The 57,671-nt window shown below is 43.6% G+C and carries 50 protein-coding genes (1 of these 50 running past the window's edge); 31 read left to right on the top strand and 19 right to left on the bottom strand.

Going from position 1 to position 57,671, the window contains the following annotated elements; translation table 11 throughout:
- Positions 1–1,488, top strand: partial view of a M1 family metallopeptidase gene (locus CLV51_RS28345; protein ID WP_245898996.1) — the 3' portion only. Its footprint begins 300 nt before the window's first position; the window shows 1,488 of its 1,788 coding nt (coding positions 301–1,788); its start codon lies beyond the left edge, outside the window; the stop codon is at positions 1,486–1,488.
- Positions 1,489–1,679: 191 nt separating this feature from the next.
- Here CLV51_RS28345 and CLV51_RS28340 read toward each other — a convergent pair whose 3' ends face one another.
- The 5 genes from CLV51_RS28340 to CLV51_RS28320 are packed head-to-tail and all read right to left on the bottom strand — an operon-like array spanning position 1,680 to position 7,157.
- Positions 1,680–2,705, bottom strand: a complete 1,026-nt coding sequence (locus CLV51_RS28340; protein WP_106531491.1) for a DUF4249 family protein — start codon at positions 2,703–2,705, stop codon at positions 1,680–1,682.
- A gap of 2 nt (positions 2,706–2,707) precedes the next feature.
- Complete coding sequence (locus tag CLV51_RS28335; RefSeq protein WP_158267183.1) at positions 2,708–5,299, bottom strand: TonB-dependent receptor; 2,592 nt, start codon at positions 5,297–5,299, stop codon at positions 2,708–2,710.
- A gap of 49 nt (positions 5,300–5,348) precedes the next feature.
- Complete coding sequence (locus CLV51_RS28330) at positions 5,349–6,326, bottom strand: FecR family protein (RefSeq protein ID WP_158267182.1); 978 nt, start codon at positions 6,324–6,326, stop codon at positions 5,349–5,351.
- Between the two features lie 51 nt (positions 6,327–6,377).
- Complete coding sequence (locus CLV51_RS28325; RefSeq protein WP_106531488.1) at positions 6,378–6,938, bottom strand: RNA polymerase sigma-70 factor; 561 nt, start codon at positions 6,936–6,938, stop codon at positions 6,378–6,380.
- Positions 6,939–7,157, bottom strand: a complete 219-nt coding sequence (locus CLV51_RS28320; RefSeq protein ID WP_146151400.1) for a hypothetical protein — start codon at positions 7,155–7,157, stop codon at positions 6,939–6,941.
- Positions 7,158–7,776: 619 nt separating this feature from the next.
- Between CLV51_RS28320 and CLV51_RS28315 the strand changes: the two genes are divergently transcribed.
- The 6 genes from CLV51_RS28315 to CLV51_RS28290 all read left to right on the top strand — a co-directional run bounded on the left by CLV51_RS28315 (position 7,777) and on the right by CLV51_RS28290 (position 14,087).
- Complete coding sequence (locus CLV51_RS28315; RefSeq protein WP_106531486.1) at positions 7,777–9,135, top strand: acyl-CoA dehydrogenase family protein; 1,359 nt, start codon at positions 7,777–7,779, stop codon at positions 9,133–9,135.
- 106 nt (positions 9,136–9,241) lie between these two features.
- Complete coding sequence (locus CLV51_RS28310; RefSeq protein WP_106531485.1) at positions 9,242–9,997, top strand: SGNH/GDSL hydrolase family protein; 756 nt, start codon at positions 9,242–9,244, stop codon at positions 9,995–9,997.
- Between the two features lie 39 nt (positions 9,998–10,036).
- Positions 10,037–10,882, top strand: coding sequence for an alpha/beta hydrolase (locus CLV51_RS28305; RefSeq protein WP_106531484.1), 846 nt, complete (start codon positions 10,037–10,039; stop codon positions 10,880–10,882).
- A gap of 83 nt (positions 10,883–10,965) precedes the next feature.
- Positions 10,966–12,087 carry an SPFH domain-containing protein gene (locus tag CLV51_RS28300; RefSeq protein ID WP_106531483.1) on the top strand — a complete coding sequence of 374 codons (1,122 nt, stop codon included), beginning with the start codon at positions 10,966–10,968 and terminating at the stop codon, positions 12,085–12,087.
- A gap of 85 nt (positions 12,088–12,172) precedes the next feature.
- The gene (locus tag CLV51_RS28295; protein WP_106531482.1) at positions 12,173–13,291 is read left to right on the top strand and encodes a zinc finger domain-containing protein; all 1,119 of its coding nucleotides are present in this window, start codon (positions 12,173–12,175) and stop codon (positions 13,289–13,291) included.
- Positions 13,292–13,517: 226 nt separating this feature from the next.
- Positions 13,518–14,087, top strand: coding sequence for a DUF4142 domain-containing protein (locus CLV51_RS28290; RefSeq protein WP_158267181.1), 570 nt, complete (start codon positions 13,518–13,520; stop codon positions 14,085–14,087).
- 68 nt (positions 14,088–14,155) lie between these two features.
- On the opposite strand, the gene CLV51_RS28285 is transcribed toward CLV51_RS28290, so the two are convergent.
- The 7 genes from CLV51_RS28285 to CLV51_RS28250 form a co-directional block, all read right to left on the bottom strand.
- Complete coding sequence (locus CLV51_RS28285; protein WP_106531480.1) at positions 14,156–14,566, bottom strand: DUF6691 family protein; 411 nt, start codon at positions 14,564–14,566, stop codon at positions 14,156–14,158.
- Position 14,567: 1 nt separating this feature from the next.
- Complete coding sequence (locus tag CLV51_RS28280; RefSeq protein WP_211302150.1) at positions 14,568–15,143, bottom strand: YeeE/YedE family protein; 576 nt, start codon at positions 15,141–15,143, stop codon at positions 14,568–14,570.
- A 62-nt stretch (positions 15,144–15,205) separates the two neighbouring features.
- The gene (locus CLV51_RS29500) at positions 15,206–15,766 is read right to left on the bottom strand and encodes an N-acetyltransferase (protein ID WP_211302149.1); all 561 of its coding nucleotides are present in this window, start codon (positions 15,764–15,766) and stop codon (positions 15,206–15,208) included.
- Between the two features lies 1 nt (position 15,767).
- Positions 15,768–16,169 carry an OsmC family protein gene (locus tag CLV51_RS28265; RefSeq protein ID WP_106531479.1) on the bottom strand — a complete coding sequence of 134 codons (402 nt, stop codon included), beginning with the start codon at positions 16,167–16,169 and terminating at the stop codon, positions 15,768–15,770.
- A 9-nt stretch (positions 16,170–16,178) separates the two neighbouring features.
- Positions 16,179–16,808: an alpha/beta hydrolase gene (locus CLV51_RS28260; RefSeq protein ID WP_106531478.1), complete on the bottom strand. Its 630-nt coding sequence runs from the start codon at positions 16,806–16,808 to the stop codon at positions 16,179–16,181.
- A 1-nt stretch (position 16,809) separates the two neighbouring features.
- Entirely contained in the window at positions 16,810–17,742 is a 933-nt protein-coding gene (locus CLV51_RS28255; RefSeq protein ID WP_106531477.1) for a ring-cleaving dioxygenase, read from the bottom strand.
- A gap of 278 nt (positions 17,743–18,020) precedes the next feature.
- Positions 18,021–18,554 carry a YceI family protein gene (locus tag CLV51_RS28250; RefSeq protein ID WP_106531476.1) on the bottom strand — a complete coding sequence of 178 codons (534 nt, stop codon included), beginning with the start codon at positions 18,552–18,554 and terminating at the stop codon, positions 18,021–18,023.
- Positions 18,555–18,875: 321 nt separating this feature from the next.
- Here CLV51_RS28250 and CLV51_RS28245 point away from each other — a divergent pair, with 321 nt between their 5' ends.
- From CLV51_RS28245 to CLV51_RS28205, 9 genes are all read left to right on the top strand, one after another.
- Positions 18,876–20,330 carry a TolC family protein gene (locus tag CLV51_RS28245; protein WP_211302148.1) on the top strand — a complete coding sequence of 485 codons (1,455 nt, stop codon included), beginning with the start codon at positions 18,876–18,878 and terminating at the stop codon, positions 20,328–20,330.
- 27 nt (positions 20,331–20,357) lie between these two features.
- Entirely contained in the window at positions 20,358–21,347 is a 990-nt protein-coding gene (locus CLV51_RS28240; RefSeq protein WP_106531475.1) for an HlyD family secretion protein, read from the top strand.
- On the top strand, positions 21,344–22,516 hold the full coding sequence (locus CLV51_RS28235) for an ABC transporter permease (RefSeq protein ID WP_211302147.1): 1,173 nt from the start codon (positions 21,344–21,346) through the stop codon (positions 22,514–22,516). The genes CLV51_RS28240 and CLV51_RS28235 overlap by 4 nt, the downstream gene beginning before the upstream one ends.
- Positions 22,509–23,684, top strand: a complete 1,176-nt coding sequence (locus tag CLV51_RS28230; protein WP_106531473.1) for an ABC transporter permease — start codon at positions 22,509–22,511, stop codon at positions 23,682–23,684. Before CLV51_RS28235 ends, CLV51_RS28230 begins: the two co-directional genes overlap by 8 nt.
- 3 nt (positions 23,685–23,687) lie before the next feature.
- Positions 23,688–25,055, top strand: coding sequence for an exonuclease domain-containing protein (locus CLV51_RS28225; protein WP_106531472.1), 1,368 nt, complete (start codon positions 23,688–23,690; stop codon positions 25,053–25,055).
- 194 nt (positions 25,056–25,249) lie between these two features.
- Positions 25,250–26,179, top strand: a complete 930-nt coding sequence (locus CLV51_RS28220; RefSeq protein ID WP_106531471.1) for a phosphoribosylaminoimidazolesuccinocarboxamide synthase — start codon at positions 25,250–25,252, stop codon at positions 26,177–26,179.
- A gap of 63 nt (positions 26,180–26,242) precedes the next feature.
- The gene (locus tag CLV51_RS28215) at positions 26,243–26,815 is read left to right on the top strand and encodes a DcrB-related protein (protein WP_106531470.1); all 573 of its coding nucleotides are present in this window, start codon (positions 26,243–26,245) and stop codon (positions 26,813–26,815) included.
- A 64-nt stretch (positions 26,816–26,879) separates the two neighbouring features.
- Positions 26,880–28,676, top strand: coding sequence for an ABC transporter ATP-binding protein (locus CLV51_RS28210; RefSeq protein WP_106531469.1), 1,797 nt, complete (start codon positions 26,880–26,882; stop codon positions 28,674–28,676).
- Positions 28,677–28,833: 157 nt separating this feature from the next.
- Positions 28,834–29,274, top strand: a complete 441-nt coding sequence (locus tag CLV51_RS28205) for a DUF3276 family protein (protein ID WP_106531468.1) — start codon at positions 28,834–28,836, stop codon at positions 29,272–29,274.
- A 392-nt stretch (positions 29,275–29,666) separates the two neighbouring features.
- Here the strand turns inward: CLV51_RS28205 and pgi are convergent, their stop codons facing one another.
- Together pgi and CLV51_RS28195 are read right to left on the bottom strand one after the other, a co-directional pair.
- The gene (pgi, locus tag CLV51_RS28200; protein ID WP_106531467.1) at positions 29,667–31,316 is read right to left on the bottom strand and encodes a glucose-6-phosphate isomerase; all 1,650 of its coding nucleotides are present in this window, start codon (positions 31,314–31,316) and stop codon (positions 29,667–29,669) included.
- A gap of 45 nt (positions 31,317–31,361) precedes the next feature.
- The gene (locus CLV51_RS28195; RefSeq protein WP_106531466.1) at positions 31,362–32,165 is read right to left on the bottom strand and encodes a lantibiotic ABC transporter permease; all 804 of its coding nucleotides are present in this window, start codon (positions 32,163–32,165) and stop codon (positions 31,362–31,364) included.
- Between the two features lie 161 nt (positions 32,166–32,326).
- On the opposite strand from CLV51_RS28195, the gene prfB reads away from it, so the two are divergent.
- From prfB to CLV51_RS28180, 3 genes are all read left to right on the top strand, one after another.
- Positions 32,327–33,422 (top strand): peptide chain release factor 2 gene (gene prfB, locus CLV51_RS28190; protein WP_106531465.1). Its coding sequence is split into 2 segments (ribosomal slippage): positions 32,327–32,386 and positions 32,388–33,422, totalling 1,095 coding nucleotides; the frame shifts between segments, so codons are not numbered across the junction.
- A 175-nt stretch (positions 33,423–33,597) separates the two neighbouring features.
- Positions 33,598–35,229 carry an L-glutamate gamma-semialdehyde dehydrogenase gene (gene pruA / locus CLV51_RS28185; protein ID WP_106531464.1) on the top strand — a complete coding sequence of 544 codons (1,632 nt, stop codon included), beginning with the start codon at positions 33,598–33,600 and terminating at the stop codon, positions 35,227–35,229.
- Between the two features lie 89 nt (positions 35,230–35,318).
- Positions 35,319–35,690, top strand: coding sequence for a hypothetical protein (locus CLV51_RS28180; protein ID WP_106531463.1), 372 nt, complete (start codon positions 35,319–35,321; stop codon positions 35,688–35,690).
- A 109-nt stretch (positions 35,691–35,799) separates the two neighbouring features.
- Here the strand turns inward: CLV51_RS28180 and CLV51_RS28175 are convergent, their stop codons facing one another.
- Entirely contained in the window at positions 35,800–36,318 is a 519-nt protein-coding gene (locus tag CLV51_RS28175; RefSeq protein ID WP_245898994.1) for a peroxiredoxin, read from the bottom strand.
- A gap of 83 nt (positions 36,319–36,401) precedes the next feature.
- Positions 36,402–37,037 (bottom strand): outer membrane beta-barrel protein, encoded by a 636-nt coding sequence (locus CLV51_RS28170; RefSeq protein ID WP_106531461.1) that lies wholly within the window; start codon positions 37,035–37,037, stop codon positions 36,402–36,404.
- A gap of 158 nt (positions 37,038–37,195) precedes the next feature.
- On the opposite strand from CLV51_RS28170, the gene pyrR reads away from it, so the two are divergent.
- Complete coding sequence (gene pyrR / locus CLV51_RS28165) at positions 37,196–37,726, top strand: bifunctional pyr operon transcriptional regulator/uracil phosphoribosyltransferase PyrR (RefSeq protein ID WP_106531460.1); 531 nt, start codon at positions 37,196–37,198, stop codon at positions 37,724–37,726.
- 51 nt (positions 37,727–37,777) lie between these two features.
- Positions 37,778–38,707: an aspartate carbamoyltransferase catalytic subunit gene (locus tag CLV51_RS28160; protein ID WP_106531459.1), complete on the top strand. Its 930-nt coding sequence runs from the start codon at positions 37,778–37,780 to the stop codon at positions 38,705–38,707.
- Between the two features lie 90 nt (positions 38,708–38,797).
- On the opposite strand, the gene CLV51_RS28155 is transcribed toward CLV51_RS28160, so the two are convergent.
- The 3 genes from CLV51_RS28155 to CLV51_RS28145 all read right to left on the bottom strand — a co-directional run bounded on the left by CLV51_RS28155 (position 38,798) and on the right by CLV51_RS28145 (position 43,793).
- Positions 38,798–42,187: a SusC/RagA family TonB-linked outer membrane protein gene (locus CLV51_RS28155; protein ID WP_106531458.1), complete on the bottom strand. Its 3,390-nt coding sequence runs from the start codon at positions 42,185–42,187 to the stop codon at positions 38,798–38,800.
- A gap of 21 nt (positions 42,188–42,208) precedes the next feature.
- A complete protein-coding gene (locus CLV51_RS28150; protein ID WP_106531457.1) occupies positions 42,209–43,180 on the bottom strand; it encodes a FecR family protein in 972 nt (323 codons plus the stop codon).
- A 70-nt stretch (positions 43,181–43,250) separates the two neighbouring features.
- Positions 43,251–43,793, bottom strand: a complete 543-nt coding sequence (locus CLV51_RS28145) for an RNA polymerase sigma-70 factor (protein ID WP_106531456.1) — start codon at positions 43,791–43,793, stop codon at positions 43,251–43,253.
- Between the two features lie 616 nt (positions 43,794–44,409).
- Between CLV51_RS28145 and CLV51_RS29700 the strand changes: the two genes are divergently transcribed.
- From CLV51_RS29700 to CLV51_RS28105, 10 genes are all read left to right on the top strand, one after another.
- Positions 44,410–44,928, top strand: a complete 519-nt coding sequence (locus CLV51_RS29700; RefSeq protein ID WP_245898992.1) for a carboxypeptidase-like regulatory domain-containing protein — start codon at positions 44,410–44,412, stop codon at positions 44,926–44,928.
- 236 nt (positions 44,929–45,164) lie between these two features.
- Positions 45,165–45,494, top strand: a complete 330-nt coding sequence (locus tag CLV51_RS28135) for a DMT family protein (RefSeq protein WP_106531455.1) — start codon at positions 45,165–45,167, stop codon at positions 45,492–45,494.
- 97 nt (positions 45,495–45,591) lie between these two features.
- A complete protein-coding gene (locus CLV51_RS28130) occupies positions 45,592–46,158 on the top strand; it encodes an RNA polymerase sigma factor (RefSeq protein ID WP_106531454.1) in 567 nt (188 codons plus the stop codon).
- 83 nt (positions 46,159–46,241) lie between these two features.
- Positions 46,242–47,300, top strand: coding sequence for a FecR family protein (locus CLV51_RS28125; protein ID WP_106531453.1), 1,059 nt, complete (start codon positions 46,242–46,244; stop codon positions 47,298–47,300).
- Positions 47,301–47,522: 222 nt separating this feature from the next.
- On the top strand, positions 47,523–50,762 hold the full coding sequence (locus CLV51_RS28120; protein ID WP_106531452.1) for a TonB-dependent receptor: 3,240 nt from the start codon (positions 47,523–47,525) through the stop codon (positions 50,760–50,762).
- 7 nt (positions 50,763–50,769) lie between these two features.
- Positions 50,770–52,215, top strand: coding sequence for a RagB/SusD family nutrient uptake outer membrane protein (locus CLV51_RS28115; RefSeq protein WP_106531451.1), 1,446 nt, complete (start codon positions 50,770–50,772; stop codon positions 52,213–52,215).
- Positions 52,216–52,814: 599 nt separating this feature from the next.
- Positions 52,815–55,295 carry a PIG-L family deacetylase gene (locus CLV51_RS28110; RefSeq protein ID WP_106531450.1) on the top strand — a complete coding sequence of 827 codons (2,481 nt, stop codon included), beginning with the start codon at positions 52,815–52,817 and terminating at the stop codon, positions 55,293–55,295.
- 14 nt (positions 55,296–55,309) lie between these two features.
- Positions 55,310–55,486 (top strand): hypothetical protein, encoded by a 177-nt coding sequence (locus CLV51_RS29280; protein ID WP_158267180.1) that lies wholly within the window; start codon positions 55,310–55,312, stop codon positions 55,484–55,486.
- A 32-nt stretch (positions 55,487–55,518) separates the two neighbouring features.
- Positions 55,519–55,650 (top strand): hypothetical protein, encoded by a 132-nt coding sequence (locus CLV51_RS29840; protein WP_281261542.1) that lies wholly within the window; start codon positions 55,519–55,521, stop codon positions 55,648–55,650.
- Positions 55,647–57,368, top strand: coding sequence for a sodium:solute symporter family protein (locus CLV51_RS28105; RefSeq protein WP_106531449.1), 1,722 nt, complete (start codon positions 55,647–55,649; stop codon positions 57,366–57,368). The genes CLV51_RS29840 and CLV51_RS28105 overlap by 4 nt, the downstream gene beginning before the upstream one ends.
- The last annotated feature ends 303 nt before the right edge of the window (positions 57,369–57,671 follow it).

Below are 57,671 nucleotides of genomic sequence, written 5' to 3'. Positions count from 1 at the left end.
ACTGAAAAGGTGCTGCCACCACGTATCATGGGTACCAACATGCCATTGTCGGTGCCGGAGTTGTATCCCGGCGACAGTATGCATATTGATCTCAATTTCTCGTACATCCTCAATGAAAATACCCATATCCGTACCGGTTCTATTGATACCGGCGCGTATTTTATGGCTTACTTTTTCCCCCGTATTGCGGTGTATGATGATATCAATGGGTGGGATCGTATTCCCTATACCGGTGCGCAGGAGTTTTACAACGACTTCAGCAACTTTCGTGTAGCCATCACCGTACCCGGTAATTACCAGGTATGGGCCACCGGCGATTTGAAGAATACCGCAGAAGTGTACAACGACAAGTATCTGCAACGCATTGCTGCTGCTGAAAAAAGTAACGACATCATTACTGTGATAGATAGCACAGATATTCGTGCCGGCAACATCACCAAAAATAATGCGACCAATACCTGGCGCTTTGAAGCCGCCAACGTCACAGATTTTGCTTTTGCATGCAGCAACCATTATATGTGGAATGCTACCAGCGTGGAAGTAGATGCTGCCACCAAAAGACGCACCCGCGTAGATGTAGCGTTCAATGCAGCACATGCCGACTTCTTCGACGTGGTACGCTATGCCCGCATCACAGTTGATAAAATGAGTCACTATTTTCCTAAATGGCCGTTCCCTTACAACCATGAAACCGTTTTTGACGGACTGGATCAAATGGAATATCCAATGATGGTAAACGATAATCCCCTGGCGGATAAGGCACAGGCAATTGAGCTGACGGACCATGAAGTATTTCATACCCTGTTTCCTTTTTACATGGGTACCAATGAAACCATGTATGCCTGGATGGATGAAGGTTGGGCCACAATCGGAGAATGGATTATTTCGCCACTGATAGACAGTGTTATTGTAGATGATTATGGCATGCTACCCTATAACACTATCGCCGGCAAATTACAGGACCTGCCTATCATGACACCTTCCAACCAAATTACAGAAGCTTACATGACTAACTCTTATCCCAAGCCGGCATTGGGTTACCTGTACGTGAAAGATATGTTGGGAGATAGCTTGTTCCTCAAAGCCCTGCACTATTATATGGCGCAATGGAACGGTAAACATCCGCAACCATACGACTTCTTTTACTGCATGAATACAGCCTCCGGTAAAAACATGGATTGGTTCTGGAAAAGCTGGTTCTTTGATAACGGCTATCCCGATCTGGGTATCGCCCAGGTAACACAAAATGGAAAACAAGGGAAGGTAGATATCATCTCCAAAGGTACCAAACCTGTGCCAGTAGACGTTACCATTCTTTTTGATGATAACAGTACTTTCAAAATACACAAGAGCATTGCCTGCTGGGAAAAGGGGAACAAAACATTATCACTCGCGTTTCCATCTCCCAAAAAAATAAAAAAAGTTACACTGGGTAGTACCTGGGTAGCGGATATAAATAAGGCGGATAATGTGTATGAAGTGAAATGATTGTCTTTCTCAGGATTAGACTGATTATGCTGATTACACTGATTTTATTTTTTTGATTATAAAAAGATTAGCGAAGATCAAAGCGAATAATACCCGCTCTAATCTTCGCTAATCTTTTTTAATCTCTTATAATCAAAAAAATAAAATCAGTGTAATCAGCATAATCAGTCTAATCCTGAGAAAGACAACCACTACAATGTATCGTAATACAAATAATACACCTTCTCGTAACACCCGCCTACAACCCCCAAACCTCCCGTTGTATTGCTTCTCAGCTGAATGGCTTGTATAAGACTATTAAGTCCCGGGTTGCGTTTCACTTTTTCATAAGTGAGCAGGAAATCATAATATTCTTTGGAAACAGATTTAACGTAAACCAATACACGTCCAACGGGTGCAATTGCTTCCGCAGGACTGGAGATCAGCGCAGTGGCATTGATGTAAAAATTAGTAGATAAGGGTCTGCCCATTTGTGTAAACAGGATGCTGTTGTAATTTTCATTCAATCCGCCTATCTGGTTATTATCTGCATTTTCATCCTGTGTATAACAGGGGATGCGGAGATAATCATTCAGGAAGATGCTGTCTTTGCTGATAGTAACACTAGGATCATTTTTCACCTGATCGTAGAGATCACTGTGTTCAGCTTTGTGATAACGCACCCCATGGTAGGTAAAGAAGGTATCTAAAGACACACTTTGTTTCAGTGCCTCCATCACCAGGTATTGACGCACACCTGGTAAAGGAGATATGTCAAAATGAAAACGCAATACCGGCCTGCCATTGAGGAGGGTACGGAGCGTGTCAGTCAGCTCCACTTTGAATGGGGGCGGAATCGAGGCCATAGCTGTAACGGGTTTCATTTCCGGTACCAACACCTGTACTTTATAATTTTTAGCAGATTCGAGTATCAGCTTGCCTTTGTAAACGCTCATCGCGTTGCTGGGATCCCGTACGTAGCTTAAAGTTTCCAGAATTTGCCCGTTTTTATCCATCAATTGGACTGTCGCATTTTCTACGAGGTCAAATTGATTGTCAACACCCGGGGCTACCGGTTTACTTTTACCGACGCGCACTTCTGCCTGACTACCGGCTATCAGCTCACTATATACTACGGTTCTGGGCTTGGCACTATTAGGCGGTACCGGTAATTGCTGTTCACATCCCATAAGAACAACCGCACACATAACAGGCAATAATTTAAACAGATACTTCATTATTAAAATTTGAAAGTATAACTGAGATATGGTAACGTTCTGAATATGCTATATTGATATAACTGTAACGGATATATTTCGTTGAAATTGAAGAAGGAAAACTGATCAAAGCTTACAATAAAAGGATTACTACGGTTGTATATATTGTATACCCCTGCAGTGATTACATGCTGAAAGCGCCGTTTATAGCCCAGGTATACAGTGGTGCCCAAATCCAGGTGATGAACTGCATGCAGCCGGTAATTATTAAGCCTGGCAATGTAGGGTAAATAATTAACCTGGCTGTTGGAGAAAGGGGAATAACGTTCATCCAGGTATCCCTGGATATTACGACCCCAGTCGAAGTCAGGAAATATTTGTGCCGGCAACGTAAAAGGTGCGCCGGAAGCAAATTTCCAGGAGGCAGATACATTCCAGTTCGGCTTGATCCTGTACTTCAGTGCCAACGAAAGATTATGCCGCCGGTCTTCTTTATAGGGGTACATTTTTCCGCCGTTTATGCGATCAAACTGTCGCCAGGCCCATGATAAGGTATACGAGAAAATGCCCGTCAGCTTACCTTGTGTTTTTTCTACCAGTAGTTCACTACCATAATTATAGCCATTGCCGGCAATTACTTTTTTCTCCCAGAGGTCTGAGTTATCAAAAATATTCAGCACCGTATTGGTGGTAACAATATCCTTTAATCGTTTATAGTATAGGTTTGTATTGAAGCGCCATTGGCTTCCCCATTGCTTCTGGTAAGCCAGACTATATGAAAATGCGTGTTCAGGCTTAATATTACTGGTACTGGGCACCCATAGGTCTGTAGGCAGATTGATAACAGGGGTGGTCAGTTGGTGCACAAACTGGGTCATTTTAGAAAAGGAAGCCTGTATAAATTGCGAATGGGGCAGTTGCCAGCGCATCATGAGGCGTGGCTGTGCACTGGCATAAAATGAACTGCTTTGTACCAGTGCTCCGAAATGCAAACCGGGCCTGATGATCAGCCGGTCATTCAGTAAACTGAGTTCATCTTCTGCATAAGCTGTTACCTCAGACATATAATAACGGGGTGACTGTCGCTTGGTAGCTTCGCCGGCAGAAATATTGGTACTGTAGGCCGTAGGTGCAAAGTTATGATAGGTATAACCACCGCCAAACGATAAATGCTGCGCATTGCTGATCGCATATTCTGTTTCATTTCTTACAGCAATATCTCTCACCCTGGAAAAACCTTTACCCTTCACAAACAGTGAGTCATTGAAGGAGAGGGGAATAATAGAATTTTGGGAGAAGACATTGTAAAAACGACTATAAGTGGCTGTGGTATTGGAAAATATACGAGGGTTGATTACCCGTGTCCACTTCAGGGCGGCGGTTATATTACTCCAGTTAAAAGAATAGTCATCGAATAGCTGGATCACCGGATTTTCACTCCTGATAAACATTTTATCCTGTCCCTTGTAAAAACTAACGTAGATCCTGTTTCTATTATTGATGATCTGGTTTAGTTTGAAGTTTACATCATAGAGGTAATACTTGCCATAATCTTTGAGCCATTCACGGCCGTATAGCGCGTCCACGAGGGATCTGCGAACGGATAGGGATACAGAGCTTTTATCTTTTACAATAGGTCCTTCCAGTAAAATGCTGGCAGATACCGGGCTTACGGTGGTGCTGCCATGCCATTCCTTCATATTGCCATCTTTGGTACGAATATCCACGACAGATGATAAACGGCCACCATAGCGTGCCGGGAAGGCATCTTTGTATAAAGACACATCTTTTACAGCATCTCCGTTAAAAATAGAAAATAGTCCGAAGAGATGACCGGTATGATATAGTGGTACCCCATCCAGGAGGTACAGGTTCTGATCGGACCCGCCACCTCTGATCAACAGGTTACTGCTGCTTTCGAGTGAACTACTGGCACCCGGGTACAGTTGTAATGATTTTAATACATCTTTTTCTCCCAGCAATGCCGGGAAACTGGATACGTATCCTACCGGCATGTTGATATATCCCGGCTGTGAAGTACCGGCCTCTTTTTCACCATTTACCACTACTGTTTGCAGGATATTCCGGATCTCCATATGGATGTCCAGCTGTCCTTCGTCCGGTGGGGGTAAATGCTGCAGCACCGTTTCATAGCCGACATGTGAAAACACAACACTGGTACAGCTATCAGGTACTTGTAAGCTATAAAACCCATAGGCATTGCTCACGGTACCTTTACGGGTTATCGGGTCATAAATAGATGCGCCGATGATAAGTTCGTTACTGCCGGCTTCTTTTACAAAGCCGCTGATGGTATAGTATTGGATTTGAGAGTTTTCGCGTAGCAGAAATATTTTACCGTTCAATGCGGCTGTCTGAATGCCGGTACCTTGCAGTATAGTGCTAAATACCGCGCCGGTGGTATGTTCCGTGCCATTGAGCTGTACTTTTTTATTCAGGTGCAGGAAGTTGGAACTGTAAGAGATATTAATACCCGTTTTCCGTTGTATGTCCTGGATATAAAAGAGAATAGTGCCCTGTTTGGCCGGAGGAGTGTAAGACTGCTGTAAGGGGTCGTCTGTACTGCTTTGTGCGCGCAGTGACAGTGCCGGCAATAATAGCAGGATAAAGCTGAAGACGTACAGTAATAATCGATTTACTAAGCTACTGGCTGATGACGACGGTATCGCCTTCTTGTTTGTAGTGGAAACCAAGCAATAGTTGTAATTCATGCAAAACATCATCACAGGACTGATTCCGGAAGGTGATCGTAGCTTTTTGCTGCGAGGCAGTTTCCCGGTATGAATCATCAATCCTGATATCTTTCGCGTAAAAGTCGGCTAATTGTGGCAATATTTCAAGTAATGATTGGTCATTAAATTGCAAAATGCCGGTTTTCCAGGCAATAAAGTTGGGGTCATCATTGTGTTTGGCAGATACCTGGCCATTTCCCCATATCCCTTTTTCACCACTGGCAAGTATTACAGCAGACGGATCGTCTTTAGCACCCAGTTTAACTTTTCCGGAGGCTACAATCACGGTAGTGCTGTCTTTTCCTGTTTGCACGGTAAAGGAAGTACCGAGTACTTCAATAACAGACTGGTTCGGTGTTTTTACTAAAAAAGGATGTGCAGGATCATTGGCTATTTCAAAAAAGGCTTCCCCTTCCAGTTCTACAACACGCTGATCATTGTGATAGCCGTTAATATATTTGATACGTGCACCCTGCCGAAGGGTTACAATAGATTTATCCGGTAGTTCAAAGCTTTTTATTTTGCCATCGTTGGCTACAAGTTCTTGCTCTTTCAAAGAAGGACGGCTGGCTAACCACCAGGCGCCGGTTGTCAGGAGTACCAGTATAGCCGCCGCCGCAGCGTATTTAAGGCCAATAGCCCTTATTTTGCCGGTAGCGGGTTGTAATGTTTTATTGGTTTTTTGCCAGGCTGCCGCAGTATTATATTCCCTTTTCGGGGTAATTGCACGGGGTGAATCCTGCCATAGCTGCGTTAAGATTGCGTATTCTGCCTGGTTGTCAGCGGAGGCATCCAGCCATTGCTGTAGCGTAGCAGATTCTGCTTCGTTACATTGATCCGATAGCTTTTTGGCTATCAATTCATAAATGTAGGTATCTAAATGCTCCATAATAACTTGAGTGCTCTTCCTTATAACGCACATGGGTACGTTAGCCCTCTATCAGGGCAATAATATTTTTAATAAAAAAAAGATACTTATGGGTAATCCATATTTTTCCAGGTACTTTCTTAATAGCTTCAGCGCCCGTCCCATATAGTTTTCAACGGTTTTGGCAGACAATCCAAGCTTTATTGCAGTTTGCTGATGTGTCATTCCCTGTACGCGGCAACAGTTAAATACCTCCCTGCACTGGGGTGGTAAATTGGCAATGGCTTCATAAATCAGCTGATCATAATAAGGCCTGGCATTTTTCTGCTCCTGCGCATCGGGCTCTTCACTGGTATCTGCTACCCATTCATAACCTTTGTTGCCCGCTTCTTCTGTGCTAAGTTTTCGCAAAGCAGATATAGAATTATTACGAACAGCACGGAATAAATATGCTTTTATATTTGGAATACCAATAAGGTCCTGATGCTTTTGCCAAAGCTTAATAAAGGTTTCCTGCACTACATCCTCAGCTGCTGCATCATCTTTCAGAAAACTATAAGCATAGTTACACAAATCACTATACTGCGTATGAAACAACTCGTTGTATGCCTGATAAGAAGGTGATTTAATCATTTAACCTTCACGATGTTTAAAATTTGAAATGATCGCTGCTAAAATAGGTAATTTTTTATTCTCATGCGTATAGAGGGTATAAAAGCATTTCGCGTTATCATTAATATACACAGTCTGACCTATATGCCGTACTGAAGTTTTTTTTAGTTGTGTTTTTAATACCATGGTTGCATAATTATTTATGCAACCTTTTTTTGTCATCTCCACAATTTTTGCCATTCATAGTGCTTTTCAGGCAGTTATTGCAACCCATTGTGATGTTCTGTAATTCAGACTTTTGCACATAAAACATTCCTGCCTGCACCCATATTGGATCAAATTGGAATACAATGGTGGGTGTTGAAGATTTTAGCGGGTATTGTCTGAACTGTGATTTTTATGATTAGTATGATGAGCCTGATGAGCGAAGATTGTCTGAACTATGATTTTTATGATTAGTATGATTATCCTGATTAGCGAAGAGCTCAGCGGGTATTGTCTGAACCAGGATTTTTAGGATTGAATGGATTACCATGATGGGCGTTATGTTGTTTTGTTTGGAAGATATAAGCGAATATCTCCGCTAAGATCTTCGGCACCCATCAGGGTAATCCATTCAATCCTAAAAATCCTGGTTCAGACAATACCCGCTGAGATCTTCGCTAATCAGGATAATCATACTAATCATAAAAATCATAGTTCAGACAATACCCGCTAAAATATCCGCTCATCAGGATAATCACCCTAATCATAAAAATCACAGTTCAGACAATCTTCGCTCATCACACCAATCATAAAAATCACAGTTCAGACTTTAATCTGTCTAATCTTGGTTATTTTTATATAAAACCCAGATATTATGTCCGGACCTCTCACAAAACTAAGAAACGCGTACCATCTGCTGAAGCGTATTGATTTTAAAATGCTCGCCCAACTCTCCGAAAAAGTAGACCTTCCAAAGGTCATGGAATCAGTAGCGCATATGGATGACACCCAGTTAAAAGGTTTGATGAAGATGTTGAGCAGCTACGGAAGTAAAAAAGAATTACCACCGGTTAATGGCGACTTTTACGACCTGGGAGAGAAGCTGAATGCAGATGACAGAGCATTACAGCTGAAAGTGCGGGCATTTATGGAGAAAGAAATTAAACCGATCGTAAATGAATATTGGCTGAAAGCTGAATTTCCTTTTGAGATCATCGCCAAATTCAGGGAACTGAATATCTGCGGCGTTACCTACGATGGATATGGTTGCCCTAACCGGTCTTACCTGATGGAAGGTATCATTGCCATGGAAATGGCCAGGATAGATGCTTCTGTAGCTACCTTCTTTGATGTGCAGAGCGGGCTGGCAATGGGGTCTGTTTACCAGCTGGGCTCAGCAGCACAAAAAGATGAATGGCTGCCCGGTATGCAGCAACTCAACATCATCGGAGCATTCGGACTCACGGAACCGGAAGTAGGATCAGCCACTGCCGGCGGATTAACTACTACGGCTAAACGTAATGGTGATACCTGGATACTGAATGGCCAAAAAAAATGGATCGGTAATGCCACCTTCGCGGATGTAATCGTCATCTGGGCAAAGGATGTAGACGATAACCAGGTAAAGGGTTTCCTGCTGAGAAAAGGTACACCCGGCTTCAGCGTGGAAAAAATTCATGATAAAATGGCCCTGCGCATTGTGCAGAATGGATTAATTACGCTCACTGATTGCCATATTGCAGAATCAGATCGTTTGCAACATGCCAACTCCTTTAAAGATACAGCACGTGTACTCCGTATGACCCGCGCAGGCGTGGCGTGGGAAGCGGTAGGCTGCGCACGTGGCGCCTATGAAAATGCATTAGCGTATACCCTTACCCGTAAACAGTTCGGAAAACCTATTGCTGCGTTTCAGTTAATACAGGGCCACCTGGTAGAGATGTTATCCAACCTCACTGCTATGCAAACAATGGTATACCGTTTATCAGAACTGCAGGACGAAGGCGCCCTGAAAGATGAACATGCTTCGCTGGCAAAAGTATTCTGTACACTCCGTACCCGGGATGTGGTAAGCCGCGCCCGTGAAGTAATGGGCGGCAACGGTATTTTGCTGGAATATAATGTAGCCCGCTTTGTAGCAGATGCAGAAGCGCTTTACTCCTATGAGGGCACCAAAGAAATTAACTCGCTGATAGTAGGACGCGCTATTACCGGGTTCAGTGCATTTGTATAATAAGTGCAGACCCGGACGCTTTAAAATATAAAAAATGAATTCTTTTTTATATTTTAAAGCTCGTTGCGGAACACGCCCGCCATCGTCATCTAATTTAAAATTCGTTATGGATCAATCTAACCGTCGTAATTTTCTGAGGAATGTATCCCTGGGAAGTCTTGCTGCCATCAGCATTCCAAATATCGTATCTGCTGCGGTGGCAACAGATAAAACAAAAAAGATTGTGCTGAAAAAAGAAAGCATCGTGCTGTTTCAGGGCGATTCCATTACAGATGCGGGCCGTAAACGTGATATAGACGCAGCCAACAACGGAGCTGCTTTAGGCGGCGGTTACGCACTCATGGCGGCATCGGATCTGTTGCTCAAAAATGCAGATAAAAACCTGAAGATCTATAACAAAGGTATCAGCGGCAACAAAGTATACCAGCTGGCAGAACGTTGGGATGCAGATTGCCTGGCGCTGAAGCCTGATGTACTCAGCATATTGGTAGGGGTAAACGATTATTGGCATACTTTATCTCACAACTATAACGGTACTGTTAAAACATATAAAGAGGACTACGATAAGTTGCTGGCCCGCACCCAACAACAGTTACCGGATGTTAAGTTCATCATCGGTGAACCCTTTGCTGTTACCGGTGTGAAAGCGGTAGATGAAAAATGGTATCCCGCCTTCGATGAATATCGTGCAGCTGCCCGCGAAATAGCAGCTAAATACAACGCCATCTTTATTCCATATCAGGCTGTTTTTGATAAGGCCCAAAAGTCGGCTCCTGCTGCCTATTGGACCGGCGACGGTGTACACCCCAGTGTAGCAGGTGCCCAGCTGATGGCAGAAGCATGGCTGCAATGCGTGAAATAAAGGCCGAAGGCCTTCTCCTAATACGCTTAATTTCCCGTTATGAAACAATGTTGTATTTTATTAATGATGCTTGGATTGAGTACCTCCATATACGCGCAACAACAGGTCATTCATCTGTGGCCAGGTGCAGTACCTGGCGAAACCGCCGCCAAACAGGCTGCCAGCGTAACAGCAGACGGCAGCAATAATGTAAAACGACTCACAGATGTAACAGATCCTGTTATAGAAGTATTTCCAGCTCCTGCAAAAAATAATACAGGTGCGGGCGTTATTGTTTGTCCCGGTGGCGGATACAGCATATTAGCCATTAACCTGGAGGGCTATGAAATTGCTACCTGGCTGAATAAACTGGGCTATACCGTATTTGTATTACAATACCGGGTGCCAAAGAAAGAAGCGGGTGCGCTGCAGGATGCGCAACGGGCTATCCGCATGGTGCGCAGCCGTGCAGCAGAATGGAAGCTACAGCCGGAAAAGATTGGGCTGATGGGCTTTTCAGCTGGTGCCAGTCTCACAGCAAGAGCAGCTACACAATATAACGTGAACACCTATACGGCAATAGACAAAGCGGATAGTTTGTCTGCCCGTCCGGCTTTTGGTATCCTTGTTTATCCCGCCTACCTGGATAAGGGAGAGAACAGGAAACTGACGCCGGAATTGCAGGTAGATAAGAATACACCACCTATGTTCCTCTTTGCTACGGCCGACGATTCTTATGGCAACAGTGCCCTGGTAATGGCGGGCGCTCTGCGCGATGCCAGGGTTCCGGTAGAGTTGCATTTTTATGCGAAAGGCGGCCATGGCTATGGTTTACGTGCCGGCAACCCGGCGGCAGATGTATGGCCCGGGTTACTGGAAAACTGGCTGAAAGGTGCAGTGAAGTAAGGTTGTAGAAAATTATAACTTTTCATTATCATCATTTCGAATAAATAATTCTCTAAATTTGACAGACTATAAAACCTGTTACTATGGGAATTTTTGATAAACTCAGGAATGAATTTATTGACATTATTGAGTGGACGGACGCCTCCACAGATACGATTGTGTGGAAGTTTCCCCGTTACCAGAATGAAATAAAAATGAATGCCAAGCTCACTGTCCGTGAATCGCAGGTAGCTGTTTTTATGAATGAAGGTAAGATTGCCGATGTATTTCAACCCGGCATGTATACCCTTACTACGCAGAATATGCCTATAATGACCACCCTGCAGGGATGGAAATATGGCTTTAACAGCCCATTCAAAGCAGATGTGTTTTTTGTGAGCACGCGCCAGTTCACCAACCAGAAATGGGGAACTAAAAATCCGGTGATGCTGCGGGATGCTGAATTCGGGCCATTACGCCTGCGTGCATTTGGTAGCTATGCTTTCCGTGTGAAAGATGCAGCTCAGTTCTTAAAGGAAGTGGCTGCTACCAACCCGGAATTTACAGTAGATGGTATCAACGAACAACTGCGCAACCTGGCCGTATCACGCGGTATGGAAGCTATTGCAGAAGCAAAAATACCGGTATTAGATCTCGCCGCAAATTATGAAGAAGTATCAACTCATATTACGGGTAAAATAGGATCGGAATTTAATGAGCTGGGACTGGATCTGACCAAGTTCCTCATCGAAAATATTTCTTTACCTCCTGAAGTAGAAGAGGCACTGGACAAACGCAGCAGCATGGGCATTGTGGGCAACCTCGGCTCGTATGCACAGTTTCAGGCTGCCAACGCAATGGAGAAAGCCGCTGAAAATCCATCCGGTGGAGGATTGGCCGCTGCTGGTCTGGGTGCCGGCATGGGCGCAGCTATGATGGGACAGGTAGGTAATGTTTTTCAGAATAACCAGGTAAATCCTAATAATCAGGCAAACGCGGGAGGTGGAGCACCTCCGCCATTACCCGCTGCTGCAGCCTATTTTGTAGCAGTAGAAGGCAAACAAGCCGGCCCGTTTGACATGGATCAGCTGCGTCAACTGGCTGCTGCAGGCAGCTTAAATGCACAATCACTGGTATGGAAATCTGGCATGGCCGCGTGGTCAGCTGCAGCTACTGTTCCTGATCTGGCGCCTGTTTTAGCTACTGTACCACCACCATTACCTTAATAATTTTTGATTGATTAATTCAGAGATGAACGGATATAAATTCAAATCCGCACATCTCTGAATTTGTAAATCCCAAAATATTCCTATGTCTTTTGAGGAGAAAACAAGTGAGACGGTCAACTCATTAAAATGTCAGAACTGCGGTTCCATACTGCATTACGCGCCTGGTACCAATAGCCTGAAATGCGAGTATTGCGGTACTGTAAATGTGATAGAAGATACTACTGTGCCAACGGCCATTCATGCTTTTGACTACGATACTTTTATTGCCGATCAACAGCATAATACACAACTCACACAGGAAGCGGTAGTAGTGAAATGTGTTAGCTGCGGGGCTTCTACCACTATGCTGCCCAACGTTACAGCAGATGCCTGTCCTTTTTGCGCGTCGCCGCTTGTTATTGATACCGCGCAAACTACAGCGATCCTGCAACCACATTATGTATTGCCTTTTGCAGTGAAGGACAGCGAAGCTTTGCAGTACTTTCGTACCTGGATGAGCAAGCTCTGGTTTGCACCATCAGACCTCGTAAAAAGAGTTAAAGATAGTTCCTCCCAACAACTGAAAGGGATATACATCCCTCACTGGAGCTATGATACAGATACTAACACCCAATACAGCGGTCAGCGTGGAGAATATTATTATACCACTGAAACCTATACGGTAGAAGTAGATGGTGAAACGGAAACGCGTACCCGCGAGGTACGTCATACCGCCTGGTATAATACTTCCGGTGTTGTAGACAATAACTTCCGTGACATGCTGGTATCTGCCAGTCCTTCCCTGCCACTAAAAATGGCAGAGATCCTGGAGCCCTGGTTGCTGGATCAGTTGAAAAAATATGATGGCCGCTATCTCAGTGGCTTCCGGGCAGAGTTATATCAAACCAATGCGGAACAAGCCCTGGTGGTTGCTAAAAAAAGGATGGATCCTGTTATTCGCGAAACGATTTGCAGTGACATTGGTGGTGATGAACAACAAATAGATCGTTATGGCGTAGCGTACAATAACCTGGGGTTAAAATACCTGTTACTGCCCGTTTGGATCAGTGCCTATCGCTACAATGGCAGGCTCTATCATTTTGTGGTGAATGCATGCACAGGTGAAGTAACCGGTGATCGTCCATATAGCTGGATGAAAATTGTCGGCCTGATAATCAGTATTATTATAGCTATTATCATTATTTATCAGTTCGCTCACTAATAGTAAGCACCTTATAATATTATGCTGGTCTGATCCATTCAGGCCAGCATTTTCGCCCGATCCGGGGAAAACAATCTACAACCCTTTTTCTTCCCAAAAACATTCCTGCTGCTTGTAAATCCTTTGCTGTAGCGCATTTTGAATGGTTTGTTGTTTCCATGGTATCGTTTTTGCAAAGTTATCTCCAGAAACATACAACCCTATTACAAATCCAAAACAAATTGCAATGAAGAAGTTAGTTCTTTTATCAACAACGTGTCTGGCAGTGTGGATGCTGCAATCCTGCGGGAATAATCCGAATCCCCAATCGCAAAAGCCGATGGATAGTGCGCAAAGCATGAATGAAATCGTAAAACCTGTAGACCAAAAGTCATCTCAATTTGCGGTGGATGCAGCTAATGGTAATATGATGGAAGTACAAATGGGCAAATTAGCACAGGAAAAAGCCCAGCATCCGCGTGTTAAAGCATTCGCAACTATGATGGTAAATGATCATTCAAAAGCAGAAGATGAGCTGAAAGCATTGGCTGCAAAAGAAAATATAACCCTGCCGGCAGAGTTGTCTACCGAAGAGAAAAAACATATGGATGCATTAGGTAAGAAAAGTGGAAAGGATTTCGATAAAGCCTATATCAATATGATGATAGATGATCATTACAAAGATGTAAAAGTGTTCGAAAAAGCATCCGATAATGTAGGTGATGAAAGCTTGAAGACATGGGCGAGGAATACATTACCTACACTGAAGGCACACCAGGATTCTGCAAAGGCAATTCAGGAAGCGATGGAAAAATAGTGTAATAGATTATCCGTGAATGTCGAATAAAGAAAAGCTTCCAGGCGGCAAACCTGGAAGCTTTTCTTTTAATGTGGTAGTTTACTTTGCAACGCTCCATACAGCCAGGTACCTGCAATGGCACTCAATAAGGTAACCGCTACTATTGTAAACCCGCTGCCTATCTGCGCAAACAACGGACCGGGACAAGCCCCGGTGATGGCCCATCCCAGGCCAAAGATAATGCCGCCAAAGATCTGCCCTTTGTTAAAAGTTTTTGGTGCTATGGCAATAGGCTCACCAGCCATTGTTTTAATGTTAAAACGTTTGATCAGTTGTATGGAGATAATGCCCGTCACCACTGCGGTGCCGATAACGCCATACATATGAAAAGACGTCAGCTGAAACATTTCCTGTATCCTGAACCAACTGATCACCTGGGATTTTACCAGCACAATACCAAAGAAAACACCTGCTATTAAGTATTTTATATTTTTCATCTCAATTAAACCATTTAAACAGATAAGGGATCAATACATTGGCGCTGAAAAAACCGCCTGCCATAAAACAAATGGTGGCTACCAACGAGGGCCACTGTAAATTGGATAAACCCATAATAGCATGACCTGATGTACAACCGCCTGCATAGCGGGTTCCAAAGCCTACCATCAACCCACCAATAACAAAAAATATCAATCCTTTCCAGGTAAATAAATTAGACCAGCTGAATATCTCCGAAGGGAGTAGTGCAGTATAATCATGTACACCATATGTTGCCAGTCGCGCCTGTGTAGCAGCAGCTACCTGCACATTGTTGCCGTCCTGCAGAAAATGACCTGCTATGAAGCCGCCTAATATTATACCCGCAGCAAAAAACAGGTTCCAGGATTCTTTTTTCCAGTCGTATTTAAAGAAAGAGATATTGGCCGGGAAACAGGCGGCACATATATGTCGCAATGAAGAGGAGATCCCGAAAGCTTTATTACCTAAAATAAGTAACAAAGGCACCGTAAGACCAATCAACAAACCCGCCACTGACCAATGCCATGGCTGTTGCACGAATTTTAATATGTACATAGTAAGAGAATTATGATATATGGCAAGATAGGAATAATTGAAACCTTTCTACATCAATACCATTATAACAAATCATTATACTCCGGATGTCTTTTCATATAGGCGTTCACGTAAGGGCACAGTGGTTTTACTTTCAGGTGGTTTTCCCTTGCGTATTCAAGCACATATTTAGCCATCTGCCCCGCAATTCCACGGCCTTCCAGCTCTTCGGGTACCTCTGTATGTATGAAAGTAATGCCGCCGTGAAAAAGGCTATACGCTATGAGCGCTGTATGGCCATCTACTACGGTTTCAAACTGATGTTTAGTAGTGTTATTGTTAATAGTCAGTTCCATATGATGGTGGTTAGGAGGTGTCGGTGAATCGGTCTTTGTTTGAGTAGTATCGTTATCCTCAGCGGGTCCGTCACTATTCATGAAATAGCTCAATGCACCGGAAGGGCATTGTTTTATCTGTGCTATAATTTGTGCGGTAGTGGCGCCTTCAGCATTGATCCAGGGCTTCTGGTTGGGATTGAATACCATTGGAAGCCCGTGGAAACATCTCTCAGAATGTATGCACACATTGGGTTTCCACACAATGGTCACCTCTCCGTTAGTATAATGTTTAGTGATGTCTTTCATATTAAACGGCTTTATTAACCAGACTGATAGGATTGCTCAAAATCTTGTGAACAGGGCAGTTGCGGGCAATCTGCATCAATCTTGCCCGTTGTTCTTCACTCAGGTTACCAACTAAATGGATGTCACTTTCGATTACGGTAGTATTGGCATCCGGCTTAGCCTCACTGTTGTAGCGTAATTCAATTTGTACATCTTCCAGCGGCCACTTTTTCCGGGCAGCATACATTTTTAAGGTGATAGCGGTGCAGGCACCCAGGCTGCTCAATAATATTTCGCCGGGCTGAGGACCTGTGTCTTCGCCACCAACGTCGTTGGGTTCATCTGCTAACCAGCGATGGTCACGGGCTTCAATAGATACCTGGTAGGGGATACCTGCAATACTAACTTTAACTTCCTGATCCATGTTATGTTTTTACTGAAAATTATCTTTCATCCATTTGGCAGCTAAGGTAATGTCTTGTTGCGCCAGATTGTGACCTGTATTTATTTCGTGGTGATTTACTTTAAAGCCATTTGCTTTTAATAACATGGCGTAAGCTGCGGTGGCAGCCGGATCTACGGTACTGTCCTGTGTGCCGGAGCTCATGAATACAGGTTGTTGCCGCTGTGTTTCAAAGCTGTCTTCCAGTCCGCTTAGTGGCTGCATAGGCCGAAATAAAATAGCGCCTGCCAACAGCTCGGGATATAATATCAATGTTGCGCCGGCAATGTTGGCGCCGTTGGAATACCCTAACGCAATCAGTTTGTTGCTGTCGAAATTTGCTGTAATGGCCAGGTTTTTCAGGAAGTGTACCATTTCATGTGTCCTGAAATGCACATCTTTTTCATCAAATATGCCCATGCCTAAACGACGGAAAAATCTTGGCATGCCATGTTCTTCTACATTTCCGCGTAAGCTCAATACATTGAAACCCGTGCCCATCTCTGCTGCCAGCGGTAATAAGTCTTGCTCATCACCGCCGGTGCCATGCAGTAACAAAAGCGTATAGGCGCTTGCGTTACCTGCGGGTTGATATACATATTTCATCGGTGAAAAATCCATCTTAAACCAGTTTAATCAGTTTTTGCTCAATCTCTGCTCTTTGTGGTTCATATTGTTCCGGTAACATCAGGTGCGTGCCCAGCTCCGCTGCCGGCTCATCTACGGTGAAACCAGGTATATCGGTAGCTAATTCAAATAAAACGCCGCCGGGTTCTCTGAAGTAAACAGAGCGGAAGTATTTGCGATCCAGCTGTGGGGTGGCATTCAGGCCACGGTCTTCCAGTAGCTGACGGAAATGCATTTGCATATCGTCATCTTTCATGCGGAACGCAATATGGTGTACGCTGCCACCAGCCACATGCCCGCGGGGTTCTCCTTTGGCCTCTACAAGATCGATGTAGTTGGCTGTTTCACCAGCCGGACTGGCAAACCGGTACCTGTTGGAATGATGTTTTTCGAGATGATAACCGAATACAGACACCAGCAGATCTGCTGTAGGCTGCACATCTTCCAGCGTCAGCGTTACATGGTGAAAGCCGCGTGTGGCGTGTTCTTCCTGCACATCGTTGGTTACCCAGGGTTTGCGTGCATCCGGTTTATCCGGTACGGTAAGCTCTACTTTTAATCCGTCCGGATCAATAAAGGTCAGGTATACTTCTCCGAATTTGGAAGAAGGTTTGTTGTAAATAATATTCTCTTTTTCGAAGCGTTTCAGCCAGAAGTCAATACTACCTTCGGGAATGGAATAACCTACTTCTGTGGCCATATGTGTGCCCCTGCGACCAGCCGTAACATCTTCCCAGGGGAAAAAGGTAAGGATGGTACCGGGAGTGCCTGTTTCATCTCCGTAATAAAAATGATAGGTGTGCGGGTCATCAAAGTTGACCGTTTTCTTCACAAAACGAAGTCCCATCACCCGGGTATAAAAATCAAAGTTCTTTTTAGCATTGCCTGATATTGCTGTAATGTGGTGCAGGCCAGTGATTTGGTTCATGGGTCCTTTTTTTGACTGTGATTATTATGATTATTATGATGATCCTGATGAGCGAAGATTTTAGCAGATATTGTCTGAACCAGGATTTTTAGGATTGAATGGATTACCCTGATGGATGCCGAAGATCAAATGAGAGATTTTCGCGTATTTCTCTGATAATTAAAACAACATAACACCCATCAGGGTAATCCATTCAATCCTAAAAATCCTGGTTCAGACAATATCCACAACGTTCTTCGCTTATCAGGATCATCATAATCATCATAATAATCACAGTTCTACTTCTTAATCAATTGTACTTCACAATTTATCTTTACCTCATCGCTCACCATAATGCCACCGGCTTCTGTTACAGCGTTCCAGTTAAGACCAAAATCTTTACGGTTTATTTTTCCATTAATGGTGAAACCTGCTTTAGTATTGCCCCAGGGGTCTTTTACCACACCGCCGAACTCTACATCCAGTTTGATGTTTTTGGTCACATCACGAATGGTCAGATCGCCATACAATGCATAAGATCCGTCATTGTCCACATTTTCATATTTAGTGGTTACGAAAGTGATGTAACGGTATTTATTTACATCAAAAAAATCTGGTGAGCGGAGATGTTTATCTCTGTCATCATTGCCGGTAGAAATAGTGTCTACATCAACAGACGCCTTCACTTTGGCCGTCATAAAATCTTCCTCGTCTGTATCTGCATCCACGGTAAAACCGTTAAACTTACCGTTAATGTTGGTGATCATCAGATGACGGATCTTGAATCCGAGTTCGCTGTGGGCAGCATCTGCCATCCATTGTTGTTTTGCCATAAGTGAAAGTAGTTTTTGTAATGAGCCTGTAAATTGAATTACCGTGAAAGTCGCTCCCGGCTTATATTTTAAACAAATTTAAATACTGATTGTTCAATCTATTTCAATGCAAATATCGGATGATATGTGACAGGTTGAAATGGATAAAAGCGTGATAATGATGTACTATTTACGGTTAACTTAAAGTTACTGAATTTAACTATAAAGACTTTATTATCATATTATGTTTAATTTTTTTTAAATACTACAAACATTATGCATGAAAGATTGTTACTGTGTGTTAGTGTATTGCCATAACACATCTGATGAAATGAAAACCGTATGAGATATTATTTGTTTTTTATACCGCTATTGCTGGCAATGTATGCCCGGGCGCAGCAGGGCGGGAAAGAGCTGACTTTAAAAGAATGTTACCAACTCGCAAAACATGGGAATACACTTGTACAACAGGCAGCACGTTCGCTGCAGGCAAGGGAATATTCGCTACAGGCGGAGAACAGGTCTTATTACCCTAAAATAGATTTGCTGGCTGGCTACAACTATCTTGGCAAGCCCCTGGAAATAAATCTGCAACAGGTAAAAGACGGGGTAGTAAATGGTTCTTCCGCCCAAAGTGTAAACACTGCCAATACAGTGTATCAGCAGATCACCGGACAACCGCTGCCACAACACGTACAGGATGTGATTTATAATGCTACCAAAGGCATCGTGAATACACTGTACCCAAATTATAATCCCACACTTGCCAAACAATCTTATTTTATGGCCGGCCTCGGCCTCAGACAGCCTATTTACCTGGGTGGCAAAATAAGCGCGGCGCAGGACCTGGCCCGTACACAGGTAACAGCCGGACAGTTTAATCAACAGGTAGTAGAAAAAGGATTATACTTTGCCATCAGCGCACAATACCTGCGCATCCTCTATCTCAATACTATCATGGCACACGAAGCAGTGATTGTATCTTCCTTTCAGAAGAACCGCGACTACGCCACTTCGCTGAAAGATAATCAGATCTTACCACCTTATCTGCTCAACTGGGCCAGGGTAGCCTTAATACAGGCTACTAACCGGTATAGTAACCTGGAATTGGAAAAAGAAAACGCACTGCTGGAACTCAACAACCTCCTGGGTCAACCGCTCGAAACACCTGTATTCATCAATGATACACTGCAATATGAAAACAGGGTGGTGAATGTAGCCGGACAAACGGATTTCTACCAAAACAATCCTACCTATCGCCTCATTGAAAGTAAAACAGCGCTGGCCAATGTAGCAGTAAAGGCTTCGCGCTCTTTATCGCTTCCTAATATATTCGCTATCGGTAATTTAAATCTTTATCAGAAAGATTTACCTATAACGATACCACCATGGCTGATAGGCGTGGAAATGCAATGGAACCTGTTCGATGGCTTCCAGAAATACAAACGCACCAAAGCCAGTAAAATGCTGGTGGAAGAAGCGAGAATGGCCGCTGCAAATACCAAAACATCGCTGGAATTGCAATTGCATGTAGCCATGAATAAAATGAAAGCATTACAAAACGATGTGGCTTCACTCGATAGCGCACGGCAACAGGCACATACTACCACTACACTGATAACGGATCGTATGCAGAACCAGTTGTCATCTGTAAAGGATGTAAATGATGCATTGCTGCAGGAAGAAGAAATGGAGAAGATCTACTACACCGCCGTAATGGGCTATTACCTGGCATTGGCGGAATACTGGAATGTGGTAGGCACACCGGAACAATTTGCTACTTACGTTGACAGATAAACATACATCAGTAAACAGATATATTACATGAGAGCTGTATTTAAAAATTATTGGGCACTACTGATTCCCATTGCCGTATTAATTATTGCACTGATTTTCTTTGTGAAGAAACCAGCTGCTGCCGATAATTCGCTAATAGGGATGGTAGATGCTGATTATGTGGATGTAGCAGCTGAATTCCCCGGCCGCCTGGATAGCTTGCTGGTGCACCAGGGAGATACGGTGAAGAAAGGACAACTGTTAGGCATACTCCGTTCCACAGAGATCAACGCTATTAAAAATCAGGCACAGGCAGCCATAGACGCCGCCAAAGGGCAACTAACGCTATTGCAGAAAGGAGCCCGGCCGGAAGCTATCAAAGCGGCGGATAACCTCTATAACATCACGCAGCAGCAGTATGAGCTGATGCAGAAAACCTATCAGCGCATGCAGAACCTCTTCAACGATGAGGTGATATCCGGACAGGAAAAAGACCTGGTATATTTTAAACTGCAGGCGGCTAAAAAAGAAATGGAAACGGCCAAACTCAATATGGATATGTTGCAGCAGGGGAGTCGACCTGAATTAATAACCACCGCTTCGGCCATCGTGCGGCAGGCAGAACAAGGATATGAACTCACCAAAGCTTTATCTGACAATACTTACATCCATGCACCATCAGATGGAATTATTACTTCTATGGTGATAGAAGAAGGCGAAATAGTGGCCATCGGCTATCCGTTGATGACCGTACAGAAGCCTGCTACCTATCATATAACCTTTAACATCCGGCAGGATGAAATGCAGCACCTGCCTATGGGTACCCGTATGCAGATGCGTGTACCGGGCTGTGAACCGCAGGACTTTGAAGCAGAAGTATCCAAAGTATCACCTTCCCTTACATTCGCCAACTGGGTGCCGGTAAAGGAGCAGGGGAAATTTGAACTGCGTACGTTCACTGTTGATCTGAAACCCGTAAATCAAGCTGCCATAAAGGGTCTTCGCCCGGGTATGACGGCTTCCATGAAAATGCCATGATGCTGCGCGCTATTTTTAAAATCACGATAAGAGAATGGAAGCGCATTTTCTCGCTTCCGGAACATTACCTGGTAATGCTGGTATTGCCGCCACTGTTATGCTTTTTGTACGCATACATTTACAACGGACAATTTGTGAAAGACCAACCAGTGGCCATTTGGGATGAAGCGCATTCACCTTTATCCCGGAAGTTCACTTTTATGCTGCAGGAAACAGAAAGCATCAACATTACACAACAGGTAAACAACGAAGCAGCGCTGGAGAAAATGATACAGGATGGTACTGTGGCTGCAGCTATCCATTTTCCTGCCCGCATGGATGATCATATCAAAAGCAGGCAACCCGTTTATATTACGGTGTATACAAATACCGCCTCCGTAGTTACGGCTAAACTGATCTATAAAGATGCCGCCAAAGTATTGCTCACGGCTGGCTCCGGGGTAATCCTGCAAAAACTGGTGAAAACAGGTATGCCCACCGGAAAAGCCATGGCATTGGTGCAGCCCATAAAATTGAGTACTTATTTTTTATATAATCCCCGCTATAGTTATCAGCAATACCTGGTACCGGGGCTGATAGCGGTTGCCCTGCAAATGATGATGATCATGGTAACGGTGCTGGTGCTGAATATGGAAGTAAAAAAAGGCACCATAGGAGCATTAAATATCCTGGCCAACGGTTCGGCTTCCAATATTCTTATTGGTAAAACATTGGCGCATCTCAGTATAGCCTGGATCAACTATATCATGGTCACCTTTATTTTATTTCCTTTGATGGCCGCCGGACAAATAGGTGGTTCCTGGGGATTGTTCGTCATATTTACCTTGCTGATGCTGGCTTGTATCAGCGTAGGCATGACGGTATCTGCTATTGTAGATGATGTGATGGTGGCCTGTGATCTGGGCCTGTTTTATACTTCGCCGGCTTTCGTATTCAGCGGATACACTTTTCCCCGCTGGGGTATTCCGTGGTACGACCAATACTACGCCTGGATTATGCCCAGCACACCTTTCCTGGATGCCTTTTTTAAAGTGTATTTTATGCAGCTGCCGTTAAGTTATGTGTATAAGGAAATGGGGCAGCTATTACTTTTTGTTATTATCACTTTTCCGCTGGCGATCCTGTTCCTTCAGCGCAAATTGAATAAACTCAGATTGCAGCATGTTTGATTCCTTTCGTCATATTATTCGTTTGTTCCTGCGGGAGGCTAAGATGGTAGCGCATGACCACAGTTTATTGCTCACACTCCTGATTGCGCCTTTGTTATATGCTTTTTTCTATGGTAGTTTATATAGTTATAAGGTAGAAGAAAAAGTAAAGCTGGCAGTGGCAGATGATGATAAAAGTGAGTTGTCGCGCGCTTTTTTGCAGCAACTCAATAAAATGCAGATTGCAGATGTGGTGGGTGCTGTAAACTTATCCGACGCACAGGAAAAAATGTATCGCGGCGATTGCCAGGGATATCTCTACATTCCCGATGGCGTGCAGAAAAAAGTGCTCGCGCTGCAACAGGGAGATATCGTATTGGCTGTTAATGCAGCGCGATTCCTGCCTTCCAGTGAACTGGCGGGAGCCGTCACCAAACTGGCGATGACGGTAGGAGCAGGGGTACGTTTAAAATATAATGAAATGCAGGGCCTCAACACAGCCATGGCTATGCAGGAAACCCAGCCGGTGAATTTAGACTACCGGCCATTATATAATACCAGGTCCAGCTATGGTGCTTTTCTTTTACCGGGGCTGCTGGCGCTGATCCTGCAGCAAACGATGCTCCTTGGCCTGGCAGGAAGTGTGGCATTGGATAAACAACGGCGCCATATTCCTGAACTGGTGCGCACTGGCGGCGGGAGTTTGTCTACCGCCTTATGGGGGAAGGGGCTTTTTTATATGATCCTTTTCTTCTGTTATGCCTGTTTCTTTATGACGGTGAATTACGCAACACTGGACATTCCTTTCCGGGGACGTGTATTTGATGTGGCCGTTGCATTTATACTGTTCTTTTTTACGCTGATACCACTGGGCGTGTGGTTGGGGAGTTTGTTCAACAGTCAGTTGCTGGCAGCTCAGCTCCTGGCTTTTTCTACTTACCCGATTTTCCTGGTCAGCGGATACGCGTGGCCATACGAATCTTTGCCGGTGCCTATGCAGTGGTTGTCGTCTATGGTGCCTACCACACCGTTCCTTCATATTTATCAGTCCATTGTGCAGTCCGGCGCCACCTTGCAGCAAAATGTGCCATCCATGCTGCATTTGCTGGCATTATGGGCTTTTTACGTACTATTGGCGTTATTGTCATTAAGACGTTTGAATAAGCAACAACAAGCCTTATCTTTGTAACGGATGTATGCGATCGTAGATATTGAAACAACAGGCGGCCATGCCGGCGCCAATGGCATTACAGAAATTGCCATTTTTTTATATGATGGGAAAGAAATCACCCGGCATTACCAAACCCTGGTCAACCCCGGTATACCCATTCCTTATTACATAGAATCCTTAACAGGCATTAGCAACAGCATGGTGGCAGATGCACCGCCGTTTGAGGCGGTAGCTCCGCTGATCTATGACCTGCTGCGTGATAGGATCTTTGTAGCGCATAATGTGAACTTTGATTACTCGTTTATCAAACACCAGCTGGGCAATGCGGGTTACGACCTGCAATCTAAAAAGCTGTGTACAGTAAGGTTAGGACGCAAAATTTTCCCGGGATTAAAATCTTATAGCCTGGGTAATTTTTGCAGGCATCATAATATTGTTGTCAACGGCCGCCACCGCGCTGCCGGCGATGCGGAAGCCACTGTACGCCTTTTCAGCCTGATGTTGGAAAATGATAAGGATAAGGTGATCGCCGCAGCACTGAAAGCCGGTTCCAAGGAACAGTTCCTGCCACCAAATCTGCCACCGGAACAGGTAAAGACCCTCCCGGACATTCCAGGCGTGTACTATTTTCATAATGAAAAAGGGAAAGTAGTATATGTAGGCAAAGCCAAAGATCTCAAAAAGCGTATCAATAGCCACTTTACAGGCAACAGTACCAGTCGGCAGCGACAAAATTTTTTACGTACCATTCACAGCATCACCTACCAGGAAACTGCTACGGAGCTAATGGCCTGCATCCTGGAATCAGTGGAGATCAAGCGCCTGTGGCCTGTTTATAACTATTCGCAGAAGCGGGTGGAATTCCGCTACGGCTTCTACCTGTTTGAGGACCAGCAAGGCTACCTGCGGCTGGCCATCGAAAAAAGAAGAAAACATACACATCCCGTTCACAGCTTCAATCTGCTGATTGACGGGCACCGGTTGTTACGCGCACTCATCAGGGAGTTTGAGCTATGTCCTAAATTGTGTTTTCTACAAAAAGGGAATGGTACCTGTGCTGGTATCACCGCAGCCACCTGCAAAGGCGCCTGTGAAAAAACAGAAAGCGCTGAAAGCTACAACCCACGGGTAAAAGCGGCGATTGCATTTTTACAGGAACAGCAGCCTTCCGTGATCATCGTGGATAAGGGCCGCCACAGCGGAGAAAAAAGCTGTATCCTTATGGAGAGAGGCCGCTTTTATGGCATGGGCTATATCCCCGCACAAGTGCCTACAGAAGAAGTGGCGCATTTCCGGGAATACCTCACCCCGTACCCTGAAAATGAAGTGATCATCAGTTTGTTGCGGCCTTACGCCAGTAACCGCCAGCAGCTGTTATCTCCGGCATAATCATCTCCGGAAAAAAGTAAAAACAAAAAATCAGCATAATCATTCCAATCAGTCTAATTCGGGTAAAGACAAAGGCCGAAGGCCTTCTCAACAAAAAAAAAATCTGCACAATCGCAAAAAATCATCTTAATCATAGTTACTTTTGCACCTCGTAACAGTGATTTCAATCTTTAATTATTAATATTTTTTTATTCATGTTAGAGTCAAATATCAAATTGCCAGGTCAAACTGCTTTTTACAAAGGGAAAGTACGCGACGTATACACCATCGAAGATAAACTGATGGTAATGGTAGTGAGTGATCGTATCTCCGCGTTCGACGTAGTTTTACCGCGTCCTATTCCTTACAAGGGACAGGTGTTGAATCAGGTAGCAGCTATTATGCTGGAAGCTACCAGGGATATTGTACCTAACTGGGTAAAATCTATTCCCCTGCCAAACGTAACCATTGGCTTGAAATGCGAAACTTTTGCGGTGGAAATGGTGGTGCGTGGTAACCTTACCGGCCATGCCTGGAGAACCTACAAAAGTGGTGAACGCGTACTGTGCGGCGTAACTATGCCGGAAGACATGAAAGAAAATGATTTCTTTCCTACTCCCATCATTACACCTACTACCAAAGCACACGAGGGTCACGATGAAGATATCTCCCGTGAAGAGATCATTGCACAGGGCATTGTGAGCAAAGAAGATTACGAACAACTGGAAAAATATACCCTTGCTTTATTTGAAAGAGGGAAGGAAATGGCAGCAAAACGCGGCCTGATCCTGGTAGATACCAAATATGAATTCGGAAAAATTGGTGATACCATTTACGTAATTGATGAAATCCATACACCGGATTCTTCCCGTTATTTTTATGCAGAAGGGTATGAAGAAAACCAGCAGGCAGGCAAACAACAAAAGCAACTGAGCAAGGAGTTTGTACGCGAATGGTTGATGGCGAACGGTTTCCAGGGTAAAGATGGTCAACAGGTACCAGCAATGACAGACGAGTTTGTTAACAGCGTAAGCGAGCGTTATATTGAACTGTTTGAAAATATCACCGGTCAGCAATTTGTGAAAGAAGATGTAGCGACTGCGGATGCAGTATCCAGAATAGCCGCTGCACTCAAAGGTTTATAATTATTAATATTATATCCGCCCCACACCTTGCGGGGCGGATATTCCCTTTTATGTGTGTGTGCTATGAAATTACAATTTATCTCTGCAGTAGTTTGTTTGTTACTCTTCTCTGCCTGTAATAATCAAAAATCCCCCAAGGAATTAAGTACAAATGAAATGCTGGAACTGGCCGGAAAATCACCGGGCATGAATGCCGGTAACGGCACCTTCTCTATAAAAACACCCGAAGGCTGGACGAAGAAAGATACGGTGATGAGCAGGATTGAATACACCTTCATGATGGCACCAAAGCTGGAAGGTAGCCCGTTTCAGGCCAATGTTAATATCGTTACCCAACAGCTGAAGGAAGGATTTACCCTGGAAAAATATATGGAAAGTACCCGGAAGGAAATGGAAAGTTTCTTTAGCAACTATCAGCAACTGGGAGACGGAGAACGAATGGTTACTGATGTAAAAGCACAATGGATGAAATGCCAGTACAAACACCGGGAATCAGGATTAATGCTGAATGCACAAGTAACGATCCTGGTGAAAAATAATATTACCTACGGCATTACGTTAACCACGCTGCATAATGAACTGGACAAATATAGTCCGGCACTGGAGGTAATCCTGAATTCCTTTACTACCAAATAGTTTGTTTAACAGTAATCAATTCACAAGCATTAATACCCTATTTTTGTTTGTAAATTGATTACAGTTGAAACATCTTTTCGCGCTCAATAAATATTTCCTGAAAAATAAATGGCGACTGATCCTTGGGTTGTTATTTACCGCCATTTCTATTGTCTTCAGCGTTTTCCAGCCTATTATGGTGCGTCAGATCTTTGATCTGCTGTCGCACAACATTGATGAGTACAGACTGCTAAGTGATACCCCGCTGAAAGGTGCTTTCCGCGCGGATTTTACGCATGTACTGGCATTTTATGGCGTGAGCATTCTGCTCTTTGCTTTGCTCAGTGGTTTCTTCCTTTTTTTACAAAGACAAACGCTCATCGTGATGAGTCGTCATATTGAGTATGATCTGAAGAATGAAGTTTATCAGCATTACCAGCAACTTGACCTGAATTTTTTTAAAATGCACCGCACAGGTGATCTGATGAGCCGTATTACGGAAGACGTATCACGTGTACGCATGTACGTAGGACCGGCTATTATGTATGCTTCCCGTACTTTGTTTCTCATTGTGGTGATTGTATACCTGATGTTGCAGGTAAATCCGTTATTGACACTGTATACATTATCACCGCTACCCTTGCTGGCGCTCACTATTTATTTTGTAAACAGGATCATTCACCGTAAAAGTGAGCGGATACAGGCGCAGTTATCGAACATTACCTCTATTGCCCAGGAGTCCTATTCCGGTATCAGGGTGATTAAATCTTATGTACAGGAAGATGCCAGTGCAAAACATTTTGAGGAAGCAAGCGAAGCTTATAAGATCAGTTCTGTCAGCCTGGCAAAAACCGATGCCCTGTTTCAACCTACCATGGCGCTGATGATCGGATTGAGTGTGATATTAACCATCTTTATCGGGGGCATCCAGGTAATAGCAGGAAATATTACCGTAGGTAACCTGGCGGAGTTTGTTATTTATGTAAACATGCTCATGTTTCCCTTCTTTTCTATTGGCATGGTGGCTTCTATGATCCAGCGCGCTGCGGCCTCACAGCAACGTATAAACGAATTTTTGCAGATTGAGCCAACTATCAGGGATGAGCCCACTGCTAAAACAGTAGACATACAGGGTGGCATCCGTTTACAAAACGTAACATTCACCTATCCGCATACCGGCATCACCGCTATCAATAACTTTAATCTGCATATAGCACCCGGGCAAAAGGTAGCCGTTATAGGCAGAACCGGTTCCGGCAAGAGCACGCTTGCACAACTGCTTATCCGTATGTACGACCCGCAGGAAGGTAAAGTGATGCTGGACGGGCATGATATCCGCTACCTGCAGCTGGCAAATCTCCGTGGACAAATCAGTTATGTACCGCAGGATGTGTTCCTTTTCTCAGACAGCGTAGCCAATAACATCCGTTTTGGAGATCCGTCTGCCAGTTTACAAATGGTACAAACCGCTGCCAGACAGGCTTCTGTAGAAAAAGATATCCTCGGATTCAGTGAAGGATTTGATACAGAGATAGGAGAGCGGGGTGTTACCCTCAGTGGTGGCCAGAAACAACGTATCTCTATTGCACGTGCCCTCATCAAAAATCCGGATATCCTCATCTTTGATGATTGTTTATCTGCCGTAGATGCACGTACCGAAAAAGAGATCATTGGTAACCTGTACGCCTATTTGAAAAATAAAACGGCCATTATTATCACACATCGTATATTTTCCCTGTTTGCGTTCGATAAGATCATTGTTTTAGACGAAGGAAAGATTGTAGAAGAAGGTACGCATGATGATTTATTATCATTGAATGGCTACTATTCTGAACTATACGCCCGACAGCAATCCGGTGAGGACGAAAGTGTAACTAAATAACAATCATGTTCTTGCATATGCCCTGCTGCAGCCCGTTGCACGCGGCTTTTATGATTTTTCAAAATCATTTAAAAATATTTTGATATTTGTAAAACAATAGTATATTTGTTCCTTATTGTAACAGGATTTGATTCGTTAACACTTAAATCTATCAACTGTGGCGTACGAAAACAACAATCAACAGGAAAGAAACAATGATAGCATCTTTTCTAAACGATTGAAAGCGGGCAAAAGAAGAACGTACTTCTTTGATGTAAAGACCACTCGGGGAAACGACTACTTTCTAACCATTACTGAAAGTAAGAAACGTTTTAATGACAACGGTTATGACAGGCACAAAGTATTCCTGTACAAGGAAGACTTTAACAAGTTCCTGAATGCACTAACCGAAACCATCAATTATGTGAAAACAGAATTGATGCCCGATTTTGATTTTGATGCCTACAACCATGATTATGTGCAGGAAGAACAGGACGAAACAGAAGCAGATGGATCTGAAGTGAGTACTTCGGTAGAAGCTGTAGAAGTAGCAGTACCTGTTGAGGCGTCGGTAGTCGCCCCGGCAGCACATAGCTCTGATGAAGTAGACAAATGGTAATATTTTTTACTCAAAATAATTGATAAACCCCCGGATTTTTCCGGGGGTTTTTTTGTGTTTGTCTTTCCCGGGATTAGGCTGATTATACTGATTGCCCTGATTTTATTTTTTTGATTTTGAAAGATGTAAAAAGATTAGCGAAGATTGTCTGAACCAGGATTTTTAGGATTGAATGGATTACCCTGATGGGTGTTATGTTGTTTTATCCGGAAGAGATTCCAGAATATCTCCGCTTTAATCTTCGGCATCCATCAGGGTAATCCATTCAATCCTAAAAATCCTGGTTCAGACAATCTTCGCTTTGATCTTCGCTAATCTTTTTAAATCGTTTCAAAATCAAAAAAATAAAATCATGGTAATCAGTATAATCAGCCTAATCCTGGGAAAGAAAATTATTTCATTTTCTTCCAGGCATTAATCAGTCCATTAGTGCTGGCATCATGATTCAGTACTACTTCATTATTCTCCAGCTCAGGCAATATTTTACTGGCTAATTGTTTACCAAGTTCTACACCCCATTGATCAAAGCTGTAGATATTCCAGATAACACCCTGCACAAATATCTTGTGTTCGTATAGGGCTATCAGTGAGCCCAGGGAACGCGGCGTTATTTTCTTCAACAGGAAGGAGTTGGTAGGACGGTTGCCGCTGAATACTTTAGATGGTAATATTTTGGCTATTTCTGTTGCGGGTGTATTGGCTTTTTCCAGCTCTGCACGTACTTCTGCTTCGGTTTTTCCGTTCATCAATGCTTCTGTTTGTGCAAAGAAATTGGACAGCAGTTTTACATGATGATCACCAATAGGATTATGACTGATAGCCGGTGCAATAAAATCGCAGGGGATCAGGCGGGTACCCTGATGGATCAGCTGATAGAATGCGTGCTGGCCGTTGGTACCAGGTTCTCCCCATACAATAGGACCGGTTTCGTAACTAACGGGCTTGCCTGTACGATCAGCAGATTTACCATTGCTTTCCATATTACCTTGCTGGAAGTAAGCTGCAAAACGATGCATGTATTGATCGTAAGGAAGAATGGCTTCAGTGGCACTGCCAAAGAAGTTGCCATACCACAGGCCAATCAATGCCATCGTTGCCGGAATGTTTTTTTCCAGTGGTGTATTGGAGAAGTGGTTATCTGCTGCATGCGCACCATCCAGCAATGCTGTAAAGTTGTCGTAGCCAATGGTGAGCGCAATAGATAAGCCGATAGCAGACCATAAAGAGTAACGGCCACCTACCCAATCCCAGAATTCAAACATGTTTTTGGGATCAATACCAAAAGCAGTTACTGCTTTTTCGTTGGTAGATAATGCCGCAAAATGTTTAGCTACAAATTGCTCTTCTTTAGCATGTTCCAGGAACCAGTTACGGGCAGTATGCGCGTTGGTCATGGTTTCCTGGGTAGTAAAGGTTTTGGAAGCAATGAGGAACAGTGTTTCGTCCGGCGTTATTTTTTTCAGTGTTTCTGCAATGTGGGTGCCATCTACATTGGAAACAAAATAAGTTTGTATGTTGGGTTTCCAGTAAGGTTTCAATGCTTCTGTAACCATTACAGGGCCAAGGTCTGAGCCGCCAATGCCGATGTTTACAATATAACGTATAGGCTTGCCCGTATAACCTTTCCATTCTCCGGAATGTATCTGATTACAGATATGATCCATTTTGTTGAGCACCGCTTTTACATCGGGCATCACATCACGGCCATCGAGCATTACAGGTTTATTGGAAGTATTGCGTAAAGCAGTATGCAGCACCGCACGGTTCTCCGTTACATTGATCTTTTCAGCACTGAACATTGCCTTGATAGCATCCGGTACGCCGCATTCGGCTGCCAGGCTCAATAACAGGTTGAGCGTATCTGCTGTAATAATGTTCTTGGAATAGTCGAAGAGGATGTCTTCAAATTGCAGGGAGAACTCGCCGAAACGTTCTTTATTTTCCATAAACAAGGCACGCATGTGTACCTTTTTCATTTCTTCGGCGTGTTTTTGCAATGACTGCCACGATTTAGTAGTGGTAGGATTAGTAGATGGAAACATAGTCGTGTATATATTAAATGCCCGCCAAAAATAATCTTTTAGAATTTATGATTTCTGTTTCCTGTATAATTGCCAGGAAATTGTTACGGCAATAACACCAATAGCAATAATGCAGGAGTGTATAATAGCATTCTCCTCCAGCACATCCGCTGCTTTTCTTTTAATCAGGATACCATAAAAAGCCCATACACTAACAAGCGCAAACGTGATATTGTTGCGCAGGAGTATCATGCCAACACTCAGCAGGGTACTAATGCCTACCATGAGAATAGTGTAGATGATCTGTGTGTGTATACTGGCTTTCCAGCCGGCATATACCAGGAGTGTGGCGATATTGGCGATGGTGGTAATACTGATCCAGCCAAGATAAAGACTAAAAGGAAAGTTGATGAATATTTTCTCCGGAAGGGTAGCAGGTGTAGTGGCAATTCCAAAATTAATATGAATAGCCAGTAGTGATAAGAGCAAAATGAACATAATAGCAACACTCAGCGGTATCAGGTCGTAATGCCAGGCAAAAAGCCAGCAGGCATTGGCAACAGATGAAATAAGAAACCAGTCTTTCATGCGCAGCATGAAGTTGGCCAGTATACCAGGTGCTTTATTGGAAAAAGCGAGCCATAACTGGTAAATAATAAATGCCAGCAAAGCAAGATAGATAATCGTCCAGATAGAAAATGTAATACGGGCAGGAGCAAAGAGGTGAGGGTATTCTTCAGAGATCTCATTCGTTTTTTTGCCATTGATAGGAAGTAAAAAAGACAGTGCATTAGCCACTATCATGATGATGTAAGCGAGTGCATTAAAGACAGATCTGTTCTTGTAGTGGAGGGTTTCATGGCGGACCATAATAAATAGACACTTTTTATAATGTTACTGACATGGTTACCAGCTTGTTCAGCAAAAATTATGCTAAAAGGGTTATTGTAACAAGGCAGTAACAATGCCCGGTACTTTTTCCCGCTGATTGCATTAGCAGATATCTATATTTTTACATACATTTGCCAGCTATGACAGCTGAGCAACTTAAAGCTATGAGGGACCGTTTATACGTCCTGGGAGGTTTTCTTTAACGTCCCTGACCGATTAGCCAAAATAGAAAACGACAAACAACTAAGCCTGGCCCCCGGATTTTGGGATGATAATGCCAGAGCCACTTCGATTCTGAAGGAAATTAAGGTAAACAAATATTGGGTTGACCTTTACGATCATGTAAATGCTGCTATTGATGATAGTAGTGTACTGAACGACTTTTTCAAAGAAGGAGAAGCTTCCGAGGAAGATGTAGAACAGGCATATAGTGCTGCTGTAGTAGCATTGGATGAACTGGAATTCAAATCTACATTAAACCAGCCGGAAGATGAAATGCCCGCAGTGCTGACAATCAACTCAGGTGCAGGCGGCACAGAAAGCCAGGATTGGGCTGAAATGCTGCTGCGTATGTACAGGATGTATGGCGAAAAGCAAGGCTGGAAAGTATCTGAACTGGATACACAGTATGGTGATGGTGCTGGTATTAAACAAGCGACACTGGAATTTGATGGCGACTTTGCTTATGGTCATCTCAAAGCAGAAAGTGGTGTACACCGTTTGGTGCGCATATCACCTTTTGATTCCAATGCACGCAGACATACTTCATTCGCCTCCGTATATGTATATCCGTTAGTAGATAATACAATTGAGATAGCAGTGAACCCTGCAGACCTGGTATGGGAATTTTACCGTTCAGGTGGTAAGGGCGGACAGAACGTAAACAAGGTGGAAACAGCCGTACGTTTGAAACACACGCCATCCGGTATTATTATCGAATGTCAGCAGGCACGTACACAGGGAGAGAACCGTGAAAAGGCGCTCACCATGTTGAAATCGCGCTTGTATGAGGAAGAAATCCGCAAACGGGAAGAACTGAAAAATGCAGCCAACGCCAACAAACGCAAGATCGAATGGGGATCACAGATCAGGTCGTACGTATTCCATCCGTACAAAATGATCAAAGATCACCGGACTGATTTTGAAGTGGGTAACGTAGGACCTGTAATGGATGGTGATCTGAACGGTTTCGTGAAAGCTTACCTCATGATGCAGAAGGAAGAGGACAATAATTAATAACTATCGACTAATAATCATTAAGCGGGTCGGTTTTATAACCATTAATTTTGCAGCGGAAACGGTTTCCCGCAAAGGAAATTCAGGGAATCTTCGCTATAAAATATTCTTTGCGGCTTTGTTTCTTTGCACCTTCGCGGGAAACCCAATGGCAAAATATTAAAATCTGGTTACAATGAATACAGGATATTTTGAATACGCAGCGCCTGCTAATGAGCCTGTGTTGAACTATGCACCCGGTTCTGCAGAGAGAGCAGCTTTGAAAAAACAATTAGCCGCATTTAAAGCAGAAGTAGCTGATATACCCATGTATATTGGAGGTAAAGAGATCCGCACCGGTAAAACTGTTGATCTGCGCCCGCCACATGAAATCAAACATAAATTAGGTCATTTCCATATGGGTGAAGCGTCTCACGTGAAATCAGCTATAGCAGCCGCTTTAGCAGCACGTGAAAAATGGGCGAACATGGAGTGGGAACAACGTGCAGGTATCTTCCTCCGCGCTGCTGAACTCCTCGCCACTAAATACCGCTATCACATCAACGCGGCTACTATGCTGGGTCAGAGTAAAAACCCTTACCAGGCAGAAATAGACAGCGCTTGTGAACTGATCGACTTCCTCCGCTATAATGTTCACTTCCTGAGTGAAATCTACCGCCAGCAGCCAGCCAGTGCTCCGGGCATCCATAACAGAACAGAATATCGTCCATTGGAAGGTTTTGTACTCGCTGTAACACCGTTTAACTTTACTGCAATTGCCGGTAACCTGCCCACATCTGCAGCTATGTGCGGTAATGTGGTAGTATGGAAACCAGCCAATACGCAAGTGTTTGCTGCTAATACGATCATGAAAGTGCTGATAGAAGCAGGCTTACCTGATGGTGTTATCAACCTCGTTTATGCAGGTGGTCCGTTGATTGGTGAAATCTGCTTCGCAGATCCTCATTTCGCAGGTATTCACTTTACCGGTTCTACCGGCGTATTCCAGACCATGTGGAAGACAATCGGCGAAAATATCAGCAAATACAAATCATATCCGCGTATCGTAGGTGAAACCGGTGGTAAAGATTTTGTACTCGTACATAAATCTGCCGATGTAGCTATTGCGGTTACTGCACTGGCCCGTGGTGCTTTCGAATACCAGGGACAAAAATGTTCTGCTGCTTCCCGCGCATACATACCAAGCAATCTTGCTGAAGAAATAAAATCAAAACTGGTTGCTGAACTGAAAACCATGAAAATGGGTACCACAGAAGATTTCAGCAACTTCATCAACGCAGTAATCGATGAGCGCTCTTTTGATAAGATCGCAACTTACATCGATAATGCAAAGAAAGATCCTACCGTAAAAATCATTGCCGGTGGTAACTACAGTAAGACGGAAGGTTACTTTATTGAACCTACCGTTATTGAAGCTACTGATCCTAAGTACGTAACTATGTGCGAAGAGATCTTTGGACCGGTACTGACGATCCACACTTACGATGCAGAGAAATTTGAGGAGATCATGGTAACAGTGGATACCACTTCTGAATACGCGTTAACCGGTGCTATCATTGCACAGGACCGTTATGCAGTGGAACTGGCAACGAAGAAACTGGTGAACAGCGCCGGTAACTTCTACATCAATGATAAGCCAACCGGTGCAGTTGTAGGTCAACAGCCATTTGGCGGTGCCCGTGCTTCCGGTACCAACGATAAAGCAGGTTCTATGCTGAACCTCTACCGCTGGTTAAGCGCCAGAAGCATCAAAGAAACTTTTGTACCGGCTACTGACTACAAGTATCCGTTTTTGAAAGAAGCTTAGTAAATGTTCATGATTTATATAAAGGCGATGGGTATATATCCATCGCCTTTTTTGTAACTTCGTTTTTTCATTTTGGAACTCACGCACCTATGCAGGCAGATATCATCAAAACATACTTCTCAGAATATCATAAACAACGCAGGGTAGCAGACCTGGAACAACGGCTAATAGCCGACGGCACTCCGTTGCCAGAAGCCAGCATAGTGGCAGTGAAAGAATTTGATGGGTACTTTGCTAAACAAATGAGAACAAAAGGCATCAAAGCTGCCATTTTTTTAGTGGTAGCATTGTGGTTGCTATACAAAGTGGTTACTTTAGCCAACCAGGAAGGAAGTTTTTTGCAGGTGTCGTTTTCCCTTGCGTTGGTAGCCTTTGCACTCGTAAGCGGCCTTTTATGGGGCATACAATTATTTGCTTTGAAAGAAGAAATAACTTCTTTTAAAGATCTGAGAGGATTATAAACTGGGCTATTTATAAAATTATTGCTTAAGATTTTCACCACTTTATTTTACGCTTTTTGTATAACAACAGGCACGATCCACCCGTAAAACAAAAAGAGGAAAAAATAATTTACTGCATCTTTTTTAACGCAGCCAGCGACTCTGTTACATGCTTCTCACCATCACGCAGTGAATTAAATTCATGCACTACCACTCCGTTTTTATCTACGATATAAGTTACGCGACCCGGTATCACAAACGTTTTGGGCACACCAAATAATTTGCGCACTTCATTCTTTGGATCACTGAGTAAGGTGAAAGGAAGCTTGTGATGCGTTGCAAAATGTTTATGAGAGGCTACGTTATCTGAACTGATACCAATTACCAGGGCACCGTATTTTTGGAAATCCTGGAAGGAATCACGGAAGGAACAAGCTTCTCTGGTACATACATTGGTTTCATCTTTCGGATAAAAATAAATCACCAGCGGTTGCTTGCCTAATACACGGGTAATATCAAAAGTTTTTCCGTCCTGATCCTGTAAAGAAAAAGCAGGTATTTTATCTCCGGTTTTTATTTGTGATTGAGAAGAAAATCCCAGGAGTTGAAAGAAAGCTGTCATAGCGATAATTATCTTTAACGTTTTCATATTTGTGCTTTGCTACAGCTAAAGTACGAAGAGAAAGGGAGCCCTGCTATATTCAGATAAAAAATATAACAGAGCCCGCTTCATTAAAATCTAAACATAAATCCAAACTGTATACTATTCAGGCCAAACCCGGATGTAATACCGGCGGTAGTAGCGGTTATCTTACTTTTCTCGTCTTCGGGTTTACTGACAGTATGCTGAATGCTGAATAATGAGCCCAAACTAGCTAGCACGGCTACTCTTGGCCTAAAGTTAAACATCAGACCAGGGGTGTAGTATACACCGAAGGAGTTGTTTTTATAAGTAATGGAGTAGTTGGGGTTTTCGTATGTTGTTGTTGTTTTGCCGAAACCCGCCGTAATGCCCGCCTCGCTGTAAACAGACACCTTACTGTTCCATAATGGTTGCTCAAATCGTACAAACGGACCAAAGCTTGCACCTGAGCTCTTGGCCGGGTTCTGATTGATACTACGGCCGGTTTTTACATAGTTATAGGCTACTGTAACACCAATTGAAAATTTTTCATTCAGATATCTGCCATAAGAAGGCGCCACAGAGAACATCGTGTTTTTTTGATCGGAAAAAACACCCTCCTGATGATTCTTTGAGGAGTTATAACTAATTCCGCCGCTGATAAAATTCTTTTTTTGTTGGGCGTTTACTTGGCTGGCAGACATAGCAATGGCCAGCATTAGTACAGGTAATATAAGTTTTTTCATTTCTTGTGGGTTATTAAAAGATGATAATATTGTGCTATATAGTAATATTTTTTTATAGAGATAAAAGAAATATTCTGTTACTTATCCAGCTATTTTATCACTTTCGACTTTTTATCTGAAGCATTAATCATTATTTTTGGCCCCTAAAACGTTGTGTTTTGAAAACGATACTAAACGACAGGCAAATGGCTATTACGATAGACAGGCTTTGTCACCAGTTGATAGAAAACCATTTACAGTTTGAGCAAACCGTGCTGATTGGATTACAGCCCAGGGGAATTTATCTATCTGGCAGGATCCATCAGACCTTGCTGAAACTGTTGCCAGGCGCACATATTGATTATGGTAAACTGGACATCACCTTCTATCGCGATGATTTCAATCAAAGCAAAACACTGCACGTGCCCAATGAAACCAGCATTAATTTTTCTATAGAAAATAAAAAGGTGGTGTTGATAGACGATGTACTGTATACGGGTCGTACCATTCGCTCGGCACTCGATGCTATGCTGGATTTTGGCCGGCCTGCCTCTGTGGAGCTGCTAACCTTGATAGACCGACGTTTCAGCCGACAGTTACCCATTCAGCCGGACTATACCGGGCGCACCATTGATGCCTTTATTTCCCAGAAAGTAAGGGTGTTATGGAACGAGAGAGATGGTAAAGACGAAGTAATTCTGATAGACTAAAATGAATCCGGATTTCAGAATTCAGATTTCACCCTTTATATTTGCACATTAATGTCACTTTCTGTAAAACACTTACTCGGAATTCGCGATCTGCAGCGTCAGGATATAGAACTTATTTTTCAAACAGCCGACCAGTTTAAGGAGGTTTTACAAAGACCCATTAAAAAGGTCCCTACGCTCCGCGATACAACAATTGTAAATTTATTTTTTGAAAATTCTACCCGCACACGCATCTCTTTTGAGTTAGCGGAAAAGCGCCTGGGCGCAGATACGGTCAATTTCTCTGCTTCCGGCTCCTCTGTTTCCAAAGGAGAAACGCTGATAGATACGGTCAACAACATCTTATCCATGAAGGTGGATATGGTGGTGATGCGCCACTCTGCCAGCGGTGCACCGCATTTTCTGGCTAAGCACATCAATGTGCCCATCCTCAATGCGGGTGATGGTATCAACGAGCATCCCACGCAGGCACTGCTGGATGCTTTCTCCATCCGGGAAAGGCTCGGCAGCGTGGAAGGCAAAAAGGTAGCTATTTGTGGAGATATCATGCACTCACGTGTGGCACTCTCAAATATCTACTGCCTGAAGAAGCTCGGCGCGGAAGTAACCGTAGTAGGTCCGCCTACCCTGATTCCTAAGTACATGGCAGCGGCACTCGGTGTAAACGTAAGCTATAACATCCGCGAGGCATTGCAGTGGTGCGATGTAGCCAACATACTGCGCATTCAGCTGGAAAGACAAAACACACCGTTATTTTCTTCTCTCAGGGAATACTCCCTGGCATATGGCATAAATCGTCAGCTGCTGGATAGTCTGAACAAACAGATCGTGATCATGCACCCCGGACCTATCAACCGCGGTGTGGAAATCAACTCTGACGTTGCGGACTCCGGACAGTCCATCATCCTGAACCAGGTAGAGAACGGGGTAGCTATTCGTATGGCTGCATTGTATCTGCTGGCAGGAAAGAAGCCAGAATAGCTGTTAGCTTTTAGCAGTTAGCTTTTAGTAAAATGCATCGAAGATTATGATATATTTTAATCTTCGATGGATTTTACTAAAAGCTAACTGCTAAAAGCTAACAGCTAACCCAAACGTATACGATCTGAAAAACGGATACACATTACTGTTATACCCACCAGCCTGTTCAGGATCGTAGTATTTAATCTTCATGTTATTGGTTTCCCAGAGATCCTGTCCGGACAAATAAAACCGCATATTGGTAACAGGAATCCTTTTCAGTACCGAAGCAGGTAAACTATATCCTATCTGAAGGTTTTTAAGGCGTATATAGGCCCCATTCATCACCCAGTGGGAAGATGGTGCACTATTTTGCTGATCGTTGAGATATAGGCGCGGAAACAGCGCATCCGGATGATCAGGCGTCCAGTGATCCTGGTTAATATCCCAGGGTTGTTGCCAGGTACCTGTAAAAGGTAAATTGTAGCGTGGATCAGGCATCACTTTGCGATTAATCACCCCCTGGAAGAAAACAGAGAAATCAATTCCCTTCCACGCAAAGCCGGCATCTATCCCGTATGCATATTGCGGATCAGTGCTGCCCAGGTACACAAGGTCTCCCTTGTCAATTTTATGATCACCATTGATATCTTTATAACGGATGTCGCCGGCGGCTGTACTGCTGCTTTGGAAAGCGTGTTGCTGCACATCCGCATTTGTCTGGAAATAGCCATCAGCCGCATATCCGAAGAGGGAGGAATAAGGATAACCGGCAATGCCCTGATTCCAGCCGGCTTGTGGTGCAACGCCGTCATTGCGTAATACTTTATTCTGATTGTTAAATAAATTAGCGTTGATGTACCAGGTAAATGGCCCACGGTTACTTCGCCAGCCTGCATTCAGTTCCCAGCCCCAGGACTTTAATTCGCCGGTATGAAAGCCCAGCGGCCATGCACCATCAACAGAGGAAGTCAATATCGGCATTTGCATATCGCGGTTGCGCTTTACAAAATAATCTGCTGCTAAAGTCAGGCGCCCCCTGAATAGAGTGGCATCCAGGCCATAATTGTTTGTAGAGATGTTTTCCCAGCCTTCTGCCTGTGGAATAGGATTTTTATACACGAAAGGAGGGAAAAGATTGTTGTACCCAAACGTGAATGTTCGCAGTCGTTCATCATTGGGAATGGTATTCCAGCTGTTTACATTCCCTAATCTGCCCCACGACCATCTTAATTTAAACTCGTTAAAGAAAGGGAGTGCATGGTTAAACCAGGTTTCATTATTTAATCGCCATCCGGCAGAAAAAGAGGGAAATGCCTGCCATTGTTCCTTGCCGGCAAATGCAGTAGTGTGCTGCAATAGCCGGGCAGCTATCAGGTTAGCTTCTATTAAATACCGGTTATCGTAATTATAATTCAGCTTCCCGAAAAAAGATAGCAACGAACCACTGGCTTGCAGTAACTGTGTAAACTGTGGTGCATTTTGATAGGTGGTAGTACTGATCTCTTGCGGTGTAATATTATAAGATGCCGCTGTATTTTGTGTGGTATTGTAAGTTTCCTGCGTATAGCCGCCGAGGAGATGAAAGTTGTGTTTTTCTATTTTCTTATCATAGTCGGCCAGCAATTGAAGGTTGCCTCCTTTGGCCACCAGCTTGCTTTTCTGAAGTATGTTGTTGGCTTGTACCATAGCAACTGGCGCTACCCGGTTCCATAAATCAATGGTATTTCTACCCAGGTTATCCTGCAATGCATGTTGCTGCGGGCTATAGATCAGGCGCAGGGTAAGGCCTTTAGCCAGGCTGTCCGCACGTAAAGTAAATACTGCATCGATATAATTATTTTTTTCGTCACGTTGTCCGCCGTCTTTTAAAATAGCGTAGGTAGGCGCGCCTCCAAATGCGTAATTGGTGGTGTTGGGAACATATACCGGAACATTGCCTGGTCCGCGGTAAAGATCGGCCAGCAATCCTTGCGGGCCTTCTACTGCCTGGGCAGGAGAAAACGTATTTGTTTGTGCATACGACAAGCGCGTTTCCAGGCTAAAATGTTTACTGAAACGATTGTTAAGGTTCACACGTGCATTAACGCGATGTGTCCGGTCGGGCCCTGCTGCAAAAAGTCCTTGTCGCCCGAAATAGCCGAGCGACGCAGAGAACTGGTTCATCGTATCGCCGCCTTTCACAGAAATATTGTAGTTCTGAATACCTGTTTTATCTTTTGTGAGTACAGGTATCTGATTGTAATCGTAGTAATATTTGTAGTAATCCGGATGGAGGTAATCTATAGCATAGTGGTTCCCTGTTTTCATTAAATCTATTTCAGCAGGGTCCCAGGGGGCTTGCTGGCCGGCATTTTCAGCCGCTTCATTCTGCATGGAAGCTGCTTCCCGGGAGTGTACACGATTAGGTAAACGGATAGGGGTTTCATAACCCGCCAGGGTGTTGAAATCCACCGTTAGCTTGCCTGGCTTGCCGGTACGGGTGGTGACGAGTACCACACCACCTGCACCGCGGGCGCCATAAATAGAAGCGGCGGCCGCATCCTTTAAAATGGAAACGGATTCAATATCATCAGGATTCAATACAGCCAATGATCCTGGCACACCATCCACAATAACAGGGGTATTGTTGCCGGAGGCAGAGCTAACGCCTCTTACCTGGATATTAAAACCTTCGCGGCCGGGTTGTCCGTTGCTGCGGGTAACTACCAGGCCGGTAGCAGTGCCTTGCAGGGCAGCCATTACATTGGCTACCGGTCTGCTTTTCAGGCGTACGCCATCTACCTGTGCAATAGCCCCGGTGATATTAGCGCGTTTCTGCAAACCATAGCCCAGCACTACCAGTTCATTGAGTTTTTTGAGATCTGGTTGTAATATAACAGCGATATATTTCCGGTCTCTGACAGTAATTTCTCTTGTCTCAAATCCGATGAGTGATACCTGTAAGATAGCCTGGCCGCTGGCGACGTCTAATTTGAAGTTCCCGTTTTCAGTAGTGGCAGCGCCATTGGCCGTTCCTTTTTCACGGATCGAAACACCGCTTAATGGTTGCATGCCATCTGTAATATTACCTGTTATTGACCAGCGGTTGTCGTTGTCGATGCGTTTGTTGCCGGACAGTGTAATATCTGTTGGTGGTGCGTTTACGGGGATTACAATGATTTGTCCGTCTCTTATTTCTACTTTGTATTTAGCAGGTGGGAAGAGGCTGCGGAGTACATCAGGCAACAATGCGTTGTGTACGTGTACGCTAACGCCGTTGCGGGTTTCCAGCTCCTGTGAAGAAATGGCAAAAGTATATTTTGTTTGTTTTTCTATTTCACGGATCACCGTTTTCAGGCTGGCATTGGTGTATTGAAGAGAAACTTTTTTAGCAGGGGCACCAGGATGCTGCGCCAATGCAGTAGCATTGACGAATACCAGGATAACAAGAAATATAAAATCAGGCACGCACCCAAACCTGGTATTGGAGCGCCGCGCCTGTAGCAAAAATTGCTGCATAAGCAAGATGTCAGGCGCGTATTAGTAGATTTCTACCAGGTCATTTTTATGCGCGATATTAATTTGGAGGGTTTTTTTCATAATGTCCAGCACTTCGTCCAGTGGCATGTTACGGAAAGTTGCCAGCAGTTTTTTATCAGACAATTGTTGATTGTTGATCTTTACCTGCACACTATAAAAATCTTCTAATGCATCCGCTACTTCATTCAGCTGAGCTTCATCAAAAATAAGGGTTCTGGTTTTCCAGGCCAGTATGTTATTATTCTTTTTATGTACCCGGGTATCAATGTTGGTACCGTTGTGTTTCAACGATGCTTCCACACCGGGCGTAAGGATTACTTTTTTCTCGGTGCCTTTGTAGGCAGCGCTTACTTTACCGGATTGTACAAATACTTTCACACCGGCATTGGCGGCTTTTACATTAAAGGCAGTGCCCAGTACCTGCACTTCTACATCGGGGGCATTTACGATAAAAGGAAGGGCATCATTTTTAGTGACATCAAAGAACGCTTCTCCTTTATCTATTTTGATCTGTCTGTTTTCTTTCCCAAAACCGCGGGCATAACGGACTGTTGTGTGTGCGTTGAGATACATTGTAGAGCCATCCGGTAAACGAAGGCTATCCTGGTTTTGCGCGGTAGCAAATGTTTTATAGCTACCAGGTCCGAAATAGGCCCAGGTGCCGCCTATCAGCAATACCGCAGCAGCAGCCCAGTATTTGCGCGCCATTTTAATGACACGGCCTTTTTCTGCGGGCTTTTTAACAGCAGGCACATTGTCCAGTACTGCATTCAGCTCCTGCCACTGTCCGTGGGTATCGAAAGCAGATGCAGCGGGGAGTGGATCTCCATGCCACATATCTTTCATATCCAGGAATATATCCAGGTTACCTGCATCTTGTTGAATCCATTCATTGAGCTGCTTTTTGAGCTGCTCATTTCCCGGATCTTCCAGATAACGGATTACTATATCTATGTCAGTTTGATTATTCATGGCTACTTATTAGTAATACAACCAGGGGACGCTTTACCATTAAGCGATATTAAAATTTTTTCCGGGTTACCTAAGATTTATTGATCAGGTCTACCCGCAATCGTTTTAATGCAGTGGTGAGATGGGCGTATACTGTATTGATAGAGATATTTAATTGTTCAGCGATTTCAGCGGGCGATAAGCCTTTGAGGCGGCTCATTTCAAAAACACGGCGACATTGTTCCGGTAATTTATCTACGGCCGACCGGTATCGGGCTTCCAGTTCCTTATGTTCCAGCAGGGAGTGATTATTTTCGATGGGATTTACATTGAGCAATTGTTCTTTTGTATATACTTCTTTGCGTTTCTCTTTTTTAATCCTGTTTAAACAGGTATTTACGATTGCCCTTGCCAGATAATGATTGACAGGTGCTCTTTCATCCAGGTTTTCTGCTCCTTTCCACAGGTGTAAGAAAACATCCTGCACCATATCATTCGCTTCGTCTTCATCTTTTACATACCGGACAGCAATATTATACAAAGAGGGTGCGAACTGTTTAAAAACAGCCTCAAATACATCTTTATTCCTGGTCCGGATGCCCTTTACTATTTCTTCGTTACTCAATTGCAACATGCTTTGAACATTTGTTTCCGCTAAGCGAAGATAAATTTTAACTGTGATTTTTATGATTAGTATGATTATCCTGATGAGCGGAGATTGTCTGAACTGTGATTTTTATGATTAATATGATTATCCTGATGAGCGGAGATTGTCTGAACCAGAATTTTTAGGATTGAATGGATTACCCTGATGGGTGCCGAAGATCAAATGAGAGATTTTTGCGTATATCTCTGATAATTAAAACAACATAACACCCATCAGGGTAATCCATTCAATCCTAAAAATCCTGGTTCAGACAATACCCGCTAAGATCTCCGCTCATCAGGATAATCATATCAATCATAAAAATCACAGTTCAGACAATACCCGCTAAGATCTCCGCTCATCAGGATAATCATATTAATCATAAAAATCACAGTTCAGACAATTTCCGCTTATCATATTAATCATAAAAATCACAGTTCAGATATTTTTTTCACTTTAACATTTTTTTCACTAATGGTAAAGTAGTAGTTGGATGTATTGTTATTGTACGGCAGCCAACGGAGAGGCATATAACAAAAACCATGCACAATCACCGTCGCCAATGAAGTTATTATAATCTTAACCATACAAAAAATTGAATGCCATGAAAAAATCCATCTTAGGAATGTTCGCTTTAGCTACAATGGTAGTAGCCATGTCTGCTTTTAAAAGTGCTGATGCTACCGCAGTAAAATCTGCAGACAGTACTACTACAATGGTAGATTCGCTTGTTCGTGTAGATTCACTTGCCGGTGTGGATTCCATCCGCAGTTTCAAAATTGATTCTCTCGCAGGTCTGGATTCCATCCGCACATTTAAAACAGATTCACTCGCTGGTCTGGACTCTTTAAAAGGTATTGATGCTATCCGTACTATTGAAGGTGGTTCTATTACCGGTAAAGTAACACCTGCAAACGGTGCTACTGAAGTAGAAGCTATAAATGGTGCTGAGAAGCTGAAAGGCGCTGTATCACAAGGCGCTTTTACTATCCCTGCTGCTAAAGCAGGTACTTACACTATTACTATCTTAGGTAAGAGCCCTTACAAAAATGCTATTATCAAAGACGTAAAAGTGGAAGAAGGTAAAGCTACAGATCTCGGCGAAATCAAGCTGGAACAGTAGTAGTAAAACAAATAGTAACCAATAATACCATATCATCCACAATGGAAACCCATTTTGGTTTGATCCAGGAGGGACCGGTAACGGTCCCTCTTTTTTTGTGATGAACCGTTTTAAGTAGGTGCAAGCCTGTTTTTCTTATCATCATTGTTTTCCCATGGTACATAAATTAGTGAAGGACCATTAAATTTGCCGGAGGACCAATCATAATCCTCCTTTACATAAGACCGAAAGAACGCATGCGTACCATCATTCTCCTTACTATTTCCAATACTTTTATGACTTTCGCCTGGTATGGGCACTTGAAGCACCAGGATGTGGCGCTGTGGAAAGTAATCCTCATAAGCTGGGGAATTGCCTTCTTTGAATATTGTTTTATGGTTCCAGCCAACAGATATGGTGCTCAGGAAGGTTTCAGCGGCTTTCAGCTGAAAACCATCCAGGAAGTCATTACACTCACAGTATTTAGCATTTTTGCGGTCACTTTCCTCAAAGAGCCACTGAGATGGAATTACCTGGTTTCATTCTTCTTCCTGATCGGGGCAGTATATTTTATGTTTAAGAAGTGATCGGAATACATTACACAAAAAAAGATATAAAACAATATTAAATTAATATTATTCCGTATTATCTTTAGCGATCAACACGCAACCAAAAACCAATTAATTGACGGAAGAAGCTAATATACAACTGCTGGCTGAGCGGGTGGCATCATTAGGAGATGAACAGGCTTACAAAGCATTGTTCCGGTTATTTTATAAACCCCTGAGCCAATTCGCCTATTCCATCATAAAATCCTGGGAATCTGCCGAGGAAATTGCTTCTGATGTGTTTATGAACGTCTGGAAGCACCGGGAACGCCTGCTACAGGTAGATAATCTCAAGGTGTATTTATATGTGTCTGCCAAAAATATAGCGCTTAACTATTTAACCAAAGCCGCCAGGACCCCGCATTTTAGCCTGGATGAACTGGCAGTGGATTTCAGTGTGAGCTATGCTACCCCCGAACAGATCTTTATTTCCGGGGAAATGGTGAAAAGGATAGAAGCTGCTGTAAATGCTTTACCCCCCAAAAGAAAAATGATCTTTAAACTCATCCGGGAAGATGGACTGAAATATAAAGAAGTTGCCCAGATCCTTGATATCTCCGTTAACACGATCGATGTACACATGGCCCAGGCCCTCAAAAAAATCAGCGAAGTGATTAATCTCTCCTTCGTCAAATCAAAATAATTTAAAAAAATTGTTAGTTGGAGTAGTAGATTTCCAAAATCTGCTTGTCCTTCTATATACAATCATGCTTTTGTATCATACACATGGAACAGGAAAGAATATGGCTATTGATGGGCAGAAAGGTATCGGGCGAGGCCACGATGGAAGAATTGCGTGAACTGGAGGAACTGCTGCAACAAGATCCTGAATTAAGATATAAGTATTCTGTACTGAATAGCTGGCCGGAGCCGGCACATAATAGGGAGTGGGATAAAAAAACGAATAACGCATTGGAAAAACATCTCCTGAAAATGGAAACCGTTTTCCCGAAAGAAGAGCTACCGGTTAAAAAGGAAGGACGTAATATTCGTAAAATAATATCTGTTTTGTCGCTGCTGGTACTGGTGCTGGGTGGTTATTGCGCTTATCTGCTGATGAATAAATACCCGCAGCAGGGAACAAAAGTGGCAATCGCTTCTATTCTTACCCGCGACGGCTCCCGCTCCAGGGCGCAGCTGCCGGACGGAACGGAAATATGGTTGAATGCAGGTAGTCACCTCACCTATGATCCGGATATGAATAATTTAAGTAGCCGGGAAGTAACCTTAACAGGAGAAGCTTTTTTTGAAGTAACCAAAAGTGCCGGTAAACCGTTCTATATACACACGGCTAAAATGGATATCAAAGTATTAGGTACTTCCTTTAATGTGAAAGCCTATACCGGTGATAAAACCACAGAAGCTACCTTAATTACCGGTGCGGTGGAAGTGACACTGAATGATGGAGTAGCCCGTAGCATAAAACTCATCCCCAATCAGAAGATCATCCTGGAACATAGTAACGGAACAGGGCCCTCTAAAGCCAGCATTGTAGCAGGTTACAGGGTAGAAAATATCCTTGGTACGCAACAGGATGGCATGGTGAAAGAAACCGCCTGGCGTAATAATTTCCTCGTATTTGACAACGAACGCTTTGAAGATATTGCGGTGAAAATGGAACGTTGGTATGATATCAAAATACATTTTGCCAACAATAAGTTGAAAAACTACCATTTTACCGGCACTTTTAAAAATGAATCATTTCCAGAAGTACTGGAAGCGCTGAAGGTTACATCATCATTCCATTGCAGGATCGCTAGCAATGAAGTATTTATCACCCAATAAGGAACCGGTAAATAGTAGAAAAAATTGACACCATGTTCATAAAAAAAGGGCAAATGCTGCAAACATTTACCCTTTTGTACAGATCAAACGGCAGTTAGCTTCACTTGGCAATGTAGTGCTGTCGTCGTTTTATTGACCTTTAACAACCTAAATGTATGAAAAAAAATCATACATTATGTCATCCTTTTGCATATAAAAACATAAGGAAAAGTTGTATAGATAATGAAACTGGTGTCCTTTATTATTCTTATTACCTGTTTACATGTAGCGGGGGATGTGTACGGTCAGCAAGACCGCCGCATCACTGTGAAAGCAGATTCCCTGCCGCTTATACGGTTATTGAAGGTGATTGAGAAAAGAAGCAATTATCGTTTTGTATACCGTAACGACCTGATACCTGATAATAACAAGGTATCCATAAATGTGAAGGATGTTTTGGTAGAAGACGTATTACGCAAGATCTTAAAAAATACAGGCCTTACTTTTAAACAACTATCCGCGAACCTGATGGCCATTGCGCCGGATGATGCCGTGGTGGCCGGGATTAATATAAGTGGACAGGTAACTGATCGTTACGGCCATCCTTTGCCAGGTGTAAGTCTGCGCATTGCCGGCTTACGCAAAGGTGCCAGCACCGATGCCAACGGACAGTTCCAGATGCAAACACCTGCTACGGCAACACTGATTTGCACTTTCATTGGCTATGAAGAACAAAAGGTTCTAGTAAATAATAATACCAACTTCAACATCATGTTGAAAGATGATACCCGGGGCCTGAATGAAGTTGTGGTGGTGGCTTACGGGGTACAAACAAAAAGTTCTTTGACAGGTTCAGCTACTATGGTAAATGCTGCTCTATATGATAAGGCATCCCGTAGCAGCTTCCAGGAAAGCTTACAAGGCAATGTGCCAGGCTTACAATCTACCAACGGTTCCGGCCAGCCCGGCTCCGTACCCAGTATTCGTATACGTGGCATCGGCTCTATCACTGCGGGAAGTTCTCCGCTTTATGTGGTAGATGGGGTGCCCGTTGTAACAGACGACCTTACAGATTATAATGTCAACTCCCTGGCAGGGATCAACAGTGCAGACATTGCAGCTATTTCTGTGTTAAAAGATGCGGCTGCATCGTCTATCTATGGCTCCCGTGCTGCTAATGGTGTGATTTTGATCAGTACCAAAACCGGTAGATCTGGTAAAACAAAGATCAACGCGTCTATTCAACGTGGTACCAATCAACTAACCATTACGCCTGCCAATTACCCGCTCAATACTAAAGAGATGTTGGAATTGCTACGCGAAGGTTGGGCCCACAAGGCAGATGGTACCGGTGAAGCAGGCTTCCAGCAGGAAATTCGTGCCCGTGGCGTGGATACAACTATTAATACTAACTGGATAGATGTACTAACACGCCATGGTGGCTATACACAAGCGAATTTATCTGCCGCAGGCGGAAATGATAAAACGAAATTTTATGTTTCCGGTGGTCTGTATGATTCCAAATCAGCCTTAAAAGGAGTAGACTATAAACGTATGACAGGTAAGCTGAGCCTCAGTAACAACGCTACTGACCGGCTGTCGTTTGACGTAAACCTTTCACTCGGTTATCAACGTGCAAATGCAGTAGGAGATGTAGGACTGATGGCGAACCCCGTACGATCGCTCGCACGGCTGCAACCGTGGTTGAAGATCTATAATGCTGATGGCAGCTACGATTTCAGCTATAACAATACTTTTAATCCGGTAGCTGTTTTGAACGGTGCTACCCGCACCGGCACTATATATGGCCTCCTTGGCGGCGCCGGCGCGAAATACAAATTCGCTGATTTTCTTTCGTTCGAAACAAAGATCAGCCTGGATTTGAACTACGCCCGCAGTAATGCATTTTTTGCCCCTGGTTTTGGCGATGGCAGAAATACCAATGGCTGGGTTGCTGTAAATAATAGCCTGTGGAATAACTGGGTATCTACCAACATCCTGCGTTTCAACAAACGCTGGGGCTATCACGGCATTAACGCATTTGTAGGATATGAAGCACAAAAGACCACCAACACCGGTAATACGGCTGCAGCTTCCAATCTGTTGCCAGATGTACAGCTGCTGGGGGATGCTTCCAAACCGGAGAGTGTTGCTTCTGTATCAAACGCCAACTCACTGACAGGGGTATTTCTGAATACGAGCTACGACTATAAACAAAGATATTATCTGACCGCTTCTATCCGGCGCGATGCATCATCACGCTTCGGTAGTGAGAAAAGAAGTGCTAACTTCTGGTCATTGGGAGCTGCATGGAATATTTACAGAGAATCTTTCCTGCAGAACATTCCAGGCATAAACGAATTAAAGATACGTGCTAGCTATGGTAGCAACGGAAACCAGGCTATTGAGAATTATTCTTCCTTATCGTTGTACAGCCCTGCAAACGATTATGATGGGAAACCGGGGTATGTTTTAGCGCAATACCCCAATCCCTATCTTACCTGGGAGCAGAATAAACCATTTAATGCAGGACTCGATTTTGCGTTCTTTAAAAACCGCATATCAGGTACGATGGAGTATTACAAAAGAACTACTTCCCGTTTATTATTGAATGTACCGGTATCATCAACAAATGGTATCACTAATGTTTTCAGGAATAACGGAGAGATGAAAAACAGTGGGATAGAAATATCACTTTCTTCCCGCAATGTGATCGCGAAAAAAGAGGACGGATTTTCATGGCGTACAGATGCTAACATCTCTACACTAAAAAATACGATTACCAGGTTGGATAATCCTATTACAAGTATTTACAAAAGAGAATTGGGTGGTGATTTTTACCAGTTCTACCTGGTTGGATTTGCAGGTGCAGATCCACAAACCGGCGAAGCACTGTGGTATAAAGATGCATCCAGAACTACTACTACAAAGGCTTACGGCGAAGCACAGCGATTTACGCAAGGAAGTGCACTGCCAAAGTTTTATGGCGGCATCACCAACTATTTCAGCTATAAAGGTTTTGACCTGAGCTTTCAGTTCTTTTATAATTGGGGCAATAAAGTATATGACAACTGGGGACCATTCACGGAATCCGACGGTAGTGGCGGATTTGGCGGCGGATCAAAAATGTCGCGCCTGACTTATGAAAACCGTTGGCAACATCCCGGTGATATTACTACTGTACCTAAAGTGGTGTATGGTGGTACACAAACAGGGTTAAGCAATCAATCGTCTTCCAGGTTTTTATATGACGGTAGTTTTATCCGTTTAAGAGACCTGATGCTGGCATATAATCTGCCGCAGCCATGGTTGAAAAAAATGATGATCGATGAAATAAGGGTATATGTCCGTGGAAATAATTTGTGGACGTATGTAAAAGATAAACACCTGACCATGGACCCGGAAGTGCCGGTGACAGGGGATTATGATCAGCGTCCACCGGTATTTAAAACATTCCTGGTAGGACTGGATGTAAATTTTTAATGTATTCATGCGGAAGAAATATACATATGGAGTACTGATATTATTGGCAAGCACACTGCTGGCCTGTAAGAAAGATTTTCTGGAATTAAAACCGGATCAATCTATTGAAACGGGCAAGACTATTAAAGACTTACCGGGACTACGCGCAGCTATCAACGGTGTGTATTCGCTTATGCAAAATGAAAACTATTATGGCCGCACAATGCCGCTGTTGCCGGATTTGCGGGCAGACAATAGTTTCATCAGCGTAATCAATAGTAACCGTTACCGTAACCAGGACCAGTATATTGTTACTGCCAATGATGTATATACTACAGATAGCTGGAACCTGTTGTACAGCGTAGTAGCCAATGCCAATATGGTGATACAGAAAGGGCCTGATATTTCCCTGCTGCCATCGTCAACAGATAGCACAGAAGCGCTGCAGATTATTGCAGAAGCGTATGCGGTTAGAGGACTCGTGTTTTTTGATCTGGCGCGTATGTATGCGCAGCCTTATAATTACACTGCAGATGCCACGCATATGGGCATACCACTGGTAACCGTTACCAATGTTGATTTAGTGCAATCGCCATCGCGTAGTAGCATTAAAGCAACCTATAATCAGATCATCAGCGACCTGACAACGGCGATCAGCAAATTTGATCAAAGTAAAAGTACTGCTTTTTCTTCCGGACGCATAAACGTGTATACGGCAAAAGCTTTGTTGTCAAGGGTTTTATTATATAAAGAAGATTGGGAAGGCGCTGTATCATACGCCAGTGCTGTGATCTCACAAAATAAATATAGTTTGCTGGCAACCGATAAACTGGTCAGTGATTTCAAAACCACCGGCAACAACGAAACTATTTTTGAGATCATTAATACTCCCGTAGACAACAGAAGTACAGACGGGTTGAGTTATATGTTCAGCCAATCGGGCTATGGTGACGTATTAGCGACGAATGATGTATTTAATATTTATGCAGTCAAAGATGTGCGGTCAGGTTTTCTGAGGAAAGATAAACGAACCGGCAACGGTGGAGAAAATCCGGCTAACATCATCTCTAAATACAGTGATGTAAGCACGTTTACCGAAAGCATTAAAGTAATGCGTTTGGCAGAACTCTATCTCATTCGCGCAGAAGCCCTTGCACACCTCGGACAGGATCTAGGTGCACAGGCAGATCTGAACATCGTGGCAGCCAGAGCCAACCCTGGCGCCGCACCAATAACCGCTACAGGGCCGGCACTCATTAATGCTATCCTGCTGGAAAGGCGTAAAGAGCTCGCCTTTGAAGGACACCGGTTATTTGATTTAACACGCACAAAACAATCGTTTATAAAATATTTAGCAAGCGCTAAAACAATATTCGTAATGTGGCCAAGTACAAAAGTGATACTGCCCATTCCGCAAAGAGAACTGGATGCTAACCCCAACATACGCAACCAGCAGAATGAAGGTTACAATTGAATCTAAACCGCCTTTGTTAATAATTGGTTTTTGCAAGCTGGTTGGTTTTTGCTTATGAGTGTCCCGGTGAGATCCACCGGGACTTTTTTTTGTCTATTATTTTGTGATTATTCTTATTAGCGGATTGTCTGAACTGTGATTTTTATGATTGGTATGATTAACCTGATTGGCGAAGATTTTAGCGGAGATAGTCTGAACCAGGATTTTTAGGATTGAATGGATTACCATGATGGGTGTTATGTTGTTTTATTCTATATCGAAGATTTATGTGATTATCTCCGCTAAAATCTTCGCTAATCAGGTTAATCATTAAAATCATATTAATCACAGTTCAGACATTATCCGCTGAGATCTTCGGCACCCATCATGGTAATCCATTCAATCCTAAAAATCCTGGTTCAGACTATCTCCGCTAAAATCTTCGCCAATCAGGTTAATCATATTAATCATAAAAATCACAGTTCAGACAATCTCCACTAATCAGGATAATCACATCAATCACAAAAATCATAGTTTAATTTCCGCCATTCAACCAATTTATCTTCCCGCCCCATTAATTAATTACTACTTTTGAAAATCTGTAAATTACGTACCATCAAATGTTTTTAAGAATCTATACCGCATTGGCTTTGTTTTTATTGGTAGCAGCAGGTTTACCCGCTATGGCACAGCCATCGCCGGTATGGAATGCCGCCGATATTAAATTGCAACTTAAAAAGCTGGACTCGCTGGGTAGCGTATTGTACCTTGCCGCTCATCCCGACGATGAAAATACACGCCTGTTAGGCTATCTGGCAAAAGAAAAACTATACAGGACCGGTTATTTGTCGCTCACCCGCGGCGATGGCGGACAAAACCTGTTGGGTAATGAGCAATCCGAGCTGTTGGGCCTGATCCGTACACAGGAACTATTGGCTGCCCGTCGCATTGATGGCGCAGAACAGTTTTTTACCCGCGCACAGGATTTTGGTTTCTCAAAAAATTGGGAAGAAACATTTACCATCTGGGATAGAGAAAAGATTTTGGGAGATGTGGTATACATGATCCGCAAATTCCAACCGGATGTTATCATCTGTCGTTTTCCGGCGGATAGTCGCGCCGGTCACGGACATCATACTGCTTCCGCGATGCTGGGCGAGGAAGCCTTTACGGCTGCCGCCGATCCCAAACGTTTTCCTGAACAGCTGAAATATGTGAAACCCTGGCAGGCAAAGCGTTTGTTATGGAATACTTTCAATTTCGGGAATACCAACACCACTGCTGAGGATCAGCTTAAAATAGACGTAGGCGCCTATAACTACTTATTAGGGAAAGGCTATGGCGAAATAGCTGCTGAAAGCCGCTCCCAGCATAAGAGTCAGGGTTTCGGTGTACCTGCTTCACGAGGCAGCTCCCTGGAATATTTTACCACCATTAAAGGGGATACCCCTAAAACCAGTTTGCTGGATGGCGTAAACACAAGCTGGTCACGTGTTCCCGGCGGAGCCAAAATAGGAGCGCTGGTAAATGCAGCCCTGGCAGCATACAATACCGAAGATCCTGCCGCATCTGTACCATCACTCCTCGAAATCCGCAAGGCTATCCAGGCATTACCTGATGGCTACTGGCGTAATCTGAAGCTGAAAGAAACAGAACAACTGATCTATGCCTGTGCAGGGTTATGGGTAGAAGCTTATAGCACATCACCTACTGTGGTGCCGGGCTATAATATGGAAGCTACTGTACAACTGATCAATCGTAGTAAAGTGAAGGTGGAGCTACAACAAATAGACCTTCCCGGAAAAACGAATGTAGCAGAAAAACAAGTGTTGGCGTTTAATAAATTAACCAACATCTCTCAAATAATTGCTATACCGGCCAATACGCCGGAGTCGCAGCCGTACTGGCTTGCCGACGCACATCCGGTGGGCATGTACATCATAAAAGATCCTTTACTGGTAGGTAATCCGCAGAATATCCCTGCTTTGCAGGCACAGATCCGGTTAACGATCGGCGACCAGGACTTTACGATAGACCGTCCTTTACAATATAAATATACAGATCCTGTAAAAGGAGAACTCTACGAACCATTGGTTATAGCACCACCGGTAGTAGCGGATCTGAGCAGCCAGGTATACATCTTTACAGATATGAAACCACATACGGTGCCTGTAAAGATCAAAGCCATGGCGGATGACGTGAATGGTACGGTCGACCTGCAATTGCCCGCGGGCTTTACAGCAACCGGCAATAACCAATCTTACAAATTAGCGCATAAAGGCGATGAGGTGGAAGTGCGCTTTAACATCAGTCCGGTGAAAGCAGCCACAGAAAATCATGTGGACTCATTTACCGTAATTATGCACTGTAACGGAAAGGAATACACGCAAAGCATACAAAATATCCGTTACGATCATATTCCGGTGATCACATTGTTTCCACCTGCACAGGCAAGACTGGTCACCGTAAACCTGAAACATAACGGCAACAAGCTGGGATATATTCCTGGTGCGGGAGATCTGGTAGGAGCTTCGCTGCGGCAGGTAGGTTATGATGTAACCGAGTTGGGAGAAAAGGATATCATGAATGGTAATCTGCAACAATACGATGCAATCATTACTGGTGTACGTGCTTATAACATCAACCCACGTATGAAATACTGGCAAAGCCATCTGATGGATTATGTCAACAATGGAGGTACATTGGTAGTGCAGTACAACGTAAATAATCCATTGGTAACGGATAAGCTGGGACCTTTCCCATTCGGGCTTTCACGCGACAGGGTAACAGATGAAAATGCAGCCGTGCATTTCATCAATCCAAAAGATCCGGTGCTGCATTATCCCAATGATATCACTGCCAGTGATTTTAATGGTTGGGTGCAGGAACGTGGATTATATTACACTGTAAACGCAGATAAAGCGTATGATAAACTCTTTACCATGAACGACAAGGGAGAAGCGCCACTGGACGGCTCCACCCTGGTAGCACACTATGGTAAAGGCAGATATGTGTACACGGGATTATCCTTTTTCAGGCAACTGCCTGCAGGGGTACCAGGTGCTTACCGGTTATTTGTAAATCTGATTTCTGTTAAATAGTGATCGAAAGAAAAATGAGTAAGAAACACGAACAAAACCGGCCCCGACTGAAAATTGCGGCCGGCTTTTGCATCATCCTCGGATTATTGATTGGATTTAGCATCAAAAGAGTACACATCGGTTTACTGATAGGGATTGGGCTTGGAGTATTAACCGGTAGTATGTGGAGTAAGAGTAACTCACGCGATTAGCGCATTTAGAAATATTAAACACCTGTAATTTCATGGCAGACAAAGAACTGCTGGAAGAGAAACCACCGTTATTCCCATCCTGGGGATACTGGTACGTATTTGTTGTTACCTGGCTGGCATTACTGATCGCGCTCTTCTACTTATTCACCAAAACATTTTCATGAGTCCTTTAGATTGGATTGTGCTCGTATGTACGCTCACAATAATTATTTTATACGGTGTCTGGAAAAGCAGCGGGAAGCAGAATATGGAAAGCTACTTCCTCGGTAACCAGTCTATGCCCTGGTATATTGTGCTGTTGTCTATTATCGGTACACAAGCCAGTGCCATTACTTTTATCTCTGCACCCGGTCAGGCTTATACAGACGGGATGCGTTTTGTGCAATATTATTTCGGTTTGCCATTGGCCATGGTAGTGCTTTGTATCACTTTTGTCCCCATCTTCCATAAACTAAAAGTATATACCGCATACGAGTTCCTGGAGAAACGTTTTGATCTGAAAACACGTACACTCGCCTCTTCATTATTTTTGCTGCAACGTGGTTTGTCTACCGGTATCAGTATCTGTGCACCTTCTATTATATTGTCTTCTTTATTGGGCTGGAACCTTTACTGGACCAATATGATCATGGGCGGATTACTCATTATTTACACCGTAGCAGGAGGCACCCGTGCAGTAGCCTATACACAAACATTTCAGCTGGCCATCATTTTTGGTGGTATGTTTCTCGCCGGCTGGATGGTCGTGCATTTATTGCCGCCGGATATAGGTTTTAAGCAGGCATTACAGGTATCCGGTAAGATGGATAAACTGAATGTGATTGTTACGAAGTTTGATTGGAAAGATAAATACAACATCTGGAGTGGGATAATAGGAGGGTTCTTCCTGGCCTTATCGTATTTTGGTACGGATCAGTCGCAGGTAGGCAGGTACCTGACTGCTAAGTCTGTAAAGGAAAGCAGAATGGGCCTGTTGATGAATGGCCTCGTAAAAATACCCATGCAGTTTTTGATTTTACTGATAGGCGCATTGGTATTTGTATTTTATCTCTACTTCCGCGCACCGATATTTTTTAATGAAGCGCAACTGGCCAGGACGCATAAAACAGCACAAGGTCCTGCACTGTTAAAGCTTGAGCATAAATACAATGAGTTAGGACAGCTGAAACAGCAACAGGTAAAAAGCCTGGCTGCCGCATTGGAAACGGAAAACAGCGCACAGGTAGCTATTGCAAAAAAAGCATTGCAGCAAACGGATGATGTTTCACAACAGGTGAGAAGCCAGGCGTTGACATTGATCAAAAAATCAGATCCTACAGCAGATGCCAACGATACCAACTATATCTTTTTACATTTTGTAGTAAACAGTTTACCGAAAGGATTGGTAGGCTTGCTTATCGCCATTATATTTCTGGCAGCATGGGGGAGTATTGCTGCAGCCCTGAATTCACTGGCTTCTACCACTGTTATCGATGTGTATAAGCGTTTGTATAATGAACACGCCACAGAAGAGCATTATCTCAGAATATCCAGACTGTGGACATTAATATGGGGCGTATTTTGTATTGTGGTAGCGCAGTTTGCAGGAAGCTTAGGTAGTTTGATAGAAGTCGTAAATGTGCTGGGGTCCTGGTTTTACGGTGTTACGCTGGGAATCTTTATGGTAGCTTTTTATTTAAAGCAGGTAGGAGGAACGGCTACTTTCTGGGCAGCTATTATTGGAGAAGTGGTAGTGCTGACTGTTTACTGGATGGGTACCGTATCTTTCCTCTGGCTCAATGCCATCGGCTGTTTGCTGGTGGTGATACTGGCGTTGCTGTTTCACTATATCTTCCCGCAAAAACAAATTAAATACAGCAGCTCGAAAATTTCGGGTAGTTGACCCAAAATGAAAGATCCGCCAATGAGGATTTGAAATGCAATGATTACATATGAACACTTCAATTGGCTATGTCACCTCATTCTAATTAGAGGAGAATAATTCCATATTGAAGCAAATAAAGTATAATAAGCTGACAACGCTAATAGATTGCGTACCGTTCCTTTAATTTTGAATCATTCGATCATGATTACCCCTGATTGAAGAATGCTACTGCAATTGATTTTAATAAGTATAAACCCGTGACCGTTGCGTATAAATACTGTTTTTTTGAATTGTTTATACTTTGTATTGCATCGCTTTTAT

The sequence above is a fragment of the Chitinophaga niastensis genome (genome assembly GCF_003014755.1).
In the GTDB taxonomy this organism is placed as follows: domain Bacteria; phylum Bacteroidota; class Bacteroidia; order Chitinophagales; family Chitinophagaceae; genus Chitinophaga; species Chitinophaga niastensis.
The sequence above is the reverse complement of the archived record's forward strand: the minus strand, read 5'-3'. Positions and strand labels throughout refer to the sequence as shown.

Bases quoted from the DNA above. Each gene is read 5' to 3' on its own strand.
- CLV51_RS28340 (WP_106531491.1), bottom strand. From the start codon at position 2,705: ATGAAGTATCTGTTTAAATTATTGCCTGTTATGTGTGCGGTTGTTCTT.
- CLV51_RS28330 (WP_158267182.1), bottom strand. From the start codon at position 6,326: ATGGAGCATTTAGATACCTACATTTATGAATTGATAGCCAAAAAGCTA.
- CLV51_RS28325 (WP_106531488.1), bottom strand. From the start codon at position 6,938: ATGATTAAATCACCTTCTTATCAGGCATACAACGAGTTGTTTCATACG.
- CLV51_RS28320 (WP_146151400.1), bottom strand. From the start codon at position 7,157: ATGGCAAAAATTGTGGAGATGACAAAAAAAGGTTGCATAAATAATTAT.
- CLV51_RS28315 (WP_106531486.1), top strand. From the start codon at position 7,777: ATGTCCGGACCTCTCACAAAACTAAGAAACGCGTACCATCTGCTGAAG.
- CLV51_RS28310 (WP_106531485.1), top strand. From the start codon at position 9,242: ATGGATCAATCTAACCGTCGTAATTTTCTGAGGAATGTATCCCTGGGA.
- CLV51_RS28305 (WP_106531484.1), top strand. From the start codon at position 10,037: ATGAAACAATGTTGTATTTTATTAATGATGCTTGGATTGAGTACCTCC.
- CLV51_RS28300 (WP_106531483.1), top strand. From the start codon at position 10,966: ATGGGAATTTTTGATAAACTCAGGAATGAATTTATTGACATTATTGAG.
- CLV51_RS28295 (WP_106531482.1), top strand. From the start codon at position 12,173: ATGTCTTTTGAGGAGAAAACAAGTGAGACGGTCAACTCATTAAAATGT.
- CLV51_RS28290 (WP_158267181.1), top strand. From the start codon at position 13,518: ATGAAGAAGTTAGTTCTTTTATCAACAACGTGTCTGGCAGTGTGGATG.
- CLV51_RS28285 (WP_106531480.1), bottom strand. From the start codon at position 14,566: ATGAAAAATATAAAATACTTAATAGCAGGTGTTTTCTTTGGTATTGTG.
- CLV51_RS28280 (WP_211302150.1), bottom strand. From the start codon at position 15,143: ATGTACATATTAAAATTCGTGCAACAGCCATGGCATTGGTCAGTGGCG.
- CLV51_RS29500 (WP_211302149.1), bottom strand. From the start codon at position 15,766: ATGAAAGACATCACTAAACATTATACTAACGGAGAGGTGACCATTGTG.
- CLV51_RS28265 (WP_106531479.1), bottom strand. From the start codon at position 16,169: ATGGATCAGGAAGTTAAAGTTAGTATTGCAGGTATCCCCTACCAGGTA.
- CLV51_RS28260 (WP_106531478.1), bottom strand. From the start codon at position 16,808: ATGGATTTTTCACCGATGAAATATGTATATCAACCCGCAGGTAACGCA.
- CLV51_RS28255 (WP_106531477.1), bottom strand. From the start codon at position 17,742: ATGAACCAAATCACTGGCCTGCACCACATTACAGCAATATCAGGCAAT.
- CLV51_RS28250 (WP_106531476.1), bottom strand. From the start codon at position 18,554: ATGGCAAAACAACAATGGATGGCAGATGCTGCCCACAGCGAACTCGGA.
- CLV51_RS28245 (WP_211302148.1), top strand. From the start codon at position 18,876: ATGAGATATTATTTGTTTTTTATACCGCTATTGCTGGCAATGTATGCC.
- CLV51_RS28240 (WP_106531475.1), top strand. From the start codon at position 20,358: ATGAGAGCTGTATTTAAAAATTATTGGGCACTACTGATTCCCATTGCC.
- CLV51_RS28235 (WP_211302147.1), top strand. From the start codon at position 21,344: ATGATGCTGCGCGCTATTTTTAAAATCACGATAAGAGAATGGAAGCGC.
- CLV51_RS28230 (WP_106531473.1), top strand. From the start codon at position 22,509: ATGTTTGATTCCTTTCGTCATATTATTCGTTTGTTCCTGCGGGAGGCT.
- CLV51_RS28225 (WP_106531472.1), top strand. From the start codon at position 23,688: ATGTATGCGATCGTAGATATTGAAACAACAGGCGGCCATGCCGGCGCC.
- CLV51_RS28220 (WP_106531471.1), top strand. From the start codon at position 25,250: ATGTTAGAGTCAAATATCAAATTGCCAGGTCAAACTGCTTTTTACAAA.
- CLV51_RS28215 (WP_106531470.1), top strand. From the start codon at position 26,243: ATGAAATTACAATTTATCTCTGCAGTAGTTTGTTTGTTACTCTTCTCT.
- pgi (WP_106531467.1), bottom strand. From the start codon at position 31,316: ATGTTTCCATCTACTAATCCTACCACTACTAAATCGTGGCAGTCATTG.
- CLV51_RS28195 (WP_106531466.1), bottom strand. From the start codon at position 32,165: ATGGTCCGCCATGAAACCCTCCACTACAAGAACAGATCTGTCTTTAAT.
- pruA (WP_106531464.1), top strand. From the start codon at position 33,598: ATGAATACAGGATATTTTGAATACGCAGCGCCTGCTAATGAGCCTGTG.
- CLV51_RS28180 (WP_106531463.1), top strand. From the start codon at position 35,319: ATGCAGGCAGATATCATCAAAACATACTTCTCAGAATATCATAAACAA.
- CLV51_RS28175 (WP_245898994.1), bottom strand. From the start codon at position 36,318: ATGAAAACGTTAAAGATAATTATCGCTATGACAGCTTTCTTTCAACTC.
- CLV51_RS28170 (WP_106531461.1), bottom strand. From the start codon at position 37,037: ATGAAAAAACTTATATTACCTGTACTAATGCTGGCCATTGCTATGTCT.
- CLV51_RS28160 (WP_106531459.1), top strand. From the start codon at position 37,778: ATGTCACTTTCTGTAAAACACTTACTCGGAATTCGCGATCTGCAGCGT.
- CLV51_RS28155 (WP_106531458.1), bottom strand. From the start codon at position 42,187: ATGCAGCAATTTTTGCTACAGGCGCGGCGCTCCAATACCAGGTTTGGG.
- CLV51_RS28150 (WP_106531457.1), bottom strand. From the start codon at position 43,180: ATGAATAATCAAACTGACATAGATATAGTAATCCGTTATCTGGAAGAT.
- CLV51_RS28145 (WP_106531456.1), bottom strand. From the start codon at position 43,793: ATGTTGCAATTGAGTAACGAAGAAATAGTAAAGGGCATCCGGACCAGG.
- CLV51_RS29700 (WP_245898992.1), top strand. From the start codon at position 44,410: ATGAAAAAATCCATCTTAGGAATGTTCGCTTTAGCTACAATGGTAGTA.
- CLV51_RS28135 (WP_106531455.1), top strand. From the start codon at position 45,165: ATGCGTACCATCATTCTCCTTACTATTTCCAATACTTTTATGACTTTC.
- CLV51_RS28125 (WP_106531453.1), top strand. From the start codon at position 46,242: ATGGAACAGGAAAGAATATGGCTATTGATGGGCAGAAAGGTATCGGGC.
- CLV51_RS28120 (WP_106531452.1), top strand. From the start codon at position 47,523: ATGAAACTGGTGTCCTTTATTATTCTTATTACCTGTTTACATGTAGCG.
- CLV51_RS28115 (WP_106531451.1), top strand. From the start codon at position 50,770: ATGCGGAAGAAATATACATATGGAGTACTGATATTATTGGCAAGCACA.
- CLV51_RS28110 (WP_106531450.1), top strand. From the start codon at position 52,815: ATGTTTTTAAGAATCTATACCGCATTGGCTTTGTTTTTATTGGTAGCA.
- CLV51_RS29280 (WP_158267180.1), top strand. From the start codon at position 55,310: ATGAGTAAGAAACACGAACAAAACCGGCCCCGACTGAAAATTGCGGCC.
- CLV51_RS29840 (WP_281261542.1), top strand. From the start codon at position 55,519: ATGGCAGACAAAGAACTGCTGGAAGAGAAACCACCGTTATTCCCATCC.
- CLV51_RS28105 (WP_106531449.1), top strand. From the start codon at position 55,647: ATGAGTCCTTTAGATTGGATTGTGCTCGTATGTACGCTCACAATAATT.